Annotated in this window: 47 protein-coding genes and 3 rRNA genes (2 of these 50 cut by a window edge); 41 read left to right on the forward strand and 9 right to left on the reverse strand. The window is 53.9% G+C overall.

The window, feature by feature from the left end; translation table 11 throughout:
• Both L9H78_RS04885 and L9H78_RS04890 read right to left on the reverse strand, forming a co-directional pair.
• Window positions 1-434, reverse strand: the 5' end (the start) of a protein-coding gene (locus L9H78_RS04885) for an amino acid permease (RefSeq protein ID WP_272723902.1). It extends 982 nt beyond the left edge of the window; only the first 434 of its 1,416 coding nucleotides appear in the window; its start codon is at window positions 432-434; the stop codon falls past the left edge of the window.
• Window positions 435-878: 444 nt separating this feature from the next.
• On the reverse strand, window positions 879-1,898 hold the full coding sequence (locus tag L9H78_RS04890; RefSeq protein ID WP_027017827.1) for a formamidase: 1,020 nt from the start codon (window positions 1,896-1,898) through the stop codon (window positions 879-881).
• Between the two features lie 151 nt (window positions 1,899-2,049).
• Between L9H78_RS04890 and argC the strand changes: the two genes are divergently transcribed.
• The 13 genes from argC (at window position 2,050) to rrf (ending at window position 18,075) form a co-directional block, all read left to right on the forward strand.
• A complete protein-coding gene (argC, locus tag L9H78_RS04895) occupies window positions 2,050-3,093 on the forward strand; it encodes an N-acetyl-gamma-glutamyl-phosphate reductase (protein WP_249620655.1) in 1,044 nt (347 codons plus the stop codon).
• Between the two features lie 38 nt (window positions 3,094-3,131).
• Window positions 3,132-4,367: a bifunctional glutamate N-acetyltransferase/amino-acid acetyltransferase ArgJ gene (gene argJ, locus L9H78_RS04900; protein ID WP_249620656.1), complete on the forward strand. Its 1,236-nt coding sequence runs from the start codon at window positions 3,132-3,134 to the stop codon at window positions 4,365-4,367.
• Window positions 4,368-4,410: 43 nt separating this feature from the next.
• Window positions 4,411-5,346 carry an acetylglutamate kinase gene (gene argB, locus L9H78_RS04905; protein WP_249618700.1) on the forward strand — a complete coding sequence of 312 codons (936 nt, stop codon included), beginning with the start codon at window positions 4,411-4,413 and terminating at the stop codon, window positions 5,344-5,346.
• Window positions 5,343-6,515: an acetylornithine transaminase gene (locus L9H78_RS04910; protein WP_249620657.1), complete on the forward strand. Its 1,173-nt coding sequence runs from the start codon at window positions 5,343-5,345 to the stop codon at window positions 6,513-6,515. The genes argB and L9H78_RS04910 overlap by 4 nt, the downstream gene beginning before the upstream one ends.
• An 8-nt stretch (window positions 6,516-6,523) precedes the next feature.
• Entirely contained in the window at window positions 6,524-7,519 is a 996-nt protein-coding gene (gene argF / locus L9H78_RS04915; protein ID WP_249620658.1) for an ornithine carbamoyltransferase, read from the forward strand.
• Window positions 7,516-8,013 (forward strand): arginine repressor, encoded by a 498-nt coding sequence (locus L9H78_RS04920; RefSeq protein ID WP_249618703.1) that lies wholly within the window; start codon window positions 7,516-7,518, stop codon window positions 8,011-8,013. Before argF ends, L9H78_RS04920 begins: the two co-directional genes overlap by 4 nt.
• 161 nt (window positions 8,014-8,174) lie before the next feature.
• The gene (locus tag L9H78_RS04925; protein ID WP_021352201.1) at window positions 8,175-9,377 is read left to right on the forward strand and encodes an argininosuccinate synthase; all 1,203 of its coding nucleotides are present in this window, start codon (window positions 8,175-8,177) and stop codon (window positions 9,375-9,377) included.
• Window positions 9,378-9,385: 8 nt separating this feature from the next.
• Window positions 9,386-10,831: an argininosuccinate lyase gene (gene argH / locus L9H78_RS04930; protein WP_249620738.1), complete on the forward strand. Its 1,446-nt coding sequence runs from the start codon at window positions 9,386-9,388 to the stop codon at window positions 10,829-10,831.
• Window positions 10,832-10,840: 9 nt separating this feature from the next.
• Complete coding sequence (locus L9H78_RS04935) at window positions 10,841-11,032, forward strand: Trm112 family protein (RefSeq protein WP_126856070.1); 192 nt, start codon at window positions 10,841-10,843, stop codon at window positions 11,030-11,032.
• A 2-nt stretch (window positions 11,033-11,034) separates the two neighbouring features.
• The gene (tyrS, locus tag L9H78_RS04940; protein WP_249620659.1) at window positions 11,035-12,300 is read left to right on the forward strand and encodes a tyrosine--tRNA ligase; all 1,266 of its coding nucleotides are present in this window, start codon (window positions 11,035-11,037) and stop codon (window positions 12,298-12,300) included.
• A gap of 569 nt (window positions 12,301-12,869) precedes the next feature.
• Window positions 12,870-14,385 (forward strand): 16S ribosomal RNA (locus L9H78_RS04945).
• Window positions 14,386-14,762: 377 nt separating this feature from the next.
• Window positions 14,763-17,817, forward strand: a 23S ribosomal RNA gene (locus L9H78_RS04950).
• Window positions 17,818-17,956: 139 nt separating this feature from the next.
• A 5S ribosomal RNA gene (rrf, locus tag L9H78_RS04955) occupies window positions 17,957-18,075 on the forward strand.
• The 16S, 23S and 5S rRNA genes sit together here, the layout of an rRNA operon.
• Before the next feature lie 192 nt (window positions 18,076-18,267).
• Here the strand turns inward: rrf and L9H78_RS04960 are convergent.
• Window positions 18,268-18,711 carry a thermonuclease family protein gene (locus tag L9H78_RS04960; protein ID WP_249620660.1) on the reverse strand — a complete coding sequence of 148 codons (444 nt, stop codon included), beginning with the start codon at window positions 18,709-18,711 and terminating at the stop codon, window positions 18,268-18,270.
• Window positions 18,712-19,126: 415 nt separating this feature from the next.
• Between L9H78_RS04960 and L9H78_RS04965 the strand changes: the two genes are divergently transcribed.
• The 19 genes from L9H78_RS04965 to der all read left to right on the forward strand — a co-directional run bounded on the left by L9H78_RS04965 (window position 19,127) and on the right by der (window position 38,555).
• Entirely contained in the window at window positions 19,127-19,960 is an 834-nt protein-coding gene (locus tag L9H78_RS04965) for a tetratricopeptide repeat protein (protein ID WP_249618706.1), read from the forward strand.
• Window positions 19,957-20,985 carry an HAD-IIA family hydrolase gene (locus L9H78_RS04970; RefSeq protein ID WP_249620661.1) on the forward strand — a complete coding sequence of 343 codons (1,029 nt, stop codon included), beginning with the start codon at window positions 19,957-19,959 and terminating at the stop codon, window positions 20,983-20,985. The genes L9H78_RS04965 and L9H78_RS04970 overlap by 4 nt, the downstream gene beginning before the upstream one ends.
• A 3-nt stretch (window positions 20,986-20,988) precedes the next feature.
• A complete protein-coding gene (locus L9H78_RS04975) occupies window positions 20,989-21,156 on the forward strand; it encodes a hypothetical protein (protein ID WP_249618708.1) in 168 nt (55 codons plus the stop codon).
• Between the two features lie 64 nt (window positions 21,157-21,220).
• Entirely contained in the window at window positions 21,221-22,057 is an 837-nt protein-coding gene (locus L9H78_RS04980; protein WP_249620662.1) for a TlyA family RNA methyltransferase, read from the forward strand.
• A gap of 11 nt (window positions 22,058-22,068) precedes the next feature.
• On the forward strand, window positions 22,069-23,055 hold the full coding sequence (locus tag L9H78_RS04985) for an NAD kinase (RefSeq protein WP_249618710.1): 987 nt from the start codon (window positions 22,069-22,071) through the stop codon (window positions 23,053-23,055).
• 8 nt (window positions 23,056-23,063) lie between these two features.
• The gene (recN, locus tag L9H78_RS04990; RefSeq protein ID WP_249620663.1) at window positions 23,064-24,791 is read left to right on the forward strand and encodes a DNA repair protein RecN; all 1,728 of its coding nucleotides are present in this window, start codon (window positions 23,064-23,066) and stop codon (window positions 24,789-24,791) included.
• A 50-nt stretch (window positions 24,792-24,841) separates the two neighbouring features.
• A complete protein-coding gene (gene steA, locus L9H78_RS04995; RefSeq protein ID WP_249618712.1) occupies window positions 24,842-26,026 on the forward strand; it encodes a putative cytokinetic ring protein SteA in 1,185 nt (394 codons plus the stop codon).
• Complete coding sequence (locus L9H78_RS05000) at window positions 26,026-26,973, forward strand: copper transporter (RefSeq protein ID WP_249620664.1); 948 nt, start codon at window positions 26,026-26,028, stop codon at window positions 26,971-26,973. Before steA ends, L9H78_RS05000 begins: the two co-directional genes overlap by 1 nt.
• Window positions 26,974-26,975: 2 nt before the next feature.
• Window positions 26,976-27,731: an NUDIX domain-containing protein gene (locus tag L9H78_RS05005; RefSeq protein ID WP_249620665.1), complete on the forward strand. Its 756-nt coding sequence runs from the start codon at window positions 26,976-26,978 to the stop codon at window positions 27,729-27,731.
• The gene (gene xerD, locus L9H78_RS05010; RefSeq protein WP_249620666.1) at window positions 27,731-28,660 is read left to right on the forward strand and encodes a site-specific tyrosine recombinase XerD; all 930 of its coding nucleotides are present in this window, start codon (window positions 27,731-27,733) and stop codon (window positions 28,658-28,660) included. Before L9H78_RS05005 ends, xerD begins: the two co-directional genes overlap by 1 nt.
• Window positions 28,661-28,822: 162 nt before the next feature.
• Complete coding sequence (locus tag L9H78_RS05015) at window positions 28,823-29,758, forward strand: ABC transporter substrate-binding protein (RefSeq protein WP_249618716.1); 936 nt, start codon at window positions 28,823-28,825, stop codon at window positions 29,756-29,758.
• A gap of 53 nt (window positions 29,759-29,811) precedes the next feature.
• The gene (locus L9H78_RS05020; RefSeq protein ID WP_430622715.1) at window positions 29,812-30,780 is read left to right on the forward strand and encodes a FecCD family ABC transporter permease; all 969 of its coding nucleotides are present in this window, start codon (window positions 29,812-29,814) and stop codon (window positions 30,778-30,780) included.
• Window positions 30,781-30,803: 23 nt separating this feature from the next.
• Window positions 30,804-31,790, forward strand: coding sequence for a FecCD family ABC transporter permease (locus L9H78_RS05025; RefSeq protein WP_249618718.1), 987 nt, complete (start codon window positions 30,804-30,806; stop codon window positions 31,788-31,790).
• 53 nt (window positions 31,791-31,843) lie between these two features.
• Window positions 31,844-32,635, forward strand: coding sequence for an ABC transporter ATP-binding protein (locus L9H78_RS05030; protein WP_249618719.1), 792 nt, complete (start codon window positions 31,844-31,846; stop codon window positions 32,633-32,635).
• 389 nt (window positions 32,636-33,024) lie between these two features.
• Complete coding sequence (locus L9H78_RS05035; protein WP_018119497.1) at window positions 33,025-33,900, forward strand: ParA family protein; 876 nt, start codon at window positions 33,025-33,027, stop codon at window positions 33,898-33,900.
• On the forward strand, window positions 33,897-34,757 hold the full coding sequence (locus L9H78_RS05040; RefSeq protein ID WP_023019516.1) for a segregation and condensation protein A: 861 nt from the start codon (window positions 33,897-33,899) through the stop codon (window positions 34,755-34,757). The genes L9H78_RS05035 and L9H78_RS05040 overlap by 4 nt, the downstream gene beginning before the upstream one ends.
• 73 nt (window positions 34,758-34,830) lie before the next feature.
• Entirely contained in the window at window positions 34,831-35,430 is a 600-nt protein-coding gene (gene scpB, locus L9H78_RS05045; protein WP_249620667.1) for an SMC-Scp complex subunit ScpB, read from the forward strand.
• Window positions 35,431-35,459: 29 nt separating this feature from the next.
• Window positions 35,460-36,311: a pseudouridine synthase gene (locus L9H78_RS05050; RefSeq protein ID WP_249620668.1), complete on the forward strand. Its 852-nt coding sequence runs from the start codon at window positions 35,460-35,462 to the stop codon at window positions 36,309-36,311.
• A 54-nt stretch (window positions 36,312-36,365) separates the two neighbouring features.
• Window positions 36,366-38,555 carry a bifunctional cytidylate kinase/GTPase Der gene (gene der / locus L9H78_RS05055; protein ID WP_249620669.1) on the forward strand — a complete coding sequence of 730 codons (2,190 nt, stop codon included), beginning with the start codon at window positions 36,366-36,368 and terminating at the stop codon, window positions 38,553-38,555.
• A gap of 73 nt (window positions 38,556-38,628) precedes the next feature.
• Here the strand turns inward: der and L9H78_RS05060 are convergent, their stop codons facing one another.
• Window positions 38,629-39,423, reverse strand: coding sequence for a class I SAM-dependent methyltransferase (locus L9H78_RS05060; protein ID WP_249620670.1), 795 nt, complete (start codon window positions 39,421-39,423; stop codon window positions 38,629-38,631).
• On the opposite strand from L9H78_RS05060, the gene L9H78_RS05065 reads away from it, so the two are divergent.
• The 7 genes from L9H78_RS05065 (at window position 39,389) to L9H78_RS05095 (ending at window position 48,639) form a co-directional block, all read left to right on the forward strand.
• Window positions 39,389-41,011: an ABC transporter transmembrane domain-containing protein gene (locus L9H78_RS05065; RefSeq protein ID WP_347276373.1), complete on the forward strand. Its 1,623-nt coding sequence runs from the start codon at window positions 39,389-39,391 to the stop codon at window positions 41,009-41,011. The genes L9H78_RS05060 and L9H78_RS05065 overlap by 35 nt on opposite strands.
• A gap of 2 nt (window positions 41,012-41,013) precedes the next feature.
• On the forward strand, window positions 41,014-42,831 hold the full coding sequence (locus L9H78_RS05070; protein WP_249620671.1) for an ABC transporter ATP-binding protein: 1,818 nt from the start codon (window positions 41,014-41,016) through the stop codon (window positions 42,829-42,831).
• Between the two features lie 149 nt (window positions 42,832-42,980).
• A complete protein-coding gene (locus L9H78_RS05075; protein WP_249620672.1) occupies window positions 42,981-43,976 on the forward strand; it encodes a CE1 family esterase in 996 nt (331 codons plus the stop codon).
• Window positions 43,977-44,062: 86 nt separating this feature from the next.
• Window positions 44,063-46,363, forward strand: a complete 2,301-nt coding sequence (gene secA2 / locus L9H78_RS05080; RefSeq protein ID WP_249620673.1) for an accessory Sec system translocase SecA2 — start codon at window positions 44,063-44,065, stop codon at window positions 46,361-46,363.
• A 203-nt stretch (window positions 46,364-46,566) separates the two neighbouring features.
• Window positions 46,567-46,998 (forward strand): oxoglutarate dehydrogenase inhibitor Odhl, encoded by a 432-nt coding sequence (gene odhI / locus L9H78_RS05085; RefSeq protein ID WP_021353878.1) that lies wholly within the window; start codon window positions 46,567-46,569, stop codon window positions 46,996-46,998.
• 9 nt (window positions 46,999-47,007) lie between these two features.
• The gene (gene ftsR / locus L9H78_RS05090; protein WP_023019507.1) at window positions 47,008-47,757 is read left to right on the forward strand and encodes a transcriptional regulator FtsR; all 750 of its coding nucleotides are present in this window, start codon (window positions 47,008-47,010) and stop codon (window positions 47,755-47,757) included.
• A gap of 297 nt (window positions 47,758-48,054) precedes the next feature.
• On the forward strand, window positions 48,055-48,639 hold the full coding sequence (locus L9H78_RS05095; protein ID WP_283775230.1) for a MerR family transcriptional regulator: 585 nt from the start codon (window positions 48,055-48,057) through the stop codon (window positions 48,637-48,639).
• A gap of 30 nt (window positions 48,640-48,669) precedes the next feature.
• Here L9H78_RS05095 and L9H78_RS05100 read toward each other — a convergent pair whose 3' ends face one another.
• From L9H78_RS05100 to L9H78_RS05110, 3 genes are read right to left on the reverse strand one after another with little or no spacing between them, the layout of a single operon-like run.
• The gene (locus tag L9H78_RS05100; RefSeq protein WP_249620674.1) at window positions 48,670-50,223 is read right to left on the reverse strand and encodes a vWA domain-containing protein; all 1,554 of its coding nucleotides are present in this window, start codon (window positions 50,221-50,223) and stop codon (window positions 48,670-48,672) included.
• Complete coding sequence (locus L9H78_RS05105) at window positions 50,201-51,073, reverse strand: hypothetical protein (protein ID WP_023019505.1); 873 nt, start codon at window positions 51,071-51,073, stop codon at window positions 50,201-50,203. The genes L9H78_RS05100 and L9H78_RS05105 overlap by 23 nt, the downstream gene beginning before the upstream one ends.
• Window positions 51,074-51,119: 46 nt before the next feature.
• Window positions 51,120-52,565: a DEAD/DEAH box helicase gene (locus tag L9H78_RS05110; RefSeq protein WP_249620675.1), complete on the reverse strand. Its 1,446-nt coding sequence runs from the start codon at window positions 52,563-52,565 to the stop codon at window positions 51,120-51,122.
• A 216-nt stretch (window positions 52,566-52,781) separates the two neighbouring features.
• Here L9H78_RS05110 and L9H78_RS05115 point away from each other — a divergent pair, with 216 nt between their 5' ends.
• Entirely contained in the window at window positions 52,782-54,332 is a 1,551-nt protein-coding gene (locus L9H78_RS05115; protein WP_249620676.1) for an SLC13 family permease, read from the forward strand.
• Window positions 54,333-54,356: 24 nt separating this feature from the next.
• On the opposite strand, the gene gndA is transcribed toward L9H78_RS05115, so the two are convergent.
• Window positions 54,357-55,823, reverse strand: coding sequence for an NADP-dependent phosphogluconate dehydrogenase (gene gndA, locus L9H78_RS05120; RefSeq protein WP_249620677.1), 1,467 nt, complete (start codon window positions 55,821-55,823; stop codon window positions 54,357-54,359).
• A 113-nt stretch (window positions 55,824-55,936) separates the two neighbouring features.
• Here gndA and L9H78_RS05125 point away from each other — a divergent pair, with 113 nt between their 5' ends.
• On the forward strand, window positions 55,937-56,410 hold the full coding sequence (locus L9H78_RS05125) for a PaaI family thioesterase (RefSeq protein WP_249618732.1): 474 nt from the start codon (window positions 55,937-55,939) through the stop codon (window positions 56,408-56,410).
• A 26-nt stretch (window positions 56,411-56,436) separates the two neighbouring features.
• Here the strand turns inward: L9H78_RS05125 and L9H78_RS05130 are convergent, their stop codons facing one another.
• Window positions 56,437-57,671, reverse strand: partial view of a bifunctional hydroxymethylpyrimidine kinase/phosphomethylpyrimidine kinase gene (locus L9H78_RS05130; protein ID WP_430622747.1) — the 3' portion only. The gene runs 274 nt beyond the window's last position; the window shows 1,235 of its 1,509 coding nt (coding positions 275-1,509); its start codon lies beyond the right edge, outside the window; the stop codon is at window positions 56,437-56,439.

A 57,671-nucleotide genomic window follows, 5' to 3' on the forward strand; every position in this document is an offset into this window, starting at 1 on the left:
TCCAGTTCGCCGAAGATCTTGACCGAAAGCATGTTGAAGCCCAGGATGAATACGACGACTCCCAGTGCCAGCAGCCATTGCGGGATGCTGTCCAGAACGGACGTGTAGCGATCAAACCAAAGAATGTAGAGGGCCACCGCGGTGGAGTCTGCGATGATGGTCATCGCCCAGTTGCCCCAATACAGCCACCCTGTAATAAAGGCTGCTTTTTCGCCATAGAATTCACGGGCATAAGACACGAACGAACCCGATGACGGCCGGTAAACGATCAGCTCGCCCAGGCCGCGCAGAATGATATAGCCGAAGAAACCACAAACTAGATAGAGGACTGCCAGGAATGGTCCGGCCTGTTCCAGACGCCCCCCGGTACCTAACAGCAAGCCGGTTCCGATCGCGGAACCTATAGCGATCATTTGTAGTTGACGTTGACCCATTCCTTTGGATAGGCCTTGATCCTCATCAAGATAGGATGCACGCCTTCCGTCTGTTGTCGGCCCCATTGCGCCGCCGTGCGGCTGGGGTTTTTGTTCTGACATATGACTTATTCACCTTCCAGTCGGTGGAGTGTAACGCTCGGCAGGCTAAAGTGCCTGGCAGCATCACGTAAAGAGAATGTGACACGGGCTACGCCCAAGTGTTCTTAGAATAAGTGACTCAGGTTATGAAAACAACTGGGGTTGTTGAACAGCTTTCGGATTTTCTATGAATCCGCCAGCGGGGGGGGTGTTTTTTGAGCACGGCGAGTCTGCATCGCTAAACAAAAAATGGCTAACACGACATCGCTCTGACGTCGTGTTAGCCACGGGAGGCAATCAGCCTTTAGGGCTTTCTCGCTTTAGGGCTTTCTGGAACGAAAGCTTTACCGGAAAGACGGCCTCTTATTTCTTGAACTTTTCTGGCAACGGTCCCAGCTGTGGGCCATCTGGGTAGTACTTCCAGCCGTCTTTAATGCGTACTTCATCCGCCCACGGGAGCTTATACTGCCCCTTGGCGAGATCATCGATCCAGGTGAGATAGTTTTCGGTGGCACCACCAGGAACAGCGACATAGCCCCGATTGCCCAGGTTGAAGATGTTGTTTTCCAAGCCCCAGTTGATGCGAGCCTTATCGGCAAGCGCAGGGAAGATCTCGGCGGTGACAATCTCGTCTGGGTTACGGTGACCTTCCGCGATGAGGTTTCCGTCGTAGTTGCACACATTGCCTTCACCGAAGTAATAGAAGACATTGTCGTACCCTGCCAAGTTGACGGATGCGGTGAACATGAGGTTCTGGAACGCATTGGTCTTGTTGGTCATTATCCATTGATCTTGCACCTGCGTGCTGTAACCAGAAATACGGATATAGACATTTGCGCCCTTATATGCTGCTTCGCGGGCCAGCTCAGGGAACATTCCATCGTGGCAGATGTTGACAGCGAGTTTCGATCCTTTTGGCCCGTCACAAACAGGCATGCCGAGGTCACCGGGCGACCAGGGCTCGATTGGGGTCCAGGGCTGGAGCTTACGGTAATGGAGGGCTAGTTCGCCATTGTTGTCGATAATGATCGCGGTATTAAATGGCGGCTTTCCTTCTTCGTGGTGTGGCTCCATGATGGAGAACACGCCCCAAACGTCGTTGTCTTTACAGGCTTTGCGGAACTGATCGACCTCAGGAGAGTCAACTGCAATGAGGAATTCATCATAGGACCAGATTGCGGTGTTGAGCCCCGATGTGGAGTATTCCGGGAAAACAATCAGGTCCAAGTCCGGATAACCGGCCTTAGTTGATGCTACACGGCGGCAGATCTCGTCCACGTTTTTCTGCACGTCTTCTGGGCTTTCAACGATGGGGACGCGGTATTGCACGAGGGCCATGAGCAAGCCGTCGGGTGAAGCAGAAATCGAACCAGTGCTAGACATGGGTCACTCCTTTGGGTGATGTGGATTACGATATGTGTCCCACTGTACGCCTAAAGGTTGCCACGCCGCGGTTTTCTGCGAAGAAAGGCCGGTAAATATTCATGATTGAATAATTTGCACTTTCTTGCATAAAGTTTGCTAGGGTGGCGCTATGACGATTTCAGTTGCTGTAGCAGGAGCCACCGGTTATGCAGGTGGTGAGATTCTCCGCCTGTTGCTGAACCATCCGCGTTACCAGGATGGTGACTTGCGAATCGGTGCACTGACTGGCCACTCACATGCCGGTAAGCCTGTTTCACAGCAGATGCCGCATTTGTCGCAGCTACGTGATCGTATGATTGAAGAAACCACAGTCGAAGTCCTGTCTGGTCACGATGTTGTTTTCTTAGGCCTTCCACACGGGCACTCTGCAGAATTGGCGAAGCAGCTGCCAAACGACACCATAATTATTGACTGTGCGGCTGATTTCCGGCTGCAGAAGAAAGCGGACTGGGATGCGTACTATGGCGGGGAATATGCAGGCCAGTGGCCGTACGGTATTCCAGAAATGCCAGGACATCGCGCTGAAATTGCAGCAGCAAACAAGGTAGCTGTTCCTGGGTGTTTTCCCACGGGAATGACGCTTGCTTTGCTGCCTGCCGTAGCGGCAGCAGTAATCGAACCGGCAATCAACATTGTCTCGATTACCGGTACGTCTGGCGCTGGTAAAAAGGCCGCGGTTCCGCTGTTAGGGTCTGAAACCACGGGTAACCTGCGTGCTTATAACACTTCCGGCAAGCACCGCCACAACCCAGAAGTGGTGCAAAACCTCCGCAAAATCCGCGATCAGGACTACCGCATCAACTTCACGCCGGTGCTTGCACCCGCAACCCGCGGAATTTTGACCACGGCTACCGCACAACTTACGGCGCCGTTGTCGCAAGAAGAAATCACCGATATCTTTCACGATTTCTACCGCGATGAGCCATTCATTCAGGTACTCCCTGCAGGTCAGCAACCGGAAACGCAACATGTCATTGGCGCAAACACTTGCCAGATACAAGCCGAGGTCAACGAAACAACCAACACTTTGTTGATCACCGCAGTACTCGACAACTTAACCAAAGGGACCGGCGGAGCGGCTGTGCAATGCATGAACCTGATGCTGGGCTTTGAGGAAACCGCCGGGCTTACTCACCCAGGCCTAGCGCCTTAACCCGACGAAGACGAAGCATAAAACTACGAGGATTTCCTATGACCAACCCAGAGAGCAGCGCAGATAGCTCCACGCCACAGGTGGGAGCGAATAGAGAATCTGCCCATAGTGCCCGCGGAGTTACCGTGCCACAGGGATTTCGGGCGGCGAGTGTCAAAGCGGGAATTAAGCCCTCCGGCAAGACTGACTTAGCGTTAGTTGTCAACGATGGCCCAGAATTTTCCGCGGCAGGTGTTTTCACTCGGAACCGCGTGGTGGCTGCGCCAGTCAAGGTCTCGCGCCAAGCTCTTGCCGACGGTCAGTTGCGCGCAGTGCTGTATAACGCTGGCAATGCCAACGCGTGCAATGGTGCACTGGGGCTTCGCGATGCACAGCAGATGCAGACTGAACTCGCTGAATTACTGAATTTCGACTCCAACCACGTAGCTGTATGTTCAACCGGGCTGATTGGTGAGCCGATGCCGATGGACAACGTATCAGCTGGTATCGAAAAGCTACCTGGTGTGTTGGGAAATAGCCCAGACCATGGCGAGGGTGCAGCACGAGCGATCATGACCACCGATACCACGGTGAAACAAACTCTGGTGAATGGCGATGGGTGGAGCCTCGGTGGAATGGGCAAAGGTGTAGGCATGATGGCACCATCGCTGGCCACTATGTTGGTGTGCTTGACGACGGACTTGTCGGCTACCCCAGAACAACTCGCTATTGCGTTGCAGAAAGCAACTGCGCTGACTTTTGACACCCTCGATGTGGACGGATCGACCTCCACGAACGACACCGTGGTACTGATGGCCAGCGGGGCATCCGGTGAAACTACCACGCAAGAAGCGTTGAATGAAGCGGTTCTCGCGGCCTGTGCGGACTTGGCAGACCAATTGCAAGCGGATGCCGAAGGTGTCACCAAGCGCGTGAAAATCACTGTCGAAGGCACCACGGATGACGTACAGGCTCTCAATGCCGCTCGCACGCTGGGCCGCGACAACCTTTTCAAATGCGCCATGTTCGGTTCAGACCCCAACTGGGGGCGCGTTTTGGCCGCCGTCGGTATGGCTGATGCGGACATGGATCCGGATAACATCAGCGTCTATTTCAATAATCATGCGGTCTGCAAAGCCACCACTGGTACCCCGGCTGCACGCGAGGTCGACCTGTCCGGGGCTGATATCGACGTCCGAGTAGATCTTGGCACCGGTGGTCCGGGTAGCGCTTTCGTGCGCACCACTGATCTGTCCCATGATTATGTCGAAATTAATTCGGCATACAGCTCATAACGCGTCCCCAAGACAGAAACTAGGAAATAAGGAGCCGGTGGCCATGTTGGAACACCTCAGTAACCGCGACCGAGCAGCAGTGCTGTCTGAAGCATTGCCATGGCTACAACACCTCCGCGACAAGATAGTCGTCGTCAAGTATGGCGGCAATGCCATGGTGGATGACGAGTTAAAAGCAGCGTTCGCGAAAGACATGGTGTTGTTGCGCACGATCGGGGCTCGACCCGTAGTTGTCCACGGCGGTGGACCGCAGATTACGGAGATGCTAGAGCGTCTTGGCCTTGAAGGGGAGTTTAAGGGCGGCTTTCGGGTTACTACTCCAGAAGTCATGGATGTCGTCCGCATGGTGTTGTTCGGGCAAGTTGGCCGTGATTTGGTAGGTCTTATCAATTCCCATGGGCCGTATGCGGTCGGAACCTCTGGCGAAGACGCGGGGCTGTTTACCGCAGAAAAGCGCTACCTAGATATCGAGGGAGAACAAGTAGATATCGGATACGTGGGCGATATCGTCAGCGTCAACCCGGAAGCCTTGATGGACATTATTGCTGCCGGGCGTATTCCTGTGGTTTCCACAATTGCGCCTGATCACGACGGCGAGGTGTACAACATCAACGCCGATATTGCTGCTGGCGCATTAGCTTCTGCGATTGGCGCGGAACGTTTGTTGGTACTGACCAATGTGGAAGGTCTTTATAAAGACTGGCCGGACCGCGACTCGCTGGTTTCTACCATTGAAGTTGACGAACTCGACGCCTTGTTACCGGGGCTGGATAGCGGCATGATCCCGAAAATGGAAGCCTGCCTCAATGCGGTTCGCGGTGGCGTTAATGCAGCCCACGTTATCGACGGCCGGGAGGCGCATTCGGTGGTGCTGGAGCTACTCACCGAAGGCGGTGTGGGCACCATGGTGTTGCCAAATAATCACCGAAGCAGGCATTATCCCGGCGGAACCGTGCTGCGAAAGGATGATCACGCATGATGCAGAAAACAGCAAACGATTGGTCTAGTGCATTGATGAATAACTACGGAATCCCAGCTATCAGCTTAACCGGTGGGCAAGGCATGTATCTCACCGATACTGAGGGGAAGCGTTATCTCGATATGCTAGCTGGCATCGCGGTTAATGCTTTAGGGCAGGCGCATCCAGATATTGTCGAGGCAGTCAGCACGCAGATCGCCACACTAGGGCATACCTCAAATATTTTCGCCACCCCGCATTCAATTGAGGTTGCGGCCGCGCTGAAACAGCGCTTCGCTGATGGCAAAGACGACAGCGCTCGGGTGTTTTTCTGCAATTCCGGGGCAGAAGCTAATGAGGCTGCGTTCAAGATTGCCCGCCTGACAGGTCGTGGCCGGGTATTGGCAGCAGAGGCCGGCTTTCATGGGCGCACTATGGGCGCACTCGCGCTGACGGGGCAACCAGAAAAACGAGCCCCATTTGAACCGCTGCCAGGTGGTGTGGATTTCTACCCCTACGGCGACGTGCAGAAACTGCGCGAAATCGTCGAAGAAGATCCCGACGGTATTGCCGCAATTTTCGCCGAGCCGATTCAGGGAGAAACTGGTGTTATACCCGCGCCGGAAGGTTTTTTGGCTGCAGTGCGTCAGCTGTGCGACGACTATGGCATTCTCATGATCGCTGATGAGGTACAAACCGGGGTAGGACGAACCGGAAAATTTTTCGCCCATGAGTACGCCGGAGTGGTTCCAGACGTCGTCACCATGGCCAAAGGCCTCGGCGGTGGTCTGCCGATGGGAGCAGTGCTTGCTCGCGGTGCAGCTGCACAATACCTCCAACCCGGCCAGCACGGCACCACGTTTGGTGGAAATCCTGTGGTTTTGGCAGCAGCCCGCACGGTGCTTAACACTCTGGATGAAAGATTCTTGCAGCACGTACGGGAAATCGGTGCGTATCTTCGCAGCCAGCTGCAGCAGCTTTCCGCAGTCTCGGAAGTTCGTGGTACCGGTTTGATGCTTGGAGTGGTGCTCGAGTCTGCGAACGCGAAAGAGGTCGTCGTTGCAGGTCTCGAGCGCGGCCTGATCCTTAACGCTCCAAGTGACAAGGTCATGCGCTTGACTCCACCGCTAATTATCGAACGACGACACGTCGATGAATGCGTAACAATACTGCAAGAAATACTCGATTAAGGACTTTTATGACATCGCAAGCACAACCTTCACAGCTTCGTCATTTATTGGCGGATGATTCGATTACTCCCGCTGAGCAAAAAGAAATTCTTGCTCTCGCTGCTGAATTGAAAGCTGACCCGCTGAGCCACCGCCCATTGTCCGGCGGACGTAGTGTGGCAGTCGTCTTCGATAAGACTTCGACTCGTACTCGTTTTTCTTTCGATGCTGGTATCGCTCAGCTGGGAGGAAGTGCCATCGTGACCGAGGCCGGCGCCTCCCAGATGGGCAAAGGTGAAACTGTTGCCGATACTGCGCGGGTGCTTTCGCGCTACGTCGAGGCGATTGCCTGGCGTACGTACGAGCAAGCAGGCTTGGAAGATATGGCGGCACACGCCACCGTGCCTGTCATCAACGCGCTTTCAGATGATTTCCACCCGTGCCAGATCTTGGCAGACCTGCAGACCATGGTGGAATCTCTCTGCCCAGACAAAGGAGTAGCAGGATTGTCCGGCAAGAAGGTTGCATATCTGGGTGACGGCGACCAGAACATGGCTAACTCCTACATGCTGGGCCTGGCGATGGCTGGTATGGATGTGTGGATCATTTCACCCGAAGATTTCCAACCGCAGGTGAAATTCGTTGATCGTGCTCGTCGGCAAGCAAAAATTACTGGCGGTAGTGTGACCGTGAGTGCGGATCCAGCAGATGCGGCGGGCGCGGAAGTCGTGATCACTGATACTTGGGTATCCATGGGGCAAGAAGACGACGGTAAAGATCGCACCACTCCATTCGTGCCGTACCGGGTAACGCAAGAAATCATGGACAAGGCAGCAGAAAACGCGATTTTCCTGCACTGCCTTCCGGCATATCGTGGTAATGAAGTCACGGCAGAGGTCATTGATGGCCCAGCTTCACGTGTTTTTGACGAGGCAGAAAACCGTCTGCACGCACAAAAGGCCGTGCTTGTGTGGTTGCTGGGCATTGCCTCTGGTAATCCAGTAGCGAAAGCGAGGAAGCTATGACACACACCTACTCCCGTACCGGACGCCAAGCACGGATCGTGGAATTGTTGGAACAGACGCGCATTTATTCGCAGGCGCAACTATCCAAGCTCTTATTGGCCGAAGGCTTCGAAACCACCCAGGCCACGCTGTCTCGAGACCTCGACGAGCTCGGCGCTCGGAAGGTCAAACCCGTCGACGGGCGCAGCTTTTATGTGGTCGGCGACGCTGAATCACTACAAGTACCGTCTGCGTCTGGTCCTCGGGATAAACTCCGCAAAATGATGGCTGATCTCGTGGTTGCAGCTGATCACTCGGCGAATACAGCGGTGCTGCGTACGCCGCCCGGTGCCGCGCCCTACCTCGCGAGTTTCATTGACCGAGTGGGCGTATCCGACATCGTCGGCACGATTGCTGGTGATGACACCGTCTTTGTGCTCGCACGTGATCCGCTCACTGGAAAAGAACTCATCGATTCCTTGGCAGATGGGGCAGCCACGATTGGCCCCGAGTAAACCCAGCGCGAAAAGTACCCAAAACCCCGAACATTGTTAAACAATGGTGGGCCTCTACACTGATTCCGGACGGTGTTGGCTCCGTACCAACGGCGGGTCACGCTTCTCGTCGATAGCGCCCGGAACAACCGAAAGCAACAAACAACAGTAAAGGAACGATCATGAAAAACCGCATCGTACTTGCGTACTCCGGAGGTTTGGACACCTCAGTAGCTATTCCATACCTGGCACGCCAAACGGAAGGCGAAGTTGTCGCCGTGGCACTAGACCTGGGCCAGGGTGGCGAAGACATGGAATCGGTCCGTCAGCGTGCACTGGATTGCGGCGCTGTGGAATCCATTGTCGTCGATGCTCGCGACGAGTTCGCTGAAGAATATTGCTTGCCGACGGTCCAGGCCAACGGCATGTACATGAAACAGTACCCACTGGTGTCTGCGATTTCGCGTCCGCTGATCGTCAAGCACCTGGTGCAGGCTGCCCAAGAACACGGCGGCACGCACGTCTCTCACGGTTGCACTGGTAAGGGTAATGACCAGGTTCGTTTCGAAGTTTCCTTCCGTGCGTTGGATCCATCACTGGACATCATTGCGCCAGCGCGTGACTATGCCTGGACTCGTGATAAAGCCATCGAGTTTGCTAACGAGATTGATTTGCCGATTGAGCAATCGGAGAAATCACCATTCTCGATTGACCAAAATGTATGGGGCCGTGCTGTCGAGACTGGCTTCCTGGAGGACTTGTGGAACCCTCCAACAAAAGATCTCTACGCATACACTGAGGACCCAGCGCTGGGTAACGCTCCAGACGAAGTGATCATTTCTTTCGAAGCCGGACGCCCGGTTGCTGTCGATGGCAAGAAGCTTTCTCCGCTTGAAATTATTGAAGAGCTCAACCGCCGTGCAGGTGCGCAGGGCGTAGGCCGGTTGGACATGGTGGAAGACCGTTTGGTTGGTATCAAGTCTCGTGAAGTCTACGAAGCCCCGGGCGCGATGGTGTTGATTAAGGCGCACGAAGCCATCGAAGACGTCTGCCTGGAGCGCGAGGTTGCTCGTTACAAGCGCAGCATCGATGCTCGTTGGTCTGAAGAAGTTTATGACGGCCTGTGGTTCAGCCCATTGAAGAAGTCGCTGGATGCTTTTATCCAGTCGACCCAGGAGCACGTCACCGGCGATATCCGCCTGGTATTGCACGCCGGCAACATCATCGTTAACGGCCGTCGCTCAAACCAGTCGCTGTATGATTTCAACCTGGCTACTTACGATACTGGCGATACCTTCGACCAGACCGCCGCGAAAGGCTTCGTTCAGTTGCACGGTCTGTCCACCCAGATTTCTAACAAGCGTGATCGCGAGGCAAATAACTAATGGCTGGAATTCAGGCGCATTCCACGAACGAAGGCGCACTGTGGGGCGGACGCTTTTCAGGCGGTCCGTCCGATGCCATGGCTGCGCTATCTGTATCCACGCACTTTGATTGGGTTCTTGCACCTTATGATGTGCTTGCCTCGAAAGCCCACGCCCGTGTTTTACATAAAGCTGAGTTGCTCTCGGATGAGGACTTGGAGGCAATGCTCGCTGGTCTTGACCAGCTTGGCCGTGATGTCGAATCGGGCGAGTTTACGCCGGATCCTGGCGATGAAGACGTGCATGGTGCGATGGAGCGTGGCCTGATTGATCGTGTTGGCAAGGAATTGGGAGGCCGGTTGCGGGCAGGTCGTTCACGTAACGACCAGGTGGCCACGTTATTCCGCATGTGGGTACGCGACGCCATTCGCGACGTAGCTACGCAAGTTGTCGATCTCATCGACGCGCTTGCGGCACAGGCAAAAGCACACCCACGTGTAATCATGCCGGGTAAGACTCATTTCCAGGCTGCGCAGCCGATCTTGTTGGCGCACGGCTTGCTGGCCCACGCACAACCGTTGCTGCGCGATCTTGATCGACTCCGCGATTTAGATAAGCGTTTGGCAGTATCGCCCTATGGTTCTGGTGCGTTGGCTGGTTCTTCGTTGCAGCTGGACCCAGAAGCTATCGCCGAGGAATTGGGCTTCGATAGCTCCGCGGAAAACTCTTTGGACGGAACCTCATCGCGAGATTTTGCTACGGAAGCAGCATTCGTGTTGGCACAAATCTCCGTCGACATGTCCCGCCTGTCTGAAGAAATTATTGCCTGGTCGACCCCAGAGTTCGGATACGTCACGCTCAGCGACGAGTGGTCCACGGGATCATCGATCATGCCGCAGAAAAAGAACCCGGATATTCCGGAACTGCAGCGTGGTAAGACTGGCAGGCTAATCGGTAATCTCACCGGGCTGCTTTCGACGTGCAAGGCTTTGCCACTGGCGTATAACCGCGATTTGCAAGAAGACAAAGAACCGCTTGTCGACGGTTTCGCCCAGTTAAACTTGGTGCTTCCCGCAATGACCGGCTTGGTTTCTACGCTGGTATTCCACGAAGACCGGATGCGTGAACTCGCACCCCGCGGGTTTACCTTGGCCACGGACTTGGCCGAGTGGATGGTGCGTCAGGGAGTCCCATTCCGTGAAGCACACGAAGCGTCTGGTTCGTGCGTCCGCTTAGCTGAACAAGCAGGGGTTGATCTGGTGGATCTCTCAGATGAGCAGCTTGCAAACGTCGACAAGCGATTGACCCCAGAGGTTCGTGATGTACTGACCATTGATGGCGCGGTGGCATCGCGAGCGACCCGTGGCGGAACAGCTGGTGTCCGCGTCGACGAACAGCGCGAATCCGTGGAAAAGGCAGCCGCCGAGTTCCGTGAATGGGCCTCTATCACTGTCGCGGATAAAGCGAAACGATAAGCTAGCCGCATGAGCCTTGATCCCCGGTTATTGGAAATTTTGGCCTGTCCACAAGACAAAGGCCCATTGGTGTATCGCGAAGCAGAAAACGTACTCGTCAATGAACGGAAAGGCATTGCCTACCGTATTGACGAGAATGTGCCTGTGCTGCTTGCCGACGAAGCAATGGAGTGGCCAAATGAGTCCCAAGGAGAGAATTAACCATGAACAATATCGTTGCTGAACTGCAATGGCGTGGTCTGATTAATCAGTCCACCGATCTCGATGAGCTGCGCGAAGCGACATCGAAGCCCATCGCGTTGTATTGCGGATTCGATCCGACCGGGGATTCCTTGCACGCTGGCCACTTGGTTCCGATGATTATGCTGCGGCGTTTTCAAGAAGCAGGTCATCGGCCGTTTGTCTTGGCAGGTGGTGCTACTGGTTTTATTGGAGACCCTCGTGATGTGGGGGAACGTTCGATGCTCAGCGAAGCGGAGCTCGAAGCTAACGTCTCTGCGATTAAAAAACAGCTGCGGCAGTTTGTAGACTTTACGGGCGATAACGCTGCGACATTGGTCAACAACGCGGACTGGACGATGGGAATGTCTGTCGTGCAATTCCTGCGGGATATCGGAAAAAACTTCTCGCTGAACACCATGTTGGACCGTGAGACCGTGAAGCGTCGTTTGGAATCGGATGGAATTTCTTACACTGAGTTTTCCTACATGTTGTTGCAGGCCAACGATTACCTGCACTTGAATAAAGAACACGACGTGGTTTTGCAGATTGGTGGCTCGGACCAATGGGGCAACATCATTTCTGGCGTTGATTTGAACCGTCGTGTTTCTGGTGCGAAAACCCACGCGCTAACCGTCCCATTGGTTACAGATGCCAGCGGGAAGAAGTTTGGGAAATCCACCGGGGGCGGAAAGCTATGGTTGGACCCGGAAAAAACTAGTCCTTACGCGTGGTACCAGTATTTCGTGAATGCTGGTGATGCCGACGTTGTGCGTTATCTCAAGATGTTCACGTTCCTTTCACAAGAAGAAATTGCTGAATACGAGCGTGCCGTAGCCGAAGAACCACACAAGCGTGCCGCGCAACGGCGGCTGGCTGAAGAAATGACCGACCTGGTTCACGGAGTGGAAGCACGAAAAGCCGTGCAACTGGCGTCGCAAGCTTTATTCGGTCGCGCCGATTTGGCAGACCTCGATGAGCGGACACTAGAAGGTGCGCTACAAGAAACCACAATTGCGGAAATCTGTGCAGGTGACGCACGTTCAATCGTAGATCTGTTGGTTGTTTCCGGTTTAGTGGAATCCAAAGGTGCTGCTCGCCGAACGATCAAAGAAGGCGGTGCATACGTGAATAACCAGCGCATAGAATCAGCTGAATGGGAGCCAGACACGGACGACCTGTTGCATGGCAAATGGTTGGTACTACGGCGTGGAAAGAAAAACTTTGCCGGGGCGAAAGTCACGATATAGGGGCAAGTTATATATCGCGATTTATGCCGGATGACCTGGCGATTTGTGAACAATCTATAACGTGTGTAGATTAATCCAAGTCGCCGCGAGGGGCTGACAGAGAAAATAACTTCACAGGATGTTGGTTCTGGTGGTTGTGTTCTTTGTTTGTCTGGCGGGGATGATAATAATTTTATAGGGCCGATGCTTGCTTTTGGTGGCTGCTGACTGTGTGGTTGGTGGTTGTTGTTGGTGAGTTGCGCTGGTTGCTCGTGTGGCAGTCTGGTTCGCGGTGTTGTGATGAACGACACAGTGTTCTGGTTTGTGTTCAAGTGATTGAGTGTGTAAAGTCGGTCTGGCTGCTTTACGAAAAGGGTGCTCGTTGATTAGGGTGCTTGAGTAGTGGGGTGGTGGTGTTGTGTGAGAACTCAATAGCGTGTCAATGTACTTATTATTTTTGATACTTACTTGATTAGTGGGATGTGGATCTTTTTTGTTTCTGCATTTGATTAATCGTTTTGAGTAAGTGTTGCTCTTTGATTTTTCTTTTGTAGTTTTTTGACTAGGTTATCAGACTCTTTTTCTGATTTTTTATGGAGAGTTTGATCCTGGCTCAGGACGAACGCTGGCGGCGTGCTTAACACATGCAAGTCGAACGGAAAGGCCTTTTCGGAGGTACTCGAGTGGCGAACGGGTGAGTAACACGTGGGTGATCTGCCCTGCACTCTGGGATAAGCCTGGGAAACTGGGTCTAATACCGGATAGGACCGCACTTTAGTGTGTGTGGTGGAAAGTTTTTTCGGTGTAGGATGAGCCCGCGGCCTATCAGCTTGTTGGTGGGGTAATGGCCTACCAAGGCGGCGACGGGTAGCCGGACTGAGAGGTTGGTCGGCCACATTGGGACTGAGATACGGCCCAGACTCCTACGGGAGGCAGCAGTGGGGAATATTGCACAATGGGCGCAAGCCTGATGCAGCGACGCCGCGTGGGGGATGACGGCCTTCGGGTTGTAAACTCCTTTCGCCAGGGACGAAGCGTTTTGTGACGGTACCTGGAGAAGAAGCACCGGCTAACTACGTGCCAGCAGCCGCGGTAATACGTAGGGTGCAAGCGTTGTCCGGAATTACTGGGCGTAAAGAGCTCGTAGGTGGTTTGTCACGTCGTCTGTGAAATTCCACAGCTTAACTGTGGGCGTGCAGGCGATACGGGCTGACTTGAGTACTGTAGGGGTAACTGGAATTCCTGGTGTAGCGGTGAAATGCGCAGATATCAGGAGGAACACCGATGGCGAAGGCAGGTTACTGGGCAGTTACTGACGCTGAGGAGCGAAAGCATGGGTAGCAAACAGGATTAGATACCCTGGTAGTCCATGCCGTAAACGGTGGGCGCTAGGTGTAGGGGCCTTTTGGGGTTTCTGTGCCGTAGCTAACGCATTAAGCGCCCCGCCTGGGGAGTACGGCCGCAAGGCTAAAACTCAAAGGAATTGACGGGGGCCCGCACAAGCGGCGGAGCATGTGGATTAATTCGATGCAACGCGAAGAACCTTACCTGGGCTTGACATACACCGGATCGCTGCAGAGATGTAGTTTCCCTTGTGGCTGGTGTACAGGTGGTGCATGGCTGTCGTCAGCTCGTGTCGTGAGATGTTGGGTTAAGTCCCGCAACGAGCGCAACCCTTGTCTTATGTTGCCAGCACGTTATGGTGGGGACTCATGAGAGACTGCCGGGGTTAACTCGGAGGAAGGTGGGGACGACGTCAAGTCATCATGCCCCTTATGTCCAGGGCTTCACACATGCTACAATGGCCGGTACAATGCGCAGCGAGCCTGTGAGGGTGAGCTAATCGCTTAAAGCTGGTCTTAGTTCGGATTGGGGTCTGCAACTCGACCCCATGAAGTCGGAGTCGCTAGTAATCGCAGATCAGCAATGCTGCGGTGAATACGTTCCCGGGCCTTGTACACACCGCCCGTCACGTCATGAAAGTTGGTAACACCCGAAGCCGGTGGCTCAAACTCGTTTAGGGAGCCGTCGAAGGTGGGATCGGCGATTGGGACGAAGTCGTAACAAGGTAGCCGTACCGGAAGGTGCGGCTGGATCACCTCCTTTCTAAGGAGTTTTTATTGTGCACTGATTGTTGCCTGCAGTTGTGGGTGGTCAGTGTTTTTTGCTGTGATTGTTGTTCATGCACCTGTATGTGGGTGTGTGGGTTGCAGCGTTGTTATTTTTTGTTTGTGGGTTTGCATTCTGTTTTCATTTGGTTGAGTGGGTATCATTTTTTTGTGTGTTGGCACGTTGTTGGGTGTCTCGGGCAGCACTTGTGTGTTGTTCGTTGACCATCATGGCTGTGGGTGAACGTTTTGTTTGCTTGTGGTTGTGGTTGGTGTGGTGTGTGAGAACTGTATAGTGGACGCGAGCATCTGTGCGCATGATGCAGCTTTTGTTGTGTTGTGTGTGCTGTAATTTTTTTCTTTTGTGTTTATTTTGTTGTGTGTTGTAAGGGCACATGGTGGATGCCTTGGCATGCTAAGCCGATGAAGGACGTGGAAGGCTGCGTTATGCCTCGGGGAGTTGTCAATCGAGCGTTGATCCGAGGATGTCCGAATGGGGAAACCCGGCTGTGGTTGTTCGCAGTCACCTGCTGGTGAATTTATAGTCAGTATGGGGGTTACGCGGGGAAGTGAAACATCTCAGTACCCGTAGGAGAAGGAAACAATAGTGATTTCGTTAGTAGCGGCGAGCGAACGCGAATGTTGGCTAAACTGCATGTGTGTGATACCTGGTAGGGGTTGCATGTGTGGGGTTGTTGGGAGCAATTCTTCAGTCACTACCATGGCTGTGCTGGTGCGTGCGTGTTAGGTGAAGTGGTTTGGAATGGCCCACCGGAGTAGGTGAGAGTCCTGTAGTTGAAGGCATGTGCGTGTTGGTTGTTGTTTCCCGAGTAGCGGCGGGCTCGTGGAATCTGCCGTGAATCTGCCGGGACCACCCGGTAAGCCTAAATACTTAGTGTGACCGATAGCGGATAGTACCGTGAGGGAATGGTGAAAAGTACCCCGGGAGGGGAGTGAAATAGTTCCTGAAACCATGTGCTTACAATCCGTCAGAGCACCTTTTGTTGTGTGATGGCGTGCCTTTTGAAGAATGAGCCTGCGAGTCAGCGGCATGTCGCGAGGTTAACCCGTGTGGGGTAGTCGTAGCGAAAGCGAATCCTAATGAGGGTGTTGTAGTGGCATGTCCTGGACCCGAAGCGGGGTGATCTACCCATGGCCAGTGTGAAGCAGCTGTAAGAGGTTGTGGAGGCGCGAACCCACGTAGGTTGAAAACTGCGGGGATGAGCTGTGGGTAGGGGTGAAAGGCCAATCAAACTCCGTGATAGCTGGTTCTCCCCGAAATGCATTTAGGTGCAGCGTCGTAGGTTAGCTTGGTGGAGGTAGAGCTACTGTTTGGTTGAGCGGGACTATCATCTTAGCAACATCAGACAAACTCCGAATGCCATTGAAGTGTTCTACGGCAGTGAGACTGTGGGGGATAAGCTTCATAGTCGAGAGGGAAACAGCCCAGATCGCCGGCTAAGGCCCCTAAGGGTGTACTAAGTGGAAAAGGATGTGGGATCGCGATGACAGCCAGGAGGTTGGCTTAGAAGCAGCCATCCTTGAAAGAGTGCGTAATAGCTCACTGGTCGAGTGGTTCTGCGCCGACAATGTAGTGGGGCTCAAGTACACCGCCGAAGCCGCGGCAACTTTTTGTTGGGTAGGGGAGCGTCGTGCATGAGGTGAAGCATGAGTGTGAACACGTGTGGATTGTGTGCGAGTGAGAATGCAGGCATGAGTAACGAATTGTAAGGTGAGAATCCTTACCGCCGGATGACTAAGGGTTCCTGGGTCAAGTTCGTCTTCCCAGGGTGAGTCGGGACCTAAGGCGAGGCCGACAGGCGTAGTCGATGGATAACCAGTTGATATTCTGGTACCCGAGTGTGTGCGTCAATGGTGAAGCAGTGATACTAACCACGTGTGAGACTCATTGATTTTGCTCTTTTGAGTGTGTTGATGGGTTGAGTTTGTGGGGCCTGATCTGTGGTCCAAGTGATGGGGTGACGCAGTGGGGCAGCCACGCCGCTTATTGGATTGTTGGTGTAAGCGTTGAGGTTGGTGTCTAGGTAAATCCGGGCACTTTTTGCTGAGGCGTGATGCGTAGCCCTTTTTTGGGTGAATGTGGTGTGCTTATGCTGTCGAGAAAAGCCTCTAGCGAGTGCATATTCGGCCCGTACCCTAAACCGACACAGGTAGTCAGGTTGAGAATACTAAGGCGTTCGGGTGAACTGTGGTTAAGGAACTCGGCAAAATGTCCCCGTAACTTCGGGAGAAGGGGAGCCCCACCGGGTTTTGCTTGGTGGGGCCGCAGAGAATAGAGGGGTCCGACTGTTTATCAAAAACACAGGTCCATGCGAAAACGTTAAGTTGATGTATATGGACTGACGCCTGCCCGGTGCTGGAAGGTTAAGAGGACCTGTTAGACTCCTTTGTGGGTCGAAGCGGAGAATTTAAGCCCCAGTAAACGGCGGTGGTAACTATAACCATCCTAAGGTAGCGAAATTCCTTGTCGGGTAAGTTCCGACCTGCACGAATGGCGTAACGAGACCCCTGCTGTCTCAACCACAGGCCCGGTGAAATTGCAGTACGAGTAAAGATGCTCGTTACGCGCGGCAGGACGAAAAGACCCCGGGACCTTCACTATAGCTTGGTATTGGTGTTCGGTTTGGCTTGTGTAGGATAGGTGGGAGACTGTGAAACGTGCACGCTAGTGTGTGTGGAGTCGTTGTTGAAATACCACTCTGGCTTGATCGGATACCTGAACCTTGGCCCATGATCTGGGTTGGGGACAGTGCCTGGTGGGTAGTTTAACTGGGGCGGTTGCCTCCTAAAGAGTAACGGAGGCGCCCAAAGGTTTCCTCAGCCTGGTTGGCAATCAGGTTTTGAGTGTAAGTGCACAAGGAAGCTTGACTGTGAGAGTTACTGCTCGAGCAGGGACGAAAGTCGGGACTAGTGATCCGGCACCTACTTGTGGATGTGGTGTCGCTCAACGGATAAAAGGTACCCCGGGGATAACAGGCTGATCTTCCCCAAGAGTCCATATCGACGGGATGGTTTGGCACCTCGATGTCGGCTCGTCGCATCCTGGGGCTGGAGTAGGTCCCAAGGGTTGGGCTGTTCGCCCATTAAAGCGGCACGCGAGCTGGGTTCAGAACGTCGTGAGACAGTTCGGTCTCTATCCGCCGCGCGCGTAGAAACTTGAAAAAGGCTGTCCCTAGTACGAGAGGACCGGGATGGATACACCTCTAGTGTGCCAGTTGTCACGCCCGTGGCATGGCTGGTTGGCTACGTGTAGAAGGGATAACCGCTGAAAGCATCTAAGCGGGAAGCCTGTTTTGAGATGAGGTTTCGTTATTAGGTGCCCTAGAGACTATGGGGTTGATAGGCCAGATCTGGAAGCGTTGTAAGGCGTGGAGGTGACTGGTACTAATTCACCGAACTACTACAACATGCCAGTCGGTTGGCTGGTGTTTTTCATGAGAGATTGATTTTTGTTGTGTTTTGCGTCCACTATGCAGTGTTTGACACACCACGCCGTGTTTGTGTGGTTGACGGGCACATGTTTGTTTGTGTGTTGTCTGGTTGGTTGTGTCGGTGGTTGATAGCGGCAGGGAAACGCCCGGTCCCATTCCGAACCCGGAAGCTAAGCCTGCGTCGCGCTGATGGTACTGCACTCGGGAGGGTGTGGGAGAGTAGGTTGCTGCCGACACTTTATAATTTCATGTTAGTTTTGTTTGGCCCGTGGTTGGGTGCACTGTGGTGGTGTGCCTGGTTCACGGGCCACAAACATATCTACACCCAATTTATGCAGCCAGGTTTTTGTGGCTCAGCATATTACTGTTCAACGCGCTTAAGCGCGCGACAAGAGACACAGTCCGGACGATAGTGGATTTTTCCAACTCTAATTTTGGGTCTTATAACCAGCAAACTCACATCCGTTATCAGCTGCAAATACCCCACGTCCATTTTCTTCCGCTTCTGCTGCAGCCCGCTCAATTTCTTCGTAAAATAGTTCGTTTGGTTGCACCAAGATCGGTACTCCAAAACCAGCAGCGGCGACTTCTCGGTTTACAAAGGTTTCTCCGGCATATACTCCTGCGAGCTCGCGCCCATAGTGGTCAGTTTGCTCCCGATCATAAACCAGCTGCACTTGCGTACCTTCCGGAATCAGGCCCTCGACAAACTGTTTGGCCTCATCGGCGTAACACTCTTTATTGAGTTCCGGAGTATCGATATTCAACAGCCGGACCCGGGTCGTTTCCGAAGCCCCGGGCTTCCTTACGCGAATAGTATCGCCATCGACGATGTTAGCGACCACCACAGTCCGGTCTGTGCCCTCTGGCATCTGCCCGTTGTCTATATCGGAACCCAGTAATTGATAGCCTCCGTACAGAAGGGCTGCAATAATGGTAAGTCCGAACGCAGATTTGGATCTTCTCTGGTCCACCGTTTGCCTCCTGGCTGTTTCAGCGTTCTTCGGTTAATTATTTTTCCCGATGCAGTTTTAACGTTTCTCGGTTTAGCATAATCCGGCGCTTTTAGTTCTCGAGGGCCAGGTCCGCTCAGCGTAGTCCAACGAGCCTTCGTCGCCTTCGCTGTCCCAACCCGTTTTGTTTTCGTTTCCTACGTTTTCATGCTTTGCCATGTCGCCCGCTAACGGTGATTCCGCCTACTGTAGCTATCGCTGCTTTATCCAGTTCGCTAAACTAGCTGGAAGCTGGCAGATTTTGGCGCAACGATAATTAGAAAGAGGATCCTGTATGAATAAACCCGCGGGTCGACCACGGCGAACTGGAAACAAAGGCAACAAACGGACCCACAGCCAGAATCGCGGGGGCAGGCAATTCGATTCCCAACGTTCCGCGAAGGCAAATAAGGGACCCCAGAAACCTGGTTTCCGGGAAGATCGCTTGAACAAACGCTCAACAGAGCCTGATCTACCAGATGATATCGATCCAACCGTCCTGGATCCCACTGTTCTGCAAGATTTGAAGGTCTTGTCGAAAGACAACGCGGATTCTGTGGCTAAACACATGATTATGTCGGCTACGCTGATGGAAGAAGATCCACAGCTAGCATTGCGTCATGCCCGCGCAGCTAAGGACCGTGCCGGACGAGTTTCGGTCGCTCGGGAGGTAAACGGCATCGCGGCCTATCATGCTGGTGAGTGGAAAGAGGCTCTAGCAGAGCTCCGTGCTTCGCGACGTATGCACGGTGGTCCCGGTCTTTTGGCCGTAATGGCTGACTGCGAACGCGGCCTTGGGCGGCCGGAAAAAGCTATCGAATTATCAAAGTCACCAGAAGCCCGCAATTTACCTCTCGACGAGGCCATTGAATTAGCGATTGTCGCCGCGGGTGCTCGCCTAGATCAGCAACAGGCGGAAAGCGCCGTGATTACCTTGCAGCGCGCTAATCCAGATAAAGCTGATCGGGGGATGGCAGCTGTGCGCCTGAGTTATGCCTACGCCAACGCACTGTTGGAGGCCGGCCGTCGTGACGAAGCTCTGGACTGGTTCGAGCACGCTGCTGAAATTGATGAAGAAGAATGGACTGATGCAGAAGTGCGCTTAGAGGAGTTGAAGAAAAGCTCATGAGTCTGTTAGCTCAGCATGATGGTCTACTTGTCGACTTGGATGGCACGGTGTGGAATGGTGACACGGCCATTGCATCAGCTATTTCGGCGCTGAACGACGTCTCCGTTCCTGTCGCCTTCGTAACTAATAACGCCTCGAAAGCCCATGCTGCCGTCGCTGAAAAACTCCGTGCCTTAGGGATAAACAATGAGAGTCCCACGGTGTTTAATTCGGTCGATGCAGTTGTACAGCTGCTGCAACAAGATGCTGAGCCCGGCACTACCGTGCTCGTGGTCGGCACCGCCTGGCTGCAAGAAACCATTGCAGAAGCGGGGTACCGGGTAGTGACCTCAGCTGGCGACGAACCCGTCAATGCAGGGATCGCAGCAGTTGTGCAGGGGCATAACCCAGAAAATGGTTGGGCTCAGTTGTCGGAAATTGCATTGGCTGTTCGTGCGGGCGCTCGTTATATTTTGACTAACGCGGATACTTCACTGCCTACAGAACGTGGGTTTTATCTGGGCAACGGTGCGATGGCCGCTGCAGTTACAGCGTCTACTGGGGTGCACCCCCGGGCAGCGGGTAAGCCGGAACCTGAGTTATTCCATTTGGCTGCGCAAAAGATCGGGGCAAAGAATCCGTTGTGCATTGGCGATCGCTTAAATACAGACATTGCTGGTGCCAACAACGCTGGTTTCGCTTCCTTGCATGTGCTTACAGGAGTTTCTGGGGCAATCGAGTTGCTTGAGGCGCCACCGGAGCACCGGCCAACTTATATTGGCGTTGATCTTGCTGATGTCCTCCTTCCTGCTGAACAACTACGACCCGGGGCACAAAATGGTTTTACCGCGCGTGGCGATGGGCACGATGTTTTATTGGAACGCGGCTCGATAGAAGGTCTCGGTAACAACGGCCCAGGGCAGGCTGCCCATTCGGCTGCTGCGTTGCGCACCGTGCTTGAAGTCGCGTGGGCACTGCCGAAGCCACCCCGGTATATCCACCCGCGATCAGAGTTTGCCGAAAAAGCTGTAGACAGCTGGAACTAAGCCATGTCTGTACCAAAACCGCGTGACCCTAACGCCCCATCGATTACCCCGGGCGAACTTGCCGACGAACTGGCCCATGTGTTTGCACAACCAGCAACCGATCTAGAAATGGAAGCCGAACAACTCGAACGGGCACATCAGATCTTGCAACGTGGTCTACAAGAAAATTAGCGCGTTGATCGCGGAAATAGTCATCGCAACACGAAACACCGAGCTCAGGAATGACGAGTAACCCATGCACGACACGCACAAAGAATCGCGCTCACGGCTCGATGCAGCGCTGGTGTACCGCGAGTTGGCCCGGTCACGGGAACATGCGGTCAGATTGATTAAAGATGGCTTGGTTGTTGTCGAGGGGACAGTTATTCGGAAACCCTCTTTCCCAGTGACGCATTCGAACTTGGTGACGGTTAGCGGTGGTGGCGAGCCGGAATGGGCATCGCGGGGCGCTTATAAATTGCTCGGAGCACTCGAGGAATTTGCGCCTGCAGGCCTGGATCTTACGGGCAAAAAGGTTCTTGATGCTGGTGCATCAACCGGAGGTTTCACTGATGTCTGTTTGCAGCGTGGAGCCTCTGTGGTCGTGGCCGCTGACGTCGGACGTGAGCAATTGATTCCGCGGTTGCGCAGCCACCCGCAGGTGTTGGTGAAAGAACAGCTTAATCTGCGGCACGTCACTGTTGATGACACGGAGGGCTACTGCGATGCCATGGTTGGAGACTTATCTTTTATCTCTTGGCGGTTAGTGCTGCCTGCTATTGCTTCGGTGCTTGCCGACGGCGCTGACCTACTTCCTATGGTCAAACCACAGTTTGAAGTCGGTAAGAATCGACTTGGAAATCGCGGAGTAGTGCGCAGCGCACAGCTACGAGAAGAAGTCACCATTGGGGTTGCTGAATTTGCTGCTGAGTTGGGCTTATCGACGCTAGCGGCAGGGGCCTCGCGGCTGCCAGGTCCGAGCGGAAACGTAGAATACTTTTTATGGCTGAAGAAAGACGGTGGAGCACGGATGCCGTCTGACTCGGTTTTGCACGAGTTAATTCATAATGCGGTTGAGAAAGGACCACAGTGACGAGGTTGAACATGGCTGCTCAGAGCAACCGGCGCGCTAGTAGTGACCAGCGCGTCGTCTTGTTGGTCCCGCATACTGGCAGCATGGGCAACGTAGCTACCACCGAACGCGTTGTTCGCTTGCTTTCTGCCGCTGGTATTTCTGTGCGCATCGTCGTTGATGATCGAACCACCGGCGTGAGCGAACATCCGTATCTCTCCCAGTATCCGTTGGTTGCTGCAGAACCAGAAGCTGCGCGTGGTTGCGAGCTGGTGCTTGTTCTCGGAGGAGATGGCACTTTTTTGCGTGCTGCAGACTTGGCACATGCAGTTGCCGTCCCGGTCCTAGGTGTGAACATGGGCCATGTGGGTTTTCTCGCTGAGTGGGAAGAAGAATCACTGGAGACCGCTGTGGAACGTGTGGTGCTGCGTGATTATCGCATTGAAGAGCGCATGACCATTGACACGGTCGTAGTCGATGCAGCTGGGGAAGAAGTTGGTCGTTCTTGGGCGCTGAATGAAGTTAGCATGCATAGTCAGAATCGACGTGGAGTGCTTGATGCCATCCTGGAAGTTGATGGGCGCCCGGTGAGTTCATTCGGTTGCGATGGTGTGCTGATCTCGACACCGACGGGGTCTACCGCGTATTCGTTTTCTGCCGGTGGGCCAGTCTTGTGGCCTGAGTTGGATGCGATTTTGGTGGTGCCGAATAATGCGCACGCGCTTTTTGCTAAACCACTTGTAGTTTCACCGGCATCGACGGTGGCGGTAGAGTCCGCTTCGCAAACTGATGAGGCGGTCGTGATTATGGACGGTCATCGGCAAATCACTATGCCTCCGGGATCGCGAGTAGAGGTGGTTCGAGGCGCACATCCGATTCGTTGGGTACGCTTGGATGATAAACCGTTCACCGACCGCCTCGTTAACAAATTTTGGTTGCCGGTGGAGGGGTGGCGTGGTCCCCGGGGACTTCGCCGCGGGGCCAACGACACGAACGATGCACGAGGGGGAGGCGAATAGTCAAGGTTATGCTTGCGGATATCACGATCGAAGATTTGGGCGTGATTCGTCATGCCTCAGCAGAACTGTCTTCCGGGTTAACCGTGCTCACTGGCGAGACCGGTGCCGGCAAAACCATGGTGGTTACCGGGCTTCGGTTGCTCGCAGGTAGCCGTGCCGACGCATCCCGAGTGCGAACCGGAGCTAAAAAAGCCGTCGTTGAAGGGAGCTTTCTCACTGATGAGCTTAGCTCCAGTGCGCAAGAATCGGTGAAAGAAATTGTTGAATCTGGGGGCGGTTCTGCAGACGAAAATGGCGAATACATCGCTGCGCGCACGGTTAGCGCCCAGGGGAGATCTAAGGCGCACTTAGGAGGACGTTCGGTGCCTGCCGCGAAGCTGGCGGAATTTTCTTCCTATGTCTTAGCCATTCACGGGCAAAATGACCAACTGCGTTTGTTGGCTCCAGACGAACAGCGTGCTGCGCTGGATCGGTTTGCGCCAAAGAATTCCGCTCTACTCGCGGATTACCAAGTTCATTATCGGGACTGGAAAAGATTGCAGCGAGACTTCAAAATTCGGACAGAGTCTCGTCGCGAGCTGGCTCAAGAAGTTGATCGTTTGCAATTCGCGATCGACGAAATCGACGAGATTTCGCCGGAAGCTGGTGAAGACGAAGAGCTGATTACCCGGATTCGTCGCTTGCAAGACGTCGACTCCCTCCGTGAACAAGCTATGTCAGCACTGACCGCGATCGACGGCGCGGAAGCTGCCGGTGGATCAGACGGGTTTAGCGAAACTGACCCTGCTTCGACTCTCCTGGGGCAGGCGGAATCAGCGGTACGCGGTTCTGATGATCCACAATTGTCGGCCTTGGCGGACAAACTTGGCGATATCACTACGCAATTAGGGGAAATCTCCGCAGAACTTGGCGGCTTTCTTGGGGAGCTACCAGCAGATCCAGATCAGTTAGAAGCTGCACTTCAACGCCAGCACGAACTGAAAAACTTGACGCGCAAATATGCCCCGACGATTAGCGAAGTGATTGCCTGGCGCGACGCTGCGGAAAAACGGTTAGCGAGCATCGACACTTCAGCCCATGCACTCGAAGAATTGCAAAAGCGCATGCAAACGGCAGAAAAAGATATGCGTGCGGCTGCGAAAAAACTTTCTGCTGCACGCCTTAGAGCCGCTGGGGAATTAGCAAAGGCGGTAACCGCCGAGATACAGGGCTTGGCAATGCCGAAAGCACGTTTAGAGGTTGCTGTTCGACAAATCCAGCCAGCAGAATCTGGTGCTGATGAGGTTGAACTGCTACTTGCGCCGAATGATGCAGCACGGGCACAACCGCTTTCTACCGCTGCGTCCGGTGGCGAATTATCGCGCGTGATGTTGGCATTGGAAGTCATCATTTCTGCAGAAACTACTGGTGCCACGATGGTTTTTGATGAAGTTGATGCTGGCGTCGGCGGCCGTGCGGCGGTCGAAATAGGCCGACGTTTGGCGCGCTTGGCGGTGCATAATCAGGTCATCGTCGTCACGCATCTACCACAGGTCGCTGCTTATGCGGATACACATTTGCACGTAGCTAAAGAAGTCACTGATGAGACAGTCACCTCTGGCGTGCTCACATTGGGTTATGAGCAACGCGTGGAAGAACTTGCCCGCATGTTAGCCGGTTTAGATGACACAGATACTGGGCGTGCGCATGCAGCAGAATTATTAGATAAGGCAGACCAGGACAAAACTACCCGGTAACAGGCGCGCCTTGGCCACTACCGGGGACAATCCGTGTTAAATATTCCTGCATGGGGTTGTTTAACAAAGATGCCGATCTGCCTGGAATTCAGGCCACTGTGCGTGATTGCACTCCTGGCGGAAAGGGAATGCGCAAATTCCACCGTGGCGATATCGCGGTGATTAACGCTGCCGATATAACTCGGCGGGAGGCACAAAACCTCGTTGATGCTGGCCCGTCAGTGGTCATTAACGTCGCTCGATTCACCGAAGGCGGCGTGCCAAATTATGGCCCGCACATGTTGCTAGACGAAGATGTTGTGCTGCTGGAAAACGCCGGTGAGGGCTTTGCCTCTGCAATGCGCGAAGGCAAAAAAGCGCGCGTGACCGAAGAAGGTGAAATCTACCTAGGGGATCGTTTCATCGGCAAAGGCGATCCGGTGAATCGTGAATCCGCGGAAAAGGCTTTTGCGGAAGCACAACAATCCCTCATTGATCATATGGAGGCATATTTCGGCAACACAATCCAGTTTATTCATTCGGAAGGGCCGCTGTTGATTGACGGCTTAGGCATTCCTGATGTTCCAACTGGTCTGGCAGGACGCAAAGTCCTCGTGGTTAGTCCTGGTGTGCACCATCGTGCGCAAATCAAGAATTTGCGCAATTTCATTCGCGAATATCAGCCATCGATTATCGGCGTGGAACAAGCCGCTGATACTTTGCTGGAAATGGGGTATACCCCAGATATTATCGTTGGTAACCCCACTGCAGTGGAGGCCGATTCACTGCGTTGTGGTGCGCAGGTTGTGTTGCCAGCAGACCCAGATGGGCATGCCCCAGGTCTGGAGCGGATCCAGGATCTCGGCGTTGGAGCAATGACTTTCCCGGCAGCGATTGATAATGCTACTGATCTAGCATTGCTTTTGGCTGATTACCACGGTGCAAGCTTCATTGTGAACGCCGGCAGCACGTTGGACTTAGGAGATATCTTCCAACAAGCAGAACATGCCAGCCCCGCGGCGTTGTTGACCAGGACCAAAGTAGGTTCGAAACTCGTAGATGCTAATGCGGTTATTGGCTTGTACCAGACTGGCAGAGGTGTTGCTGCAGGTTGGCTTTGGGCAGCACTTGGGGTCTTGGTGGCGCTAGCTGCGTTAGTGCTGATTGTTGGTATCGCGGGAAGCGGTAATTTCGCTGAAAACATTGCTTCTACGTGGGATAATATTTTCGCGACTGTGCAAGGTTGGTTTAGCTAATGGCTGGTACTCCACGAGCAGGTGTCGGAATCGCTGGTGCCGGAATCGGTCTAGCTTTAGGTGCGGGGCTGGGAGTATTTTTGCTTAGCCCTAATATCCCGGGTGCGATGAATACTGGTGCGTCCAGTGATACTGTGGCGAGTTCTGAATATGAGTCGCTGGAAGCTGAAGGAAAATTCGCGCAGCGCAAAGCCGAAGCCGCTGATGAGGTCGTTGCTGCTGCCGGGCAAGATATCATTAATGGCGTACTCGATGAACAGCCTGTTTTGGTGCTAGCAACAGCCGATGCCAGCGACGAGGATGTAGAAAAACTGCGGGCATCGTTGCAACGAGCTGGTGCGATTGATTCGGGGTTAATTAAACTTTCCGAGAAGTTTTTTACTCAAAACGGTGCAGACCAGCTTAAAACGATAGTGGCAAATACCTTGCCTGCGGGTACTGAACTTTCTGCCGATAATCGGGATCCTGGCACCCATGCAGGACAAGCGTTGGGCGCGGCTCTGACCTTTGCCGAAGGCACAGATACACCGAATTCCACCACGGAAGACCGAGGGTTACTGCTGGAAACTTTAGCGGAAGCTGAGTACTTAGAGTATGAGTCCGGCACTATCCTTCCCGGCCAGGCTATCGTAATGGTCACCGGATCCGGCTCTACGGCTAGCGGTGCAGATTTTGTGGCAAAAAACCAAGCTGCTTTCGCCGAAGCCCTGGATGAAGCGGGCGGGGCCACTGTAATTGCCGGTCGCGTAGGCCATGACGAGGCGAGCAACGTGATTACTCAATTGCGTGGAAGCGACAGCACCGCCGGAGCTGTAAGCACTGTCGAAGCCGTGGATCAGACATGGGGACGCTTGGCGGCGGTTCTCGCCGTCGCCGAACAACTAGAAGGCGGCAGCGGCGCTTATGGCTTTTCCGAAAACGCCGATGAGGTTTTGCCGGAGCATTAAGCGTGCATAACGAGCAAAACCAGGAGCTACAGCAGCGCGGCGAGCACGTTTTTTCCACGCTGAATTCGGAGCTGCTTGCGCAAGGCCCCATCGTTGGGCTGCGCCGGGATATTGTTTCGATGCCGGGCGGTGGTGAGGCCACACGGGAAACCCTGGAACACTTCGGTGCCGCGGCGATTGTCGCGTTGGACGAAGACAACCGGATTGCGCTGATCCATCAGTACCGCCACGCTTTTGGGCAGCGGTTATGGGAGATCCCGGCCGGGTTATTAGATCAGGCAGGCGAGACGGCATTCGAATGCGCACAGCGTGAGTTGTTGGAAGAAACCGGGGCGCAGGCAGCACGATGGGCGGTTCTCGGCGATATTGCTCCTAGCCCGGGGATATCGGATGAAGCCACCCGGATTTTTCTCGCGCAAAATATCAGCACAGCAGACTGGGATCCGACTGAGCAGGGTGCATCCGGTCTAGGAGCTCAGATCGGTGATTCTGGAGATGAAGAAGCCGATATGGAATTAGCCTGGATAGCTCTTGACGACGCCGTCGCCAAGGTTTGCGCTGGTGAAATCACTAATGCCTCGGCCGTGGCGGGTATCTTGTTGGCGCACCACCATGTGGTAGCAGGCACGCAGCTGCGCAGTGTGGAAGCTCCATTCGCATTGCGCCCGACCGCGTTGGCGCAGCGTCGGCAAGCATCTGGAACGGTGCAACCGGGTGCAGCGTTGACCCACGTAACCGAGACAGACAACCACGAATAATGGCTGCTACAGCGCAAGAGATTGCCGATACTTGGCTGGACCACCTTGCGGTGGAAAAAGGACATTCGGATAACACGCTGCAGAGTTACCGACGCGATATCCGGCGCTACCTCACGTGGCTGGAGCAACTGGGATATTCGCACCTAGGCCAGGTAACTGCGGCGGATCTGGAAGGTTATTTGCGTGATCTGCAGACTGGATTTGCAGGGTATAAACCATTGGTAGTGGCATCGACGAGCCGGGCGTTCATCGTGGTGCGGGGATTGCACAAGTTTGCTTTGAGTGAGGGCGAATTGGCAGAAGATGTGGCCGCGGGGATTGCTCCGCCGAGTGCTGCACAAAATTTGCCGGATGCCTTGTCCATTGCTGACGTTGAACGCTTGTTAGACGCAATCCCGCATGGTGAAGCGGCAACCCCCGTGAATATTCGGGACCGGGCTTTGCTGGAATTGTTGTATTCCACAGGTACCCGCATTTCGGAGGCTTTGGATATTACGCTCGACGAATTTCGTCATGCTGCCGACGGCGAACGGATCCTTCGCGTGACCGGTAAAGGCTCGAAGCAACGCATCGTTCCTATCGGTCAGGCTGCGGTTGATGCGTGTAGCGAATACGTGGTGCGGGCCCGGCCGATGCTGGCGAAAGGAACTAGCCACGCTTTGTTTTTGAATACGCGTGGTGCGCAGTTGAAGCGACAGTCAGCGTGGAAGGTGCTACAAGAGGCTGCGCAACAGGCGGGGATTAGCACCAAGATTTCCCCGCACACGCTGCGGCATTCCTTCGCCACGCATTTGCTTTCCGGAGGAGCCGATGTGCGCACCGTACAGGAATTATTAGGGCATTCTTCAGTTACTACTACGCAAATTTATACCCACGTGAGTGCGGATGACATGCGGGAAGTCTGGGCGCAGTCGCACCCCCGGGCGTAGTTGCTGGGTGTGCGCACAAATGAGGGAGTAAAAAGTCGTGGAAAAGCGAACAAAAGATTCGCAGAGATCCGATAATTCTACCAAAGTCGTTTGTGGAATTATCGATTAAATAGGTTAGCCTTAGATATTGATTTTCTGGGGAATCTGTGTAAATTGAACCCCATGCAATATTTATCCCGGCGTGTTCAATCTGAAGTTTCGGTTTATCGGCATACGATAAACCTGCGAGCAATTCTTATTTTTTCGGTTGCACTCTTTTCTGCTGTTGTTCTTGTAGCATGCAGTAATGAGAAACTTGCCGATGATTCTTCTGTAGGTGGATCTTCTACTGCTGAAACTGAAGATCCTCGCATTGTGGCGCTCGATTGGCGGTACGAAGAAATCCTTCATGCGCTTGATCTGGAGCCAGTCGGAATTGTGGAAATCGGACAATCAAAGGCACCAGCTACCCTGGAAGGTAAACTTGACGGCATTGAATCCGTTGGGCAAGCGAAACAACCAAATTTGGAAGTGATTCAATCGCTTGAACCTGACTTGATTCTGGCAAGCCCAACGCGTCATGCTGCGATAATGGATCAACTAGCTGAGATTGCTCCAACGGAATCTTATTCAGACGATAGCTATGTCGATGTTTTGGATGCAATGGACGAAATCGCAGCTAAATACGATCGTCAAGATAAAGCACAAGAAGTGCGTAACCGTATTGAAACTAAAGTGAAAAAGGCTAGAGACGTAGTCCCGGATGGCACTCGTTCTGCACTGATTGGTTGGACGAAGGACACCTTGTATACCTGGGTGGATCCTTCATTTCCAGCTTCGTTATTAACTGCTGCAGGCTACGAATACGGTTACCAGGGAGAAAAGAGTTCGATCGAATCAAAGACAGATGTAGCTGAGCTCACCGGTGATAAGCTGTCAACAATGGAGTTAGACACTCTGTTTCTTTATAACGATCAAGAAGCTTTCTACAACAGTCCATGGGCTGATGTTGTCGATGACGTGGTTGACGTCGAACAAGATACCTGGTCGCGCTCACGCGGACCGATAGCTGCCGAGGTTATGCTCGATAAAATTATCGACCACGCGCTACAGAAGTGAACGTAGAAACGGAAGCTAAGACTAGCACCAACGTCCGTGCCAGGACGCGAACAATACAAGTTCGCGCGCTCGTAACAGTGGTCGGAGCGCTTATTGGCATCACCGTGATAGTTTGCTGGCGTATGCTACAGGTTGAAGCTCCCCAGAATGCTGAATGGTTGCTCGCCGAAGTTGTCGCGGTCAACCGCGATCGTCTTATCGTTGCAGTTGTTGTTGGGATGTGCCTTGGGGTAGCAGGCGTTCTTCTGCGGACAGCTACAAAAAATCCGCTAGCAGATCCGGATATCGTAGGTGTTAATTCTGGCGCGGCATTTGGAGCGGTAGCAGCAAGTGCTTTTTCAGGGAATTCGGGTAGTTTAACTCTATTACCTTGGGCATTACTCGGCGCGACGGTCGCGGGTGCGATTACGGTTTTTTTCGGGCTACGCGGTTCCGCTACCCAAGCACAGCAAATATCTGTGCAGCGCATGGTTTTGCTGGGAATTGCGGTGAGCGCATTATTTAGTGCATTAACATCGATTGCTTTGGTCCTTGATGAGGCACAGTTAGCGACTGTACTATCGTGGCTTTCCGGCAAACTTGCCGGCGTAAGGCTATCAGAAATCTGGGCTGCACTAGTTTGCCTAATTATCCTGTTGCCACTGATGGTCATGAGCGGTAAACAACTCGATACGTTGACTGCGGATGAGCAAGTCGCTACTGCATTTGGTGCAAAACCGGCGTTATTGCGATTACTTGCGATCGTGGGTGCGATTATTCTTATAGCTCCTTGTGTTGCTGCGACTGGGCCGATTGGATTTTTAGGTCTTATGGCTGCTACGGCTGCTCACCGGGTTTGTGGTGTTAACCACCGGTGGGCGTTACCCGTGGCAGGTTTACTTGGTGCATTCGTGTTGTTGCTCGCAGATATTGTCGGTCAAGCGGTATGGGCTCCGGCTGAGACTCCCGTAGGAATCATTACCGCCGTTGCTGGTGTCCCTGTGCTGCTATGGGGAATAAACCACATGTCTAAAAAATCTTAGGCCTACTGGTGGAGGATGAAATAATGGCCGCCCAATCGACAACGCGGTTTATCGTTGCCTTTGCTATCGCGAATGCGGTTTTACTCTTGATGATTGTGCTTGCCCTCGGAATTGGCGCTGTAGCTGTACCTCCTAGTGAAGTCGTACTACGCCTGATGGAGGCCGATAACCTCATCTGGAAATTCCGCGTCCCGCGAGCGCTTGTTGGGGTGTTTGCGGGTGCCGGGATGGCGATTTCTGGTTGCTTACTGCAGCTAGGGCTCCGGAACCCGCTTGCCGCCCCAGATACCGTAGGCATTACTGCAGGAGGAGGGCTTGCTGCGGTAGTCGCATTGCTCGGCGCAGGTGCATTGCCGGCACAAGCTCTCACCCCGGTCGCGCTAGTCGGAGCTTGTATAGGTGCAGGCTTAGTTTTAGTTGCTTCCGGAAAAGGCGTGAATAATCCGATTCGCTTAGCATTGACCGGCGTTGCAGTTTCTGTAGGACTTGGGGCAGTCACGCAGTTATTACTCGTTCGTACTGCACCCGAAGCTGGGGCCGCGATGGCGTGGCTGAAAGGCTCGTTGTATGCACGTTCGCTTTCGGATGCTGTTGTCGTCGGTCCGATTGTCGTTACCGTATTTTGCTTGAGCCTGATCATCGCGAAGCATTTTGATGTCTTGCTGCTTGATGACGCCACAATGAAGGGAATCGGAGCGGTGCCGTTGCGCTGGCGGCTGCTCGCCGTTGGTTGTGCGATCGTTAGCGGTGCGGCGGCCGTGGCGGCAGCTGGTGTACTCGCTTTTGCGGGGTTAATCGTACCGCATTTAGCACGTCTATTGGTTGGCCCGCAGTTATTACGGCAATTGCCAATGGCAACAGTCATCGGGAGTGCATTAGTTGTTGGTTCTGATGCGCTGGGACGGTGGATGTTCAGCCCGACTGAGATACCAGTTGGTGCGCTGATTGCGATAATAGGTGCACCGTACTTCGTATTCTTGCTCATGCGAATTACAGCAAAAGGTACCTGAAGTGAGTAGTTACAATTTGTACAAATATACGATACAAAATTTAGGGGTCCGAGATGAATTCCGGAATTACTGATGAACTTACCGGACATAATATCGTCGCGGGGTATAGCGATGCACCGGTCCTACGGGATGTTAGCGTAAATATTCCGAAAAACAAGGTCACCGCGATAATAGGACCGAATGGCTCTGGTAAATCAACGTTATTGAAGGTGCTCGGACGTCAATTGTCGCGGTCTTCAGGAGTAATTAAACTCGGAGACGTTAAACTAGAAAATTTTTCCTCTCGTGATTTTGCCCGAATGGTTTCGTATCTGCCCCAACGACCAACAGTGTCTGAAGGACTTACAGTCCGTGACTTAATCAGCTTTGGAAGGTATCCCTATACAGGAATTTTTGCGAATTTATCGCACGAGGATTATTTGGCAGTCGAAGACGCAGCCGAACAAACTGGAATCGCAGAGTTATTGGATCAAGATGCAACAAATTTGTCGGGTGGCCAACAGCAACGGGTATGGATCGCAATGGCGATCGCCCAACAAGCTTCGACGCTGTTACTGGATGAACCAACAACGTATCTTGATCCCGCATTCCAACTATCGACGCTCGATTTGGTCAAGAAGTTGCATCATGAAGGCCATACTGTAGTGATGGTCCTACATGACATCACCCAAGCTGCACGATATGCGAATTATGTTATCGCGATGAAAGATGGGGTAGTGGTACGTGCTGGAAATACTGCAGATGTATTGACTAAAGAACTAGTAAAAGATGTTTTCGCGGTTAACTGTTTGTTGCTGGAAGATCCGGCAACTGGAAGGAAATTACCCGTTCCGTACAGTTTATGAGGCGAGGACTACTCTTGACTATTTCTAAAACAAGGTTATGCTTACCTTTATGAAGTTTGAAGAGCGCCTAGCTAATGCGGAAATTGATATCAACAAACGTCTAATTGAATCGTTAGAGCGAGAAAAACTGGTAACACCGGCCGTTTGCTGGTGTGTCTCTTGAGGTTTCTGAAAGCTGGTCTTTTCCTTTACCTGCGCCCGTGCCTGCTTTTAATCCTTGGTAATTCTAGGTTACAGACTTGTCTAGTGCTTTTCTCGTCAAGCAGGTGGACTTTTTTAATAACAGCGTTGTAAGTTTGGTGTATCGACACAGAGACATGCTGCTGGCCGGGGCCGGTCGGTAAAGAAGGGCGTCTCTGGATTTAGTCTTGATGCAGGAAGGCGAGGACATGAGTGACGACGGGCTCTTTGAGGCGGAAACAACCGGCCTCACCGGCCGTGCAAAACGTGAATTCTCGCAACCGAAGCCATTAGACAAACACGGCCCAGCCACGATTATCTCCATGTGTAACCAAAAAGGTGGCGTCGGCAAGACCACCACGACCATCAATTTGGGTGCCTGTATCGCAGAGCATGGCCGTAAAGTCCTGTTGGTTGACTTGGACCCGCAGGGTGCATTGTCTGCGGGTTTGGGTATTTCGCATGACCGTTTAGAAGACACCATCTATGACGTCATGTTGGACAACCACACCAGCATCCACTCCGCAATTTTGCATACCGATACCGCAAACCTTGATGTAGTTCCTGCGAATATTGACCTTTCTGCTGCTGAAATTCAGATGGTCAACGAAGTTGGTCGTGAGCACACTCTGGCTCGTGCGCTGCGTCCGGTAATGCGGGATTACGACTTCATCATCATCGACTGCCAGCCGTCCTTGGGCTTGTTGACGGTCAATGCGCTTGCCTGTTCACACGGCGTGATTATTCCAATGGAATGTGAATATTTCTCCTTGCGTGGTTTGGCGCTGTTGACCGATACCGTCGAGAAAGTCTCTGAGCGCATCAACTTCGACCTGGAAGTTCTGGGTATTTTGGTCACGATGTTCGACCGACGCACCAAACACGCCAGGGAAGTGATGGACCGCGTTGTCGAGGTGTTCGATGAGAAAGTCTTCGATACCGTGATCACACGCACCGTCCGCTTCCCGGAAACTTCCGTGGCTGGCGAGCCAATAACCAGTTGGGCACCGAGTTCACAAGCCACCCAGCAATATCGAACCTTGGCGCTGGAAGTCATGGAGCGCACCGCTAACGCCCAGGCATGACGCATATTCACGCTGCACAGACTCGCACCGCACAGCACGAACAGAACCAGTCGGAAGCCCCAGAACAACCAGAGATCACTGGTTTTCGCCTGGCTTTGGCGAATTTTGAGGGACCTTTCGACCTGCTGCTGCAGCTTATCCATTCCAAAAAAATGGATATTACGGACATCGCTTTGCACGAAGTCACCGACGAGTTTTTGGCGTATACCCGTTTTCTTGACGCCAGCGCCGGATTAGACGAGCGCACAGAATTCCTCGTGGTGGCAGCAACCTTGTTGGACCTGAAGGCAGCGCGTTTGCTTCCCCGCGGAGAAGTTGACGACGAAGAAGACCTCGCGTTGCTGGAATCGCGGGATCTCTTATTTGCGCGGCTGCTGCAATACCGCGCATACAAACAAGTTGCAGAGTTATTTGCAGACTGGCAACGAAACGCACAGCAACGATACCCACGGGCCGTGGCCATCGAAGAACGCTTTGCTGAGTTACTACCTCCGTTGCACCTGGGGCATAATCCGGAATCGTTCGCAGAATTAGCCGCGGGCGTATTCCGCCCGAAACCTCCCGAGGAAGTCGGCACCGATCACGTACACCGGGTGGCTGTTTCAGTGCCCGAACAAGCAGGTGTGATGCTGAACTCGCTGAAACTGCTCGGGGCCAGCGAATGGACGACGTTTGCAACCCTGACCCGGGATTGCCCAGATACGATGCACATAGTGGGCCGATTTTTGGCGCTGTTGGAGCTGTACAAGGCGCGTGCGGTGGATACAGAACAACCCGAGGCTTTGGAAAAACTATCTGTCGCATGGACTGGCTTGGACGTGGACCCAGCCGTCGTTGGTGCGGCAAACTGGGAATAAGGTGGGAACAAATACCAGGTGATGTAGTGAGAATGGCTGCTAGCAAGAATAGGCGTAAAGGAACACGATGAGCATGGACGATAGCACGGGGCAATCCACGGATCTGCCACTGATCTCTCAGCGGCGCAGCCAGTTAGAGTCCATCTTGCTCGTCATCGATGCTCCGGCGAGTGCTGCGCACCTGGCTCGAGCACTCGGCGTCGCTAAGCCCGAGGTCGTTGCACTATTGGAAGAAATTCGTGATGAATTCGACAGCCGTGGTTCGGGGATGCAGCTGCGGGAGAACGCAGAAGGCTGGCGTTTGTATACCCGCACTGTAAACGCCACCCCCGTCGAGGAATTTCTGCTTGATGGAAGCCAGACCAAGCTCTCCCGTGCCGCGCTAGAAACCCTGGCTGTCATTGCATACCGACAACCGGTGACTAGGGCTCAGGTCTCGGCAGTCCGTGGGGTCAACGTCGATGGTGTTATGCGCACGCTGGCAATTCGCGGTATGATTCGCGAGGTTGAGGCAAGTCAGCATCCCGATCTCACGGAGGAGACGTCCAGCACAGCCCGTTTCTATGTCACCACCGAGCTGTTTTTGGAACAATTGGGCATAGATTCTCTCGCTGCACTGCCTGATCTTGCGCCATTGCTGCCAGAACTCGACAGCATTGACGACGAATTTTAACCCGGCAGACGACAACAGCTTAAAGGACCGTGATCACCGTGACCGAAAACCACAGTAAAGCAACCGCAGAATCCATTGCCCAAGATTTAGGCGCGGATTGGATTTTTGCCGATGAGCCGACCAACGGCCAAGACAATGATGCAGGGCGCGAAGCCGTGCGGCTACAGAAAGTGTTGTCCCAGGCAGGCGTGGCTTCACGTCGGCACTCGGAAATCTTGATTCGTGACGGGCGTGTGCAAGTCAATGGCAAGACCATTACGAAACAAGGCGTGAAGGTTGACCCTTCGCGCGATATCATCCACGTCGACGGTGCTCGAATTAACGTGGACGAGGATAAAGCTTATTACGTGCTGAACAAGCCACGTGGCGTGCAATCCACTATGTCAGACGAGATGGGCCGGCGTTGTGTCGGCGATCTGGTCGTCGGCAAGTTAGATGCTGGCGAAAGGCTGTTCCACGTCGGGCGGTTGGATGCCGACACCGAAGGTTTGCTGATCCTGACTAACGACGGTGAGCTGGCGAATCGCCTGATGCACCCGAAATACGAGGTATCGAAGACTTACCTGGCGGAAGTGCTCGGTGAGGCCGGTCCGAAGCTGATTTCTACGCTGCGTGAAGGCGTGGAGCTGGAAGATGGTATGGCGAAAGCGGATTTCGTTCGTATCATCGACAAAAACCAAGGATTTTCGTTGGTACAGGTGGAACTCCACGAAGGCCGCAAGCACATCGTGCGTCGCATGCTGAAAGAAGCCGGCTACCCGGTCCAGCGCCTGGTGCGTACTAAGGTGCACACGGTGCAGCTCGGTGAACAAAAGCCCGGTGTCTTGCGGGCATTGAATGCCTCGGAGCTGACTTCGCTGTATAAAGCAGTGGGTATGTAGAAAAATAGAGCAGCCAATACAGACAAAGTAGATAGAAAAGATAGAAACGAATTTATGATTACAAATATGCCTGACGACGGCCTACTTGTTGCCGTCGACGGACCTTCCGGAACCGGAAAATCGTCCACCTGCCGCGCGCTCGCGAAACGACTGGACGCTAAATACCTGGATACCGGTGCGATGTATCGAGTAGCCACGCTCGCCGTGCTGCGTGCCCAGGTAGATCCGCTTGATAGCTATGCGGTCATTGAGGCGACCCGCGATCTCCCGATCGAAATTAGCGATGACCCGGAATCCAGCGCGGTGCTTCTCGACGGTGAGGATGTCTCGGAACCGATCCGTGGGCAAGCCGTGACGACGCATGTCTCGTCCGTCTCGGCCATCCCGGAGGTTCGGGAAAATTTGGTGCAACTGCAGCGTGAGCTCGCTTTTGCCGCCCACCGCGTGATTGTGGAAGGCAGAGACATCGGCACCGTCGTGCTGGGAGATGCGCCGACGAAGATTTTTCTCACTGCTTCTGCGGAGATTCGTGCGCAGCGTCGGCACGACCAAAACCTGGCGGCAGGCCGGGAATCGTCGTTTTCTGCGGTGCTTGCCGACGTCCAACGCCGAGATGCGGCTGATTCCGCTCGTGCTGCCTCGCCGCTGCGTCCAGCTGATGATGCGGTGCTGGTTGATACCTCAGAGTTGACGCTCGAGGAAGTTCAGCAAAAGATCATCAACATCATCCAGAGTGCAGGCTTGACGGAGTCCGGTAACTTAGACGCTTCGAACGACTTTGCCTCCGCGTATCGCGAATATACCGGCGATGATTTTGATGAAACCGAATTTTCCGTTGCGGATGCTGAGCGAGGCGAAGATGAGCCAGACTGGGACGCTTTGGAAGAAGAATTCCTGTCTTCGCTTGGCGGCACTCAAGTAGAAGAGGCACTGTGCACCGTCGCGATTGTGGGGCGCCCGAACGTCGGCAAGTCATCCTTGACCAACCGCTTTTTAGGCCGTCGCGAAGCAGTCGTCGAAGACGTACCTGGTGTGACCCGCGACCGGAACTCGTATTTGGCGGAATGGGCAAACCAGCGCTTCTGGGTACAAGATACTGGTGGCTGGGATTCCAATGTCAAAGGCCTCAACGCGCATATCGCACGCCAAGCAGAAGTCGCGATGGATACCGCAGATGTCATCATTTTCGTCGTTGATACCCGCGTCGGAGCCACTGAGACTGACATCATGATGGCGCGGAAGCTGCAACGCTCGAAAGTGCCGGTGTTGCTGGTAGCCAACAAGTTCGATTCACCGCAGCAATATGCTGATCTCTCACTGTTTTATAGCCTGGGATTGGGAGATCCATGGCCGGTCTCGGCGCTGCACGGTAACGGTTCCGCTGACGTTCTCGATGAGATGTTGCGTTTGTTCCCAGAAACTCCACGGCAAACTTCGATTACCTCTGGACCGCGCAAAGTGGCTTTGGTGGGCAAGCCGAACGTCGGCAAGTCCTCACTCCTGAACAAATTTGCCAACGAAGAACGCTCGGTGGTCGACAACGTTGCTGGTACTACGGTGGATCCAGTGGACTCCATGGTGCAACTCGATGAGCAAATGTGGCGTTTCATCGACACCGCAGGTCTCCGCAAAAAGGTAAAAAACGCGCAAGGTCATGAATATTATGCGTCCCTGCGTACCCGTGGCGTGATCGATGCTGCAGAAGTCTGCGTGCTGTTGATCGATGCCTCTGAGCCGATCAGTGAACAAGACCAGCGCGTACTCGCCATGATCTTGGAATCTGGGAAAGCCCTAGTCCTCGCGCTTAACAAATGGGATCTGATGGAAGAAGAACGCCGCTTCTTGTTGGAGCGCGAGCTGGAACAACAGCTTCGGCATATCCCATGGGCGACGCGCGTGAATATCTCGGCGAAAACAGGCCGTGCGCTCAACAAGCTGGAACCAGCGATGATCGCAGCCTTGGAAAGCTGGGACAAGCGTGTGACTACGGGACAGTTGAATAACTGGATCCGCGAGGCTATCGCGGCGAACCCACCGCCTATGAAGAACAATCGTTTGCCTAAGGTACTGTTTGCTACCCAGGCAGGCACGCAGCCGCCGACCATCGTGTTGTTTACGACCGGATTCCTGGATGCCGGGTACCGGCGCTACCTCGAGCGTAAATTCCGAGAGCGATTTGGTTTTCACGGCACCCCAGTGCGCATTGCTGTCCGGGTGCGTGAGCGCAAAACTAAGCGCAAGTAGTTGAAGCTAGCTTTAGTCGGGCGTTAGTCAGAGATCGCAGGCAATGCGTGGCGCTAGTCTGGCAGCTCTGGCCTTAGCCCGTGTGTGGGCCGCGCTCATAAACGAAGGCGTCTGTGCGATAGGGCAGCGTTATGGTATCTGTGCGTGATTTCTCCCAGAAATCTAACAGGTACCAATTTAAATTCCCGGTCAACCGGTTGCGCATGCGCTGGTTTGCACGCTGCCAATAGCTGCGCGAATGCATCAGTTCATGCACACCGGCAACGCTGAGTTCTTGCGCCATAGTGGTCCGTAGCGTATCTACCAGCTGCCACGGGGCATGGACGGTTGGGAAAAACCCGGCTGGTTGGATATCCCCAGAATGCATGATCCGTGCCAGCCGGAGTATTTCTGGGCGGGAGACGTCCAAAGTATTCCATACCAATAGCAGCCTACCGCCCGGCGCGAGCACACGATCAGCTTCCTGGCTTGCAGCTGCGACATCGAACCAATGCCAAGATTGTGCGTAGCTCAGGCAATCCACGGAATCTCGTGCCAAGCCGGTGGCTTCCGCGCTGGCTTGCCACGTCGGCACGCCTAGTTTTCGGTGCAGGAACTGCGCCATGTCTGCTGACGGATCAAAGGCGTAAACTTGGTGGCCGGCAGCATCGAATACGGCGCTGAGCTGACCGGTTCCAGCACCGCCGTCGACGACGCGTGCGTTTGCTTGGTCACGCGTGGCCAAGTGGGCGAGTTCGTTTGGGTATCCGGGCCGGATTGCATCGTAGGCTTCCGCCGAAAATGCCTCGCCCGCTGCACGGCGCAACTCTGCGCTTGCAAAGGTGGGGCTGGTTTTGGCAGATGCCTTGAAAAACACAGGAGAAGTCATCGGTACACAAACTAATACACGAAAAGCTGGCGTGCAGCAGCCAGTACCTTTAATGGTTACCCCGGCCGAGAAATTGCCCGGAAATTCGACCCCGTCGTTGCCGCGCTCGGATGATCGCTTGTGGTTGTTGAAGACGATTTTTCTGCATCCTCGTCTGACAATTCCTGCTGCAGCAATGACGGTAATCATGTTTTTGTGCACCGGTCTGACTCCAGTGATTGTCGGGCACGCGATTGATGATGCCATTGCCGGCGGTGAATTTGCAGATCTGTTGCGCTGGTTAGCGGTCTTGGTCTTGGTATCTGCGGTGCACGCTACGTGTGGATGGTTCGGCCGCAAGTACCTGGTGCTCGCAATGCTGCGTACTGGGCATTCATTGCGTATGGCGGTGACCGACCGGATCTCTCATCCCCGGGGGCTTGGTGGCCAGCGACGAACAGCAGGCGAGTTGTTGTCCATTGCCTCGAGCGATACCCAGCGGATTGCTGATGCAGTCTTGATGGCGGTGTTTCCGTTTGCGGAATTTGCCTCGATTATTTACGTCGGGGTAATGGTGAGCATGATCAGCGTTCCCCTGGGCATCGCGGTGTTGGTGGGCGGTCCTGTTATGGTGTGGATTTCCCTGTCAGCTTCGGGCCCATTACGCCGCCGTTCCGGGAAACGCCAGCACTGGCTGGCTGAGGCCGCAGCCACGGCAACCGATGTGGTGCATGGTCTACGCATTTTGAAAGGAATTGGTGCAGTAGACACAGTGTATGAGCGTTATCAGCAGGTGTCTGATGATGCGTATTCTGCGACCGTGCGGGCCCACGGTGCACGTTCGGTGCTTGATGCTATTACGGAAACCGTCGGGTCGGTTTATGTCATCGTCATTGGTATTGCTGCTGGTGGGCTGGCCCTGGGGGAGGTCATCAGCGTGGGAGAGTTAATTACGGTTATCGGTTTGACGCAATTCATCATTACCCCGATGACGATGCTCGGGAAAAATATTTCTTCGAAATGGGCTACCGCGCAGGGGTCAGGCGATCGCATCAGGTCTGTGCTCGCAGCTCCCTATGCGCTAGCGGAGGCACAGTCCGGCGTCAATTGGGAGATTTTCCCAGAAAACGCGCGTCCGAGACCAGGGGTATTAACAGTTGTCGTCGGCACGGTGCCGGCTGGTCTGGAGTTGTTGCCACGCGAACGAGTACTGGTAGCCCCACACGACGGGCAACTATTTAGCGGGACCATCGCTGAAAATATTCTGGATCGTACGGACACCATGAGTACGCAGGAGATTCTTGATCGGGTGGAGCCAGCACTAGTAGCTGCAGCTGCCGATGATATTCCTGGTGGTGCACAACGACGGGTAGGCGAATCGGATGGTGATCTCTCCGGAGGCCAACGCCAGCGGGTGGCTCTAGCTCGTGCGCTTGCTCGTGACGCGGAGGTACTAGTTTTAGATAATCCTACGACCGCAGTCGACTCGGTCACGGAACACACCATTGCCCAGCGGGTCGCTCAGGCTCGTCGTGGGAAAACCACAGTCGTTTATAGTTCCTCGCCTGCCTGGCGCGAAGTAGCAGATGTTGTGCAGGCGGGTGAGTGATCATGTCGAACGCGTCTGGTGTGCCGCAGGGTGCTGCATTTGCCACCGCCTCATTTTCCACAGTTCGCCGTATCGTCGGTACGCAGTTACGCCGGATCCCGCGGGCAGCCAGCCAGTTTTGGTGTGCAATGCTGCTGCTAAGCGCTGGCGCTTTGGCGAATGTTCTAGTCCCCCGGCAACTAGGGAAGATTGTTGATGAGGTTGTGGCTGAAGACGGTAGCATCACCATGATCGCGGTGTGGTTGGTGGCATTGGCGTTAGCCTCCGCTGTGCTTTCGGCGGGCGGGTTGTACGTTATCGGTGCGTTGATCGAACGGGTGATTTCAAATCTTCGAGAAACGATGGTCGGTACCGCATTGCGTCTGCCGGCGCATGAGGTGGAAGAAGCCGGTTCGGGGGATTTGGTATCACGCGCGACCGATGATGTTGCAGAACTTTCCGCTGCAGTGAGTGAGACAGTGCCGGTGTTGTCGAAATCCGTGTTCATGGTCGGCGCAACGGCAATTGCGCTGATAGCTATTGACTGGCAGTTCCTCGTCGTTATTGCGGTCGTGGTGCCGATCTATTGGTTTGCTGTGCGGCGTTATCTGCGGGTGGCTCCGCCGCGCTACATCGCGCAACGTGAAGCAATGGCGCAACGTGCCCGGCGCGTATTGGAGTCTATCCACGGTGGGCCCACGGTGCGTGCCTACGGCTGGGAAGATGCGATGCATGCGCGTGTGCAGGAGAGTTCATTGCAAGTCGTGACCCATGGTTTTGCTGCGCGTCGCACGATGATGACCCTTGGTTTGTGGGTCTGGTTGGCGGAGTTTTTGCTTTTGTCGCTGGGGCTGTTAGTCGGTTTTTTCGTAGTTGATAGCGGATATCTCACCGTTGGGGCCGTGACCGCGGCGATGTTGATGCTGATTCGTCTTCGCGGTCCGATAATGGCTTTGATGCGAGTACTGGATACGCTGCAGGCTGGATATGCTTCGTTGAGTCGGATTGCAGGAGTCATAGCGTCCCCTCCGCAGCCGGTGCCGGATTCGGGAGCCGCCGCACCGCGTGGCGAGCTCGTCATAAAGAATGTTTGTTTTTCTTATTCGGCGGGTTCTAGTGGTGCTGCAAACCCGGAAAACGTGGACGACTCGAGCGGTTCTACAAACGCCGTCGATGACGTGTCGCTGACGATTCCACCTGGTTCTACGGTTGCTGTCGTGGGAGCATCGGGGGCAGGAAAAACGACCTTAGCGGCGTTAGCTGCCGGGTTACGTGTTTCGGATTCGGGCGAGATTCTTGTCGACGGAACCGAGGTGGCACAGCTTTCTGATCGGGAGCGAGCGGGCCGTTTAGCGATGATTTCGCAGGATGTTTATGTGTTTTCTGGCAGTCTGCGCGATGACCTTACCTTGGCGCGTCCCGGCGCTAACGATGAAGAATTGCTTGGAGCCTTGCATAGCGTGCATGCAGATTGGGTGGAATCGCTTGCCGACGGACTGGAGACCGTGGTGGGTGCGCGGGGGCAGCAGCTTAACCCGGTGCAAGCCCAGCAGCTTGCGTTGGCCCGTGTGTGGCTAGCGGATCCAGCATTGGTGATCATGGATGAGGCTACTGCAGAAGCTGGTTCGGTTGGGGCCGAGAAGCTGGAAGCTGGTGCAGCTGCGGTTGCCGCTGGTCGCACAGCGGTGATCGTGGCACACCGTTTAGATCAGGCGGCATCTGCGGACCAGGTCGTGGTCATGGACAAGGGAAGAGTGCTTGAGCGGGGAACTCATGAAGATTTGGTTGCTCGAAATGGTCGCTATACTGAGCTGTGGGAGGCCTGGAGTTCGGGTCGCTAAGGCAATACTTGTTTTATGTGGTAAAACTATTTGCGTAACCGGTGAATTAGATAGATGCATGTTGTAGCACGCTGCACACCAGGCTGGGGTAGGTGACATTGGCACGAGCAAGAATGACACTAGCTGGTTTGCTACCAGGCATACTGCAGATGCACTCGAGACGTAGCGCTCGTACCCAATTAGCCGGGGTTTTCTGCGCTTTTGCCATAGCTGCTGCCGGTTGCAGCAATACGGACGATGGCACGCAATCGACCCAACATGTCCCTGAATCCGAGCATACGCACGCACTAGACCGGGAGATGCAGACGTTTCCACACCCCACCGGCGCCCCGGTGGCAGGAGCGTTGCCCGGTGAGACTACTCGAATTAACTTGCCGAGTGGTCGCAGCTATTTGGTGCATCTGCCTGCTGGCTACGATCCGTCGGAGCCGTGGCCATTGATCTTAACCTTCCACGGGTGGGGGCAAAACGGCCAGTCCTTGGCGACTGCCACACACTTCGATGCAGCTCGTGCTATTTCCATTTATCCGGATGGGGCCCCAAGCAAAGCTCCTAACCAGAATAAAAAGGCCTGGGCTCCGGCACCTTATGCGAATACCAGCGGGGGCGAAGACCTCGAGTTCGTTGACGAAATTATCAACTCCGCGCGGCGTACCTGGAATATAGACGATAGCCAACTTTTTGCTGTGGGGTTTTCTAATGGCGGAGGTTTTGCACAATATCTTGCGTGTCAACGGCCGGCGCAGTTCCAAGCTATAGCCACGGTGTCGGCTGCTTATTACACTGCGGTCGTAGAAAAATGTGCCCCGGGAACCGTGGGGCATTTGGATATCCACGGCACTGCAGATCAGGTTGTGAGTTATGACGGCGGAACCCGGCACAACACGAAGTTCTTATCGGTGCCCGAAATCATGGCTGTGGCTGCGCGCCGAAACCACTGCGGGCATAGTATTGAACAGCAACGGTTAGTTGGCGGCGCCAAACGAACTAGTTATATGGATTGCGCAGCGCCAGTCGATCACATTCGTATCGAAGGTGGCAAGCATTGGTGGCCGGGCTATAGCGCAAACCGTAATGATGCGATGCCGGAGAATTTCGCTACCGATAAGATCTTGGACTTCTTCCGGATTCCGGGGCGTCCTTGAACCGCGGAAGTTAAACGCTACCGATGGCATACTAAGCAGTAGACTAAGGGTCTATTATTTCACGACCGGAAGGATATTGAGCAAGCGTGGGAAAATTCGATTGGTTCTGGAACGCCATGGGTGCAAAATCGGCGAAGCACGAGAAGCAATCGCGCAAAATCGTCGGCCAAGCCCAGCAACAGGCCGCGGATTTTGACTCACTGAGCGACGATAAACTACGTGAGCATGCCCGTAGCTCAGTGAATCCCAGTGGTGAGATCACCGATAAGTCCACGTTTTTGGCGGCACTTGCTACGGCAAGTTCTCGCAAGCTGGGGCTGCGCCCATACGACGTGCAATCTCAGGCTGTACTGCGACTGTTGACGGGCGATGTCATCCATATGGCGACCGGCGAAGGTAAAACTTTGGTCGGTGCGATGGCAGCCACTGGTTTTGCGCTCAGCGGAAAACGAGTGCATGTGGTTACAGTCAATGATTATCTTGCACGCCGCGATGCCGAATGGATGCGCCCGCTCGTAGAAAGCTTTGGGCTAGAGGTAGCTGCAGTGACCGAGTCCATGGACACGGCGCAGCGTCGACAAGCGTATGCCGCTGATGTGGTCTATGCACCGGTGAAAGAGCTAGGGTTTGATGTACTACGGGACAACCAAATTACTTCTCGTGAGCAGGCTGTATTTCAACAAGCTGACGTAGCGTTAGTTGATGAAGCAGATTCTGTACTGGTGGACGAAGCCCTGGTGCCGCTAGTGCTTGCAGGAACCCGAGCCGACCAAGCTACAGACCCGCGTGTGACCACCGTGGTAGCCAACTTAAAGCAGGAACGTGACTACACCATCGGCACTGACGGTCGCACGGTGTTCCTTACTGACGATGGTGCGGCGACGGTGGAAAAGGAACTAGGAATCGATTCGCTTTATAGCGATGAACATATCGGAAGCACTTTGGTGCGGGTGAACCTCGCTTTGCATGCAAAAGCCCTACTTATCCGTGATATCCATTATTTGGTTCATGATGGCGAGTTGAAACTGATTGATACCGCGAAAGGTCGAGTTGCTGACCTGCAGCGTTGGCCGGACGGATTGCAAGCCGCAGTCGAAGAAAAAGAAGGACTGAAAGTCACAGAAGGCGGCCGAATTCTCGATACGCTGACCATTCAAGAACTAATGCGTCGCTACCCGCAGTTGTGTGGTATGACCGGTACCGCTGTTGAAGCCACAGACCAGTTACGCGAATTTTATGGTTTGTACGTTTCCGAAATTGCTCCGAATAAAGCGCCGCAGCGGTTCGACGAAGCAGATCGCGTCTATGCCACGGTGACTGAGAAAACCCAGGCCTTGTTAGACGAAATTGAATTGCTGCATGCACAGAAACAGCCAGTATTGATTGGCACTCAGGATGTTGCGGAATCAGAAAGCCTGGACGCCGCTCTAACAGAACGTGGAATCAATGCGCAGGTGCTCAACGCGAAAAACGATGCCGAGGAAGCAGCGATTATTGCCGAAGCTGGTATGCCAGGCAGGGTCACTGTATCAACGCAGATGGCTGGCCGCGGTACGGATATCAAATTAGGGGGCACCGATGGAACCCACTATCAAGAAGTCAAAGACGCCGGTGGCTTGGCAGTGCTGGGAACCACGCGCCACCGGAGCTCGCGTTTAGATAATCAATTGCGGGGCCGTGCAGGACGCCAGGGGGATCCGGGGTTGAGTCTGTTTTTCGTCTCTTTGGAAGACGATGTGGTCATTTCCGGCGGGGCAGGTGAATCCGTAGAAGCCCAGCCGGACGGGAACGGCCGGATTGATTCTGGGCGTATCGTAGATTTTATCGCTCATTGCCAGAGAGTGACAGAAGCTCAATTGCTGGAAATCCATAGTCAGACCTGGAAATACAACAAATTGTTGGCAGATCAACGGGAAATCATCGATGAGCGCAGGAGTAGTTTGCTCGACACGGACAAAGCCTGGGCGGAACTCCGTGAGTATGAACCAGAGCGTGCCGCCGAATTGGTTGCCGCGGGTCTTACCGACGACGTATTGGTGCAAGCAAGCCGCGAGATCATGCTTTACCATCTTGATCTCGCCTGGGCGGATCACCTTGAACATATGGATGATGTTCGTGAATCGATTCACCTGCGCGCGATCGCCAGGGAAACCCCGATCGATGAGTATCACCGGATTGCGGTGCGCGAATTTAAAGAAATCGTGCGTCGTGGCGTAGAGGCAGCTAGAGAAAGTTTCCGTGAGGTAGTTATCGATAATGCCGGTGCACATCTTTCCGAAGGTGGCCTAGCTCGCCCATCTGCGACTTGGACGTATATGGTCTCGGACAATCCGCTCGCTGGCTCGGGAAATTCTGCATTGAGCGGAATTGGCAACCTATTCCGCTAAGGAACACAGGTTTAACTAGCGCCCGATCTTCTATGCAGGTGACTAGTCGAAAAGCCTCGCGGTTTGAATTACGATTGTGTTATTCTGCGGGGTTTTGTAGTTGAAAAAATGTGAAAGAAAATAACTTTGACTCTCGCCGTAGGCGTTTAGGCGCTATGATGGATTACTAACGGCAATATTTCCGACAATGCGGAGGATAGATAATGAGCGAAAACACCGGTACTCCGGAGCAACAGGCGGAGACAACCTCAGTCTTCCGTGCGGATTTAATTAAGGAAATGGAATCCGGTGCTGGCGCTTCTACCGCAGCCGAAAATACCGAAAACCTCGCCGAAGGCGTAGCGCTGTTGGTGGTCAAACGGGGACCAAACGCGGGTGCGCGTTTCTTGTTGGACCAAGAAACCACGACCGCAGGTCGCCACCCAGAGGCGGATATTTTCTTGGATGACGTCACCGTTTCTCGTCGTCATGCAGAATTCCGTTTGAACAATGGGGAATTCGAAGTGGTCGACGTGGGATCATTGAACGGTACTTATGTCAACCGCGAGCCACGGAATTCACAGGTTCTTTCTGTGGGCGATGAAATTCAAATTGGTAAGTTCCGATTGGTCTTTTTGGCTGATACCAAGAAATAATAGGTAATTGTGAGTCCAGTATCTCAAGCAGCAGCGCAGTCGACGCCGCGGACAGGCAGCGCGTACAAGACCCGTAAGGCAAAGTCCATCGGTGTCGTCTTGGAATCTTTGCGTCCCGAGTTTCCAGATATTACGGTTTCTAAGATCCGATTCCTCGAATCGGAGGGATTAATTTCCCCGCAGCGCACAAAGTCCGGCTACCGTCGTTTCACGGAAGAAGATGTCGCACGGTTACGCTATATTTTGGTTACCCAGCGAGATCACTATCTTCCGCTGAAAGTCATTCGTGAACAGCTCGAAGCGATGGACTCCGGGCAAGTTACTGCCTTGGTGGGGGCGAATTCCACACAGGGGCTGATGTCCGCGGATACTTTCCGTACCACCGGGCCGAGGAGTTTCACGGATTCAGATGTCGCACACCAAGCAGGCGTAGATGTTGAGTTCGTGACCGAACTTGCTGGAGCTGGTTTGATCCGCCCGGATGCCGCTGGATTTTTTGCCACTGATGACGTAAACATTGTGAGTACAGCGCGGTCGTTGCAGCAGTTGGGCTTTGACACGCGATTGCTGAAATCACTGCGTAATGGTGCCCGTCGGCATGCAGATCTGATCACGCAGGTTGCAGGCCCGTTGACGCATGGAAAATCAGATAATGCGCAACAACAAGCGGAAGAATTGTCACAACAAATTTCTGCGTTGGTGGTTTCCCTGCACACAAGTTTGCTTAAGAGCACCCTGCGTGAGGAATTCGATGCTTAAGGAACTCAATGCCTAGCCCATTATTTTAGGGTCTTTCACGGAGATCTTTCGTCTGGAACCGGCATCGCGCGTCTGCGGTGTCGGTTTCTTTCTGTCATCATGACGAGTCTGTTATGGGTGATGCGACCAATATGAGTATAGTGATGGGGATCATGTTAAGAGTTGGGATTCGCGAGACGGGAGAACTCTAAAGTCTTAATTGAGACTTTAGGGCGTGTCGCGCCGATTCTTCGTAAAAGGGCAATAGGATTGACCTTAAATAATTTAAGGATTCCAAACTTCCATCGGAGTAATTACGTGACTATCAACTCATCCCGTTCCCAGTACACGGACGCACCGTACGTCCAGGAGTCCCTGTTTGACCTCGGGCCAGATGAACAACTTGGCTACCGCGTGCCTATTGCGTGCCAGGTTGCAGGCATCACCTACCGTCAGCTCGATTATTGGGCGCGCACTAACCTAGTGAAGCCGTCGATCCGAAATGCGCGTGGCTCCGGTTCGCAGCGTTTGTACTCCTTCAAAGACGTTCTTGTCTTGAAGATCGTCAAGCGCTTGCTTGATACCGGAATCTCGTTGCAGAATATCCGCTTGGCAGTCGAGTCTTTGCGTGAACATGGCGTGAACGATATCGCGGAGATTACTCTTGTTTCTGATGGCACGACGGTGTACGAATGTCACAGCAATGAACAGGTCATCGACTTGCTTTCGGGAGGACAAGGCGTCTTTGGTGTAGCGATTCCAGGCATTATGAAAGAACTTAGCGGAACCATTAGCTCGTTCCCAGCGGAGCGTATTGACCCAGCCCTGGCGGATGATTCTAAAGCTGCTTCTGGTATTGACGAGCTGGCTGCGCTGCGTGTGCGCAAATCTCACTCCGCTTAACATCTTGGATTAGTTTTTGCTCGACTCATTTTAGAGTCCAACGACACGCCGCAGCTTCTCTTCGAGTTCTGCGGCGTTTTTTACTGTCTGGATATGACCGGCTACTTCGCGTAGAGCTGGATCTGTTTCACCATCACCAACATGTACAACACTGAGTTCTGCCTTGGCACCCAGTGCCTCCCGGAATTTTGCGGGGAAATCTGGGTAGCCATCCGCCGTACCAGAAGTAATCAGCACGATACGGGATGGCTGAGACTCCGATTGCGCGATACCAGAATGATCCCGAACCGCGTGGGCAGCAGCGAGTAGTGCTTCGTTAGTTTGCGGTACTCCACCGGTACCTAAAAGCTGTACAGAACGAGCGGTTTCTGCGCCATCAGAAAAATCGATATTTTGGCGAAAACCCTGTGTAACCCCAGGGTTTAATGGTGAAGAGTAATTCCACAATGCCACCGAATGTCCGTGAGCACTCAACTCGGGAGCAAGGGTTGCGATTGCATCAGCAGAGGCCTGGAAACGCGACGGTCCTGCGATCCCGGGAAAACCCGAGGACATAGCATCGGAGGTATCCAACAAAAACAGGGTATCCGTTGCAGTCAAGGCATCGGCTGCGTCGTTGGCGTGTTTCGCGTCGTTCTTATTATGGTCCTGGGCTGCGGCATCATTGTTGGACTGATGCTTACTCCCGGTGTTGCCGAAATCCAGTGCGGTACGTGCTAGGTAAGCTTCCCAGACCGGGCTAGCGTCCAATCGCTTAGCATCAGTTTCAGCCTCAACTTGGCCTTCTACCTCCGGATTCGCCTCAAACCCGTGGTATTGCGCTGCCAAATCATCGGCGAAAGCTTGCGCGGCGCGGGCCTGTTCTTCATCAATTTCGTCAGACCGGTTCAACACCACCGCGGCATATTCTACATATGCGCCCTCCAAGGCATGGAACGAGCCTGCATCTTGAGCGCTTATAGCCTGCACCGCGGCAACCGGGCCGTCAGCGTCGGCAAGGCTTTTGTTTTCATCCCGCAAAAGAAGCTCCGCGCCAGATTCTGGGCCGTCGGCAAGAGCGGAAGCAACCACCGCAGACGCCGCTGAGTCGCCAGGATAGGTGACGGCGTCAGCCGGAAGCTTGAGATCGACGTCTGCATCTGTTGCAGCGTGTTTATCGTAAATACCAGCTGCTTGGCCAGCTACTTTTGGGTGTTCACCGCTCGCGGCTGCTGTACGACCAGCAGCTGCAACGGCCTGGGCTAAACGCGGGGAGTCTGCGTCGATATAGACAGCGGCTTTCGCGATATCTTCGGCGATGACGGCCTGCACACAATGATCACGCACCACTGGTTTCGTGGCATTCCAGGAGGCCAATAGCGACTGCGTTAAGGTTGCGTCACCGCTGGCAACGGGAAGCTGTAGATTTCCTTCAATGCACGATTCACCTTCGGCGCTATCCGCATTGGAACCGGTGTCTTCAGAACCATTTCCCAAGAATAACCATGCAAGCACAGCGATAATTGCCAGCAAGATTGCAATGGCGGAGGCAATGAATCCTCCGGAAAATTGAGTCTTTTGTTCAGGTGTGTAGTGACGCCCCATAGCTACCTAGTCTAGCCCGCTGAGCATGGTCCACAATATTTATCAGCCTGTGTCGGAGCGGCTCGGCTCGGGCAGCTAGTTGACGTTGGCGCGCAACGTATTCGTTTTTCCCCGCTGTGGTCTCAACGGCTACGACGCCAAGGCCCCAATCACGGCAATCGTATGGTGAAGCCTCCATGTCCAACTCACGGGCGCTAACCGCAAGATCGAAGCACTGGTGTAATAACTCACCCGGGACTAGCGGGCCCAGTTTCCAAGCCCATTTGTATAAGTCCATTGTCACGTGCACGCATCCGCCTTGGTCGCAGTCGAGCTGATCTTCGCGATTCAGCACCGTGATATTCAGCGGGCGTGCTGGGGGAGTGAAAAAACGGAAGGCATCATAATGTGTGCAGCGGAGATCATGCTTTTCTACGACTTCGTTCGTCCCTTTAGCCCCGAGGCGGAGTGGTAAATCATGGCGTGGGGCTTCAGAACGGTAGACCATTGCCCATTCGTGTAAACCAAAACAGTCAAATCTGGCGGGGCGTTCAGCTGTTCGCGCCAGCAAATCCCTGATATAGCCGATTGCTGAACCACGCCGCTGCCATAACGATTGCGCGTTCAATTCCACACCACGCTCGGTGCGGTGGTAATCACGCCAGTGCGCATGTGGCGGATCGCCCTGCATAGCCGAGCCGACGCCGGGATGCCAGCGTTTCAGATGTGTCGGGCGAACGGGATAATACTCAAACAAGAAATCATAAACCGGATGTTTCATGCCCGGGTTCCGATAGCGGGCCAGACGTTCCTCAGCACGCGCGAGGTGGGCATCGGCTTGGGCTGTCCATTCCTGCTCAGTAAAAATCATGGTGCTAGTAATCTAACGAAAACGGTACTAATTAATGCGAGGTTAATTAATGTGAGCGCTTGCGGGAACGACTGCGCGGCGCAGTAGGATTTCCACCCCATGCGCTAGATTTTCTGCCCCCACGTCCAGCGCGGGAATGCGAGGTTCGTCCTTCTTCACTGCTGGTCGTATGCCAACGATCTTTCCTTTTCGGTGCAGCTTTTTGTTGTGCCTTCTTATTAGCAGTGCCGTTTTTTGCTGATCCTCTTTTTTCTGAGCGCTGGTTCTGGACAGAGCTTAGTTTTTCTTGCAAGGCTTTTCCGGAAGGTTCGCGTGCTCCACTAAGATCCGCAAGCTCCTGCGGTATACCTGGCCCGCGCGCGACGATAGTACGTGCGGTGACCCCTGCCTTTTTGAGCAACGATTTCACGGTTTTTTCTTGCTCTTCCAAAACCAATGTGATCACGGTGCCGCTGGCTCCAGCGCGCGCGGTGCGCCCGGCGCGATGTAGATACGCTTTGTGTTCTGCTGGGGGATCGACGTGAACGACCAAGCTGACATCTGAAATATCGATGCCGCGAGCCGCAATATCCGTGGCGACCAATACAGGCAGGGTTCCGGCGCTAAAACCATCGATTGCTTGTGTGCGAGCGCCTTGCGATTTGTCTCCATGCAAACCTAAAGCGTGCACCCCGACGCGCCGCAGCTTTTTCACTTGCCGGTCAACGCCATGCTTGGTACGCATAAACATAATCGTTTTTCCGTCACGGGCGGCAATCTTTTCTACCAATTCGTTACGGTTTTCGCGCGTACCCACGTGTGCCACAACATGCTCCATCGTGTCTACCGAACTTTGTGCTGGAGCAGTTTCGTGTGTACGTGGGTCATGCAAAAACCTGTCAACAACAGCTTGGACTTGCTTGTCCAGCGTTGCTGAGAATAATAAGTGCTGGCAATCGGAGGGTAATTTATTCCATAGTTTGGTTACCTGCGGCAAAAAGCCCATGTCCGCCATTTGGTCGGCCTCATCGAGGGTGGCGATCTGCACTTGATCTAGTTTGAGTTTTTTCTGATCAAGCAGATCTTGCAAACGACCCGGGGTGGCGACGAGCAGATCCACCGGTGCGGCGAGGCGACGAATTTGCGGATTGATATTGACGCCACCGACCACGTTGAACACGCGCAATCCTAGGGAAGCAGCAGGCGCTTCCAAACGAGCACTGATTTGCGCGGCTAATTCGCGGGTTGGTGCGAGGATGAGCGCGCGGGGATGGCCCGGGCGCGAGACGCCGGACGTCGCCAAGCGATGCAGCATGGGCAAACCGAAACTGAAGGTTTTTCCTGATCCTGTGGGGCCTTTGCCGAGGACGTCGCGGCCAGACAGTACGTCAGGGATGGTTAACGCTTGGATCGGAAACGGAGCGGAGATGCCTTCGCGGCGTAAGAAATGCACGATGGGCCGGGCCAGGCCCAAGTCGGCGAAAGACGGTTCTTGTGCAGGTTTAGTTGTCATTATCCTTCAGTCTATCGCGTTGTGGTAGCTGGTTCGTGATTGATGCGAAAAAAGCTCGTGAACTGCACGACTGTGTGAGAACTTACAGTAAATTTTGCTTCCGCGGTGCCTGTGGAGTTGTAGCGTGAAAAGTGAGAGGAATGCCTTCTTGAACATCCATTCATCCAACATCCATTCATCTACATCTACAACTACAACGTGCAAAGGAAACTTACAGTGGCCGAGCACTTTCTCCCGCAATCGAAGGTCAAAACTCCAGAAGGTGATATTGTTCCTGATGTTGCTACTCCGGAACAATCGCAGAAAAAACGTGATGTGCGATTCGTACTACAGCCGATATGGTTCCTGCTTGCTGTAGCTGCTCTGGTGGGCGTTTTGCTATTACCGATCGAAAGCCTGGCATGGGAAGGCCAGGTCGCACTGGCGGTTTTGGCTTTCGCCATTGTTTTATGGGTAACAGAGGCAGTATCCTACCCGGTCAGCGCGTTTTTGATTATCAGTTTGATTGCGTTGCTACTGGGTTTGTCGACAGACCCAGAGACTGGCGATATAGTCGGTACATCTTCCGCGTTGGGCACTAGTTTGCAGGGCTTTTCTACCTCTGCGCTGGCGTTGGTAGCTGCCGCTTTGTTGCTTGCCGGTGCGATGCAGGCAACTGGCCTGCATGAACGCTTGGCGCTTTGGGTGATGAAGCTCGCCGGTGATAAAACCTCGAATATTTTGATTGGCGCGATCGTGATCGCGACACTGTTGGCGTTTTTCGTGCCCTCGGCGACCGCCCGCGCGGGTGCCGTCGTTCCGATTCTGCTGGGTATGGTTGCGGCCTTTGGATTATCGACAAATTCGAAGATGGCCTCATTATTGGTTATCACCGCAGTACAAGCAGTCTCGATTTGGAATGTCGGTATCCAAACAGCAGCTGCCCAAAACTTTGTAGCTTTGAACTTCATCCAGGATGAATTCGGTCAGACTATTTCTTGGGGCCAATGGTTTATCTGGGCAGCGCCATGGTCGGTGCTGATGTCCATTGCGCTGTTTTTCATAATGCGTGCGAGCATTAAACCGGAGGCAGACTCGATTTCCGGTGGTCGAGAACTCATTGAGCAAAAACTCGAAGAGCTCGGCCCGATGTCCGGCCGCGAAAAACGATTGGTGGCTGTCGCCGTACTGCTGCTATTCGTGTGGGCGACTGGCGATATCCTGCACCCGGTTTCTGCACCAGTGGCGACCGTCATTGCAGTGAGCTACATGCTGCTTCCGAAAGTCGGCGTCTTCGACTGGAAAACAGCGCAAGATTTGGTGTCCTGGGGTACGCTGATCGTCTTTGCCGTCGGTATCTCGCTGGGCACATTCCTGCTCGATACGGGTGCAGCTAGCTGGTTATCCGAGCAAACTTTTGGTGCTATGGGCTTGGACTCGATGCCATTGTTGGCCACCATTGCGTTAGTGTCGCTGTTTAACATCCTCATCCACCTCGGATTTGCCTCTGCCACGTCGCTGGCATCCGCACTGATTCCAGTCTTTATCGCCTTGTCGACGACGATTGCTGCTGGTGATGCCAGCATCGGATTTGTCGTCATCCAGCAGTTCGTCATCTGTTTCGGCTTCTTGTTGCCGGTTTCTGCGCCGCAAAACATGCTGGCTTATGGCACGGGCGCATTTACCCGGGGCGAGTTCCTGAAAACAGGAATCCCGCTTACCATCGTCGCTTACCTACTAGTCTTGCTGTTTTCGGCCACCTATTGGGACTGGATGGGCCTTATTTAGTCGTCCTTAGCAGGGGCGGGTGTTTTAACGCTTCTGCTCCTGCGATTTATCTCCAGTCCAGTCCAGATGGAATACACCATCGGTATCAACCCGGCGATAGGTGTGGGCACCGAAATAATCGCGCTGTGCCTGTACCATCGCGGCAGGCAAACGCTTGGAGCACAGCGAATCATAGTAGGAGAGCGAGGAGCTGAATACCGGAGCAGCAAGACCTAGCCGGATCGCAGAGGCCGCAACAGTGCGCCAGGAATCGATCAAACCGTCGAGCTCCTCGGTGAAGTAGGAATCAAGTAACAACGACGGTAGCTCTGGAAGCTTCTCGTAGGCATTGTCAATGCGGTCCAAAAACGCTGCTTGGATGATGCAACCACCACGCCATACAGCTGCGAGATCGCGAGGATTAATGTTCCAGTTGTATTCTGCTGAGCCAGCGGCAATCAGGTCGAAGCCTTGTGCGTAAGCCACCAGCTTGGAGGCGTACAACGCCCGGCGCACATGCTCAATGAATTCCTCAACGCTGATGCCCAGTGTCGCGAAATCTGCAAGGTTACCGGTAGGAAAGTGGTCCAGGGCAGCAGCGCGAAGCGCGGTGGATGAAGACAGAGCGCGAGCAAAAACTGCTTCCCCAATCGCGGTAGCCGGAATACCCAGGTCCAAAGCTTCCTTCGCGGTCCAGCGCCCGGTGCCTTTTTGTCCGGCAGCATCGTGGATGACGTCGATCATCGGTGCGCCGGTGTCTGGGTCACTGGTTTCTAAAATATCTGCGGTGATACCGATTAAATAAGAGTCTAGGTCGCCGTCGTTCCATTCTCGGAAAATCTTGGCAATACGGCTGGGCTCCAAGCCTGCGCCGTGGCGCAACAAATGATAAGCCTCTCCAATGAGCTGCATATCAGCGTATTCGATGCCGTTGTGCACCATCTTCACAAAATGTCCGGCCCCATTGGCACCGATGTAGCGCACACACGGGGTGCCATCCACTTTGGCCGCGATCGATTCCAAAAGCGGTCGGATGGACTCCCAAGATTCTTGTGGTCCGCCAGGCATAATTGAGGGGCCAGTGAGTGCGCCTTCTTCTCCGCCTGAAATACCTGCACCAACGAAATGCCGTCCGGTGAGTGCCACTGCGCGCTCGCGCCGCACGGTGTCGGTATACAGTGAGTTGCCTCCGTCGATAAGGATATCGCCTTCGTCGAAGGCTTCTACTAGGTCATCGATAGCGGCATCAGTAGCAGTTCCGGCGGGTACCATCAGCAGCGCGCGGCGTGGCTTAGACAAGTTAGCTGCCAGCTCCTGCAAGTCGTTGCAACCGACAAATTCTCCTTCTCCGCCATGCTCCGCAATGAGTTTGCTGACGTTTTCCGCGCGCTGATCGTAAAGCGCGACGCGGTAACCATTGCGTGCAAAGTTACGGGCCAAGCTCGAACCCATGACTCCGACCCCGACGATTGCGATATCTGCCAATTGCTGCGAAGGCTGCTGGTTATTCATGACTGATCAGTCTACCTTCTACCGCAGTAGGCCTGAGAGCGAGGAATAGCTGGAATGCTTGGAATGTGTTGGGGCTAACAAATAGATGGTTTGAATTCCGATAGAGTTGACACATGGGTTATTTGGAAGCAGTGATGGCAGCGGGAACCAGACAATTACAGCAGGCTGAGCTGGAAGAGCTAAACCGATCCGAGTTAGGCCTTGACAGCCTCCTCGGGTTGGTTTATTCATACGCTGCCCCTACTGAAGTTCGCGCTTATCTTGAGGTCAATTCGAGGCACCTGCAGTATGCGGGCAGCGTCAACGGGGGCGTGTTTTGCGCGATTGCGGAATCAGTTGCCTCGGTGGCTTCTATGATTAGTGCACAACGCCCCTGTGTTGGGGTCAATAACAGCACGGACTTCATCCGTGGAGTAAGTGAAGGACGTATTGAAGCTATTGCGAAGCCCATACAAAACGGAAAACGCACGCAATTGTGGAACGTAGAGATGTATAACCACAAAAAATTAGTGGCCCGCACCACTTTGCGCACGATGGTGGTGGGGCCGCCTATCGCTGAGCTTCGCACACAAACAGATCAGCAGTAAGGTGCGTGTCAGCCACGCATCTGAAGTTACTGCTGCATACGTGATGCCTGGGCAAAAAACTCACGTTCGTGCGCTGATGCCATCAAATAAGCACGGGTTGCGCGCTCGCGGGTTGATTCGCTGGCATTTTCGAAAGCCGTTTCCACAATCCTGATTGCTTTCCGTGTATCTTCTGCAAAGTTTGGATCACCATAGGTTTCCAACCATGAGTGGTACGGGTGCTCGTCGTGATTATGTTTGGCCAGCGCTTCGCCGATCTCGGCATACAGCCAAAAGCAGGGCAAGACTGCAGCTACCCCGACGGCGTAGTCATCGGTGAAGGTGCGTGCAACCAAGAAATCAGTGTATGCGGCAGTAACCGGTGAGGGATCGACCTTCGGCACATTGAAAGAGCGGTGTAGTTCCGCTTCCACAGTCAGGCACTCCTGTGCAGCTTTGGCCCACCAGATTTGTTCTTCTGGCGTTGGGGCAATCGTTGATAAGCGCGCCAATGCACGGGAATAAAGCTCCAAGTACAAAGCATCTTGGGCCAAGTAAAACATGAATTCTTTTTCGGAGAGTTCGCCGCTGGTCAGCGAGGTAATGAACGGTAGCTCTGTGATTTCACGCCAGAGAGTGCCGGTCTTTTCCCACAATTGGGTAGTGTGTGGGCCTTGCGCCGCGATTGCTGGGGCCGGTGCTTTGTCATGAACTGGGAAAGTCCATGGGGTAGTGTCCGCGTTGCTCGCCCAGCGACGCAGCTGATGGAAGTGATCTACGGGGCCGTTTCCCTTGCCGACGGCAAGCTCGTCTGCATGGGCAATTGCTTCGTGCAGCCAGTGGGTCGCCCAGTCGAGTGCGTCGTTGAGTTCTGCTCCACCGCCTAAGCGAGTAGCCAGGGCAGAAGATAACGAACAGCCGGTTCCGTGAGTGTTTTTTGTATCTACCCGAGCAGAAGGTACCCGGTGAACAGCACCATCAGCGCTTACTGCTGCATTGTCAGCGATCGTGCCGTCGAGATGGCCACCTTTTACGATCACAGTGACGTCATGTTTTTCCGCAAAATGTCGGGCTTGTGCCACCGCGGCATCGAAATCTGCAGCCTCGTCGTCTTCGACCAAAACGGCGAGTTCCTTCAGGTTCGGAGTAATGACATCAACGTGTGTGCACAGCTCGCGGACTTTTGCTTCAGCCTCTGGCTGCAAGAGCCGGTCGCCGGAGCTAGCAACCATCACAGGGTCAAGCACCAGGGTAGTTTTATTTCGGCCGCGCAACCATTCAG

This window comes from Corynebacterium pseudodiphtheriticum, from assembly GCF_023509295.1.
Classification (GTDB): Bacteria; Actinomycetota; Actinomycetes; order Mycobacteriales; family Mycobacteriaceae; genus Corynebacterium; species Corynebacterium pseudodiphtheriticum.

Coding starts and splice junctions, on each gene's coding strand:
- L9H78_RS04980 (WP_249620662.1), top strand. CDS start 21,221: ATGCACGACACGCACAAAGAATCGCGCTCACGGCTCGATGCAGCGCTG.
- gndA (WP_249620677.1), bottom strand. CDS start 55,823: ATGAATAACCAGCAGCCTTCGCAGCAATTGGCAGATATCGCAATCGTC.
- der (WP_249620669.1), top strand. CDS start 36,366: ATGATTACAAATATGCCTGACGACGGCCTACTTGTTGCCGTCGACGGA.
- L9H78_RS05040 (WP_023019516.1), top strand. CDS start 33,897: ATGACGCATATTCACGCTGCACAGACTCGCACCGCACAGCACGAACAG.
- argC (WP_249620655.1), top strand. CDS start 2,050: ATGACGATTTCAGTTGCTGTAGCAGGAGCCACCGGTTATGCAGGTGGT.
- steA (WP_249618712.1), top strand. CDS start 24,842: ATGGGGTTGTTTAACAAAGATGCCGATCTGCCTGGAATTCAGGCCACT.
- L9H78_RS05125 (WP_249618732.1), top strand. CDS start 55,937: ATGGGTTATTTGGAAGCAGTGATGGCAGCGGGAACCAGACAATTACAG.
- L9H78_RS05105 (WP_023019505.1), bottom strand. CDS start 51,073: ATGATTTTTACTGAGCAGGAATGGACAGCCCAAGCCGATGCCCACCTC.
- argF (WP_249620658.1), top strand. CDS start 6,524: ATGACATCGCAAGCACAACCTTCACAGCTTCGTCATTTATTGGCGGAT.
- L9H78_RS05100 (WP_249620674.1), bottom strand. CDS start 50,223: ATGGGGCGTCACTACACACCTGAACAAAAGACTCAATTTTCCGGAGGA.
- tyrS (WP_249620659.1), top strand. CDS start 11,035: ATGAACAATATCGTTGCTGAACTGCAATGGCGTGGTCTGATTAATCAG.
- L9H78_RS05110 (WP_249620675.1), bottom strand. CDS start 52,565: ATGACAACTAAACCTGCACAAGAACCGTCTTTCGCCGACTTGGGCCTG.
- L9H78_RS05060 (WP_249620670.1), bottom strand. CDS start 39,423: ATGACTTCTCCTGTGTTTTTCAAGGCATCTGCCAAAACCAGCCCCACC.
- xerD (WP_249620666.1), top strand. CDS start 27,731: ATGGCTGCTACAGCGCAAGAGATTGCCGATACTTGGCTGGACCACCTT.
- argJ (WP_249620656.1), top strand. CDS start 3,132: ATGACCAACCCAGAGAGCAGCGCAGATAGCTCCACGCCACAGGTGGGA.
- L9H78_RS05025 (WP_249618718.1), top strand. CDS start 30,804: ATGGCCGCCCAATCGACAACGCGGTTTATCGTTGCCTTTGCTATCGCG.
- argB (WP_249618700.1), top strand. CDS start 4,411: ATGTTGGAACACCTCAGTAACCGCGACCGAGCAGCAGTGCTGTCTGAA.
- L9H78_RS04960 (WP_249620660.1), bottom strand. CDS start 18,711: ATGCCAGAGGGCACAGACCGGACTGTGGTGGTCGCTAACATCGTCGAT.
- L9H78_RS04890 (WP_027017827.1), bottom strand. CDS start 1,898: ATGTCTAGCACTGGTTCGATTTCTGCTTCACCCGACGGCTTGCTCATG.
- L9H78_RS04985 (WP_249618710.1), top strand. CDS start 22,069: ATGGCTGCTCAGAGCAACCGGCGCGCTAGTAGTGACCAGCGCGTCGTC.
- recN (WP_249620663.1), top strand. CDS start 23,064: ATGCTTGCGGATATCACGATCGAAGATTTGGGCGTGATTCGTCATGCC.
- L9H78_RS04910 (WP_249620657.1), top strand. CDS start 5,343: ATGATGCAGAAAACAGCAAACGATTGGTCTAGTGCATTGATGAATAAC.
- odhI (WP_021353878.1), top strand. CDS start 46,567: ATGAGCGAAAACACCGGTACTCCGGAGCAACAGGCGGAGACAACCTCA.
- L9H78_RS04920 (WP_249618703.1), top strand. CDS start 7,516: ATGACACACACCTACTCCCGTACCGGACGCCAAGCACGGATCGTGGAA.
- L9H78_RS05035 (WP_018119497.1), top strand. CDS start 33,025: ATGAGTGACGACGGGCTCTTTGAGGCGGAAACAACCGGCCTCACCGGC.
- scpB (WP_249620667.1), top strand. CDS start 34,831: ATGGACGATAGCACGGGGCAATCCACGGATCTGCCACTGATCTCTCAG.
- L9H78_RS05070 (WP_249620671.1), top strand. CDS start 41,014: ATGTCGAACGCGTCTGGTGTGCCGCAGGGTGCTGCATTTGCCACCGCC.
- L9H78_RS04935 (WP_126856070.1), top strand. CDS start 10,841: ATGAGCCTTGATCCCCGGTTATTGGAAATTTTGGCCTGTCCACAAGAC.
- L9H78_RS04975 (WP_249618708.1), top strand. CDS start 20,989: ATGTCTGTACCAAAACCGCGTGACCCTAACGCCCCATCGATTACCCCG.
- L9H78_RS04965 (WP_249618706.1), top strand. CDS start 19,127: ATGAATAAACCCGCGGGTCGACCACGGCGAACTGGAAACAAAGGCAAC.
- L9H78_RS05015 (WP_249618716.1), top strand. CDS start 28,823: ATGCAATATTTATCCCGGCGTGTTCAATCTGAAGTTTCGGTTTATCGG.
- L9H78_RS05000 (WP_249620664.1), top strand. CDS start 26,026: ATGGCTGGTACTCCACGAGCAGGTGTCGGAATCGCTGGTGCCGGAATC.
- L9H78_RS05075 (WP_249620672.1), top strand. CDS start 42,981: ATGCACTCGAGACGTAGCGCTCGTACCCAATTAGCCGGGGTTTTCTGC.
- L9H78_RS04970 (WP_249620661.1), top strand. CDS start 19,957: ATGAGTCTGTTAGCTCAGCATGATGGTCTACTTGTCGACTTGGATGGC.
- L9H78_RS04925 (WP_021352201.1), top strand. CDS start 8,175: ATGAAAAACCGCATCGTACTTGCGTACTCCGGAGGTTTGGACACCTCA.
- L9H78_RS05030 (WP_249618719.1), top strand. CDS start 31,844: ATGAATTCCGGAATTACTGATGAACTTACCGGACATAATATCGTCGCG.